General features: G+C 45.8%; 44 protein-coding genes (1 of these 44 cut by a window edge). 24 read left to right on the top strand and 20 right to left on the bottom strand.

The genetic code is table 11. From position 1 onward, the window contains the following. The 5 genes from KIV41_RS03850 to KIV41_RS03830 all read right to left on the bottom strand — a co-directional run. Positions 1-292, bottom strand: the 5' portion of a protein-coding gene (locus KIV41_RS03850) for an endonuclease (RefSeq protein WP_285335728.1). 1,328 nt of this gene lie to the left of the window's left edge; 292 of the gene's 1,620 nt are visible here — the first part of the coding sequence; its start codon is at positions 290-292; its stop codon lies beyond the left edge, outside the window. A gap of 262 nt (positions 293-554) precedes the next feature. Beyond that, the gene (locus KIV41_RS03845) at positions 555-2,177 is read right to left on the bottom strand and encodes an alpha-amylase family glycosyl hydrolase (RefSeq protein ID WP_285335727.1); all 1,623 of its coding nucleotides are present in this window, start codon (positions 2,175-2,177) and stop codon (positions 555-557) included. Positions 2,178-2,268: 91 nt separating this feature from the next. After that, positions 2,269-2,775, bottom strand: coding sequence for a hypothetical protein (locus KIV41_RS03840; protein WP_010450585.1), 507 nt, complete (start codon positions 2,773-2,775; stop codon positions 2,269-2,271). A gap of 316 nt (positions 2,776-3,091) precedes the next feature. Continuing rightward, the gene (locus KIV41_RS03835) at positions 3,092-3,901 is read right to left on the bottom strand and encodes a MalM family protein (protein WP_138955509.1); all 810 of its coding nucleotides are present in this window, start codon (positions 3,899-3,901) and stop codon (positions 3,092-3,094) included. Between the two features lie 100 nt (positions 3,902-4,001). After that, a complete protein-coding gene (locus KIV41_RS03830; protein ID WP_285335726.1) occupies positions 4,002-5,309 on the bottom strand; it encodes a maltoporin in 1,308 nt (435 codons plus the stop codon). A gap of 442 nt (positions 5,310-5,751) precedes the next feature. Here KIV41_RS03830 and glgX point away from each other — a divergent pair, with 442 nt between their 5' ends. The 3 genes from glgX to KIV41_RS03815 all read left to right on the top strand — a co-directional run bounded on the left by glgX (position 5,752) and on the right by KIV41_RS03815 (position 10,192). Then, positions 5,752-7,707 carry a glycogen debranching protein GlgX gene (gene glgX, locus KIV41_RS03825; protein WP_285335724.1) on the top strand — a complete coding sequence of 652 codons (1,956 nt, stop codon included), beginning with the start codon at positions 5,752-5,754 and terminating at the stop codon, positions 7,705-7,707. A 238-nt stretch (positions 7,708-7,945) separates the two neighbouring features. After that, positions 7,946-9,667: a diguanylate cyclase domain-containing protein gene (locus KIV41_RS03820; protein WP_285335723.1), complete on the top strand. Its 1,722-nt coding sequence runs from the start codon at positions 7,946-7,948 to the stop codon at positions 9,665-9,667. 273 nt (positions 9,668-9,940) lie between these two features. After that, entirely contained in the window at positions 9,941-10,192 is a 252-nt protein-coding gene (locus KIV41_RS03815; RefSeq protein ID WP_231572013.1) for a hypothetical protein, read from the top strand. A 90-nt stretch (positions 10,193-10,282) separates the two neighbouring features. Here KIV41_RS03815 and KIV41_RS03810 read toward each other — a convergent pair whose 3' ends face one another. Further along, positions 10,283-11,653 carry an L-serine ammonia-lyase gene (locus tag KIV41_RS03810; protein WP_285335722.1) on the bottom strand — a complete coding sequence of 457 codons (1,371 nt, stop codon included), beginning with the start codon at positions 11,651-11,653 and terminating at the stop codon, positions 10,283-10,285. 11 nt (positions 11,654-11,664) lie between these two features. Next, positions 11,665-13,206 carry a sodium:solute symporter gene (locus KIV41_RS03805; RefSeq protein WP_285335721.1) on the bottom strand — a complete coding sequence of 514 codons (1,542 nt, stop codon included), beginning with the start codon at positions 13,204-13,206 and terminating at the stop codon, positions 11,665-11,667. A 338-nt stretch (positions 13,207-13,544) separates the two neighbouring features. Between KIV41_RS03805 and KIV41_RS03800 the strand changes: the two genes are divergently transcribed. The 7 genes from KIV41_RS03800 (at position 13,545) to KIV41_RS03770 (ending at position 21,685) form a co-directional block, all read left to right on the top strand. Then, the gene (locus tag KIV41_RS03800) at positions 13,545-14,840 is read left to right on the top strand and encodes an MFS transporter (RefSeq protein WP_039840592.1); all 1,296 of its coding nucleotides are present in this window, start codon (positions 13,545-13,547) and stop codon (positions 14,838-14,840) included. A 101-nt stretch (positions 14,841-14,941) separates the two neighbouring features. Further along, positions 14,942-15,958, top strand: a complete 1,017-nt coding sequence (locus tag KIV41_RS03795) for a nuclear transport factor 2 family protein (protein ID WP_005374772.1) — start codon at positions 14,942-14,944, stop codon at positions 15,956-15,958. 177 nt (positions 15,959-16,135) lie between these two features. Continuing rightward, on the top strand, positions 16,136-17,221 hold the full coding sequence (locus tag KIV41_RS03790) for a porin (RefSeq protein ID WP_009701228.1): 1,086 nt from the start codon (positions 16,136-16,138) through the stop codon (positions 17,219-17,221). A gap of 257 nt (positions 17,222-17,478) precedes the next feature. Then, the gene (locus tag KIV41_RS03785) at positions 17,479-18,486 is read left to right on the top strand and encodes a LacI family DNA-binding transcriptional regulator (RefSeq protein WP_285335719.1); all 1,008 of its coding nucleotides are present in this window, start codon (positions 17,479-17,481) and stop codon (positions 18,484-18,486) included. 192 nt (positions 18,487-18,678) lie between these two features. Beyond that, entirely contained in the window at positions 18,679-19,308 is a 630-nt protein-coding gene (locus KIV41_RS03780) for a recombinase family protein (protein WP_285335718.1), read from the top strand. Beyond that, a complete protein-coding gene (locus tag KIV41_RS03775) occupies positions 19,305-20,489 on the top strand; it encodes a multidrug effflux MFS transporter (RefSeq protein WP_041056169.1) in 1,185 nt (394 codons plus the stop codon). Before KIV41_RS03780 ends, KIV41_RS03775 begins: the two co-directional genes overlap by 4 nt. 41 nt (positions 20,490-20,530) lie before the next feature. Then, on the top strand, positions 20,531-21,685 hold the full coding sequence (locus tag KIV41_RS03770; RefSeq protein WP_285335717.1) for a winged helix-turn-helix domain-containing protein: 1,155 nt from the start codon (positions 20,531-20,533) through the stop codon (positions 21,683-21,685). Positions 21,686-21,831: 146 nt separating this feature from the next. Here KIV41_RS03770 and KIV41_RS03765 read toward each other — a convergent pair whose 3' ends face one another. The 3 genes from KIV41_RS03765 to KIV41_RS03755 all read right to left on the bottom strand — a co-directional run bounded on the left by KIV41_RS03765 (position 21,832) and on the right by KIV41_RS03755 (position 25,480). Beyond that, the gene (locus KIV41_RS03765; protein ID WP_038881239.1) at positions 21,832-22,266 is read right to left on the bottom strand and encodes an EamA family transporter; all 435 of its coding nucleotides are present in this window, start codon (positions 22,264-22,266) and stop codon (positions 21,832-21,834) included. A 118-nt stretch (positions 22,267-22,384) separates the two neighbouring features. Continuing rightward, positions 22,385-24,403: a TonB-dependent receptor domain-containing protein gene (locus tag KIV41_RS03760; RefSeq protein ID WP_285335716.1), complete on the bottom strand. Its 2,019-nt coding sequence runs from the start codon at positions 24,401-24,403 to the stop codon at positions 22,385-22,387. Between the two features lie 135 nt (positions 24,404-24,538). After that, complete coding sequence (locus KIV41_RS03755; protein ID WP_005434330.1) at positions 24,539-25,480, bottom strand: LysR family transcriptional regulator; 942 nt, start codon at positions 25,478-25,480, stop codon at positions 24,539-24,541. 220 nt (positions 25,481-25,700) lie between these two features. Here KIV41_RS03755 and KIV41_RS03750 point away from each other — a divergent pair, with 220 nt between their 5' ends. The 5 genes from KIV41_RS03750 (at position 25,701) to KIV41_RS03730 (ending at position 30,131) form a co-directional block, all read left to right on the top strand. Beyond that, the gene (locus tag KIV41_RS03750; RefSeq protein ID WP_005434328.1) at positions 25,701-26,621 is read left to right on the top strand and encodes a siderophore ABC transporter substrate-binding protein; all 921 of its coding nucleotides are present in this window, start codon (positions 25,701-25,703) and stop codon (positions 26,619-26,621) included. 91 nt (positions 26,622-26,712) lie between these two features. Then, entirely contained in the window at positions 26,713-27,669 is a 957-nt protein-coding gene (locus KIV41_RS03745; protein WP_005429179.1) for an ABC transporter permease, read from the top strand. Continuing rightward, positions 27,662-28,612 (top strand): iron chelate uptake ABC transporter family permease subunit, encoded by a 951-nt coding sequence (locus KIV41_RS03740; RefSeq protein WP_009695905.1) that lies wholly within the window; start codon positions 27,662-27,664, stop codon positions 28,610-28,612. The genes KIV41_RS03745 and KIV41_RS03740 overlap by 8 nt, the downstream gene beginning before the upstream one ends. A gap of 11 nt (positions 28,613-28,623) precedes the next feature. Next, a complete protein-coding gene (locus tag KIV41_RS03735) occupies positions 28,624-29,385 on the top strand; it encodes an ABC transporter ATP-binding protein (protein ID WP_005434322.1) in 762 nt (253 codons plus the stop codon). Positions 29,386-29,528: 143 nt separating this feature from the next. Further along, positions 29,529-30,131 carry a TetR/AcrR family transcriptional regulator gene (locus KIV41_RS03730; RefSeq protein WP_078610055.1) on the top strand — a complete coding sequence of 201 codons (603 nt, stop codon included), beginning with the start codon at positions 29,529-29,531 and terminating at the stop codon, positions 30,129-30,131. Positions 30,132-30,235: 104 nt separating this feature from the next. On the opposite strand, the gene KIV41_RS03725 is transcribed toward KIV41_RS03730, so the two are convergent. The 3 genes from KIV41_RS03725 to KIV41_RS03715 form a co-directional block, all read right to left on the bottom strand. After that, the gene (locus KIV41_RS03725) at positions 30,236-31,768 is read right to left on the bottom strand and encodes an MFS transporter (protein ID WP_285335715.1); all 1,533 of its coding nucleotides are present in this window, start codon (positions 31,766-31,768) and stop codon (positions 30,236-30,238) included. A gap of 5 nt (positions 31,769-31,773) precedes the next feature. Continuing rightward, the gene (locus KIV41_RS03720) at positions 31,774-32,787 is read right to left on the bottom strand and encodes an HlyD family secretion protein (RefSeq protein WP_285335714.1); all 1,014 of its coding nucleotides are present in this window, start codon (positions 32,785-32,787) and stop codon (positions 31,774-31,776) included. Between the two features lie 246 nt (positions 32,788-33,033). Further along, the gene (locus tag KIV41_RS03715) at positions 33,034-34,767 is read right to left on the bottom strand and encodes a hypothetical protein (protein WP_285335713.1); all 1,734 of its coding nucleotides are present in this window, start codon (positions 34,765-34,767) and stop codon (positions 33,034-33,036) included. A gap of 353 nt (positions 34,768-35,120) precedes the next feature. Between KIV41_RS03715 and KIV41_RS03710 the strand changes: the two genes are divergently transcribed. The 3 genes from KIV41_RS03710 to KIV41_RS03700 all read left to right on the top strand — a co-directional run bounded on the left by KIV41_RS03710 (position 35,121) and on the right by KIV41_RS03700 (position 36,958). Next, on the top strand, positions 35,121-36,092 hold the full coding sequence (locus KIV41_RS03710) for a M23 family metallopeptidase (RefSeq protein ID WP_285335711.1): 972 nt from the start codon (positions 35,121-35,123) through the stop codon (positions 36,090-36,092). Then, positions 35,978-36,433, top strand: a complete 456-nt coding sequence (locus KIV41_RS03705; protein WP_156145237.1) for a polymer-forming cytoskeletal protein — start codon at positions 35,978-35,980, stop codon at positions 36,431-36,433. The genes KIV41_RS03710 and KIV41_RS03705 overlap by 115 nt, the downstream gene beginning before the upstream one ends. Positions 36,434-36,571: 138 nt before the next feature. Further along, entirely contained in the window at positions 36,572-36,958 is a 387-nt protein-coding gene (locus KIV41_RS03700) for a DUF2541 family protein (RefSeq protein ID WP_005429145.1), read from the top strand. Positions 36,959-37,006: 48 nt separating this feature from the next. On the opposite strand, the gene KIV41_RS03695 is transcribed toward KIV41_RS03700, so the two are convergent. Continuing rightward, positions 37,007-39,757, bottom strand: a complete 2,751-nt coding sequence (locus KIV41_RS03695; protein ID WP_285335708.1) for a pitrilysin family protein — start codon at positions 39,755-39,757, stop codon at positions 37,007-37,009. Positions 39,758-40,063: 306 nt separating this feature from the next. Here KIV41_RS03695 and KIV41_RS03690 point away from each other — a divergent pair, with 306 nt between their 5' ends. After that, positions 40,064-41,950, top strand: a complete 1,887-nt coding sequence (locus KIV41_RS03690; protein WP_045390600.1) for a methyl-accepting chemotaxis protein — start codon at positions 40,064-40,066, stop codon at positions 41,948-41,950. 137 nt (positions 41,951-42,087) lie between these two features. Here the strand turns inward: KIV41_RS03690 and fecE are convergent, their stop codons facing one another. The 6 genes from fecE to KIV41_RS03660 all read right to left on the bottom strand — a co-directional run bounded on the left by fecE (position 42,088) and on the right by KIV41_RS03660 (position 50,156). After that, a complete protein-coding gene (gene fecE / locus KIV41_RS03685) occupies positions 42,088-42,852 on the bottom strand; it encodes a Fe(3+) dicitrate ABC transporter ATP-binding protein FecE (RefSeq protein WP_171305883.1) in 765 nt (254 codons plus the stop codon). 2 nt (positions 42,853-42,854) lie between these two features. After that, positions 42,855-43,826: an iron ABC transporter permease gene (locus tag KIV41_RS03680; protein WP_138942579.1), complete on the bottom strand. Its 972-nt coding sequence runs from the start codon at positions 43,824-43,826 to the stop codon at positions 42,855-42,857. Further along, on the bottom strand, positions 43,826-44,779 hold the full coding sequence (locus tag KIV41_RS03675) for a FecCD family ABC transporter permease (RefSeq protein ID WP_373417592.1): 954 nt from the start codon (positions 44,777-44,779) through the stop codon (positions 43,826-43,828). The genes KIV41_RS03680 and KIV41_RS03675 overlap by 1 nt, the downstream gene beginning before the upstream one ends. Positions 44,780-44,856: 77 nt before the next feature. Beyond that, complete coding sequence (locus tag KIV41_RS03670; RefSeq protein ID WP_285335706.1) at positions 44,857-45,780, bottom strand: Fe(3+) dicitrate ABC transporter substrate-binding protein; 924 nt, start codon at positions 45,778-45,780, stop codon at positions 44,857-44,859. Positions 45,781-45,880: 100 nt separating this feature from the next. Then, on the bottom strand, positions 45,881-47,998 hold the full coding sequence (locus tag KIV41_RS03665; protein WP_285335705.1) for a TonB-dependent siderophore receptor: 2,118 nt from the start codon (positions 47,996-47,998) through the stop codon (positions 45,881-45,883). A gap of 121 nt (positions 47,999-48,119) precedes the next feature. Further along, a complete protein-coding gene (locus KIV41_RS03660; protein ID WP_285335704.1) occupies positions 48,120-50,156 on the bottom strand; it encodes a TonB-dependent siderophore receptor in 2,037 nt (678 codons plus the stop codon). A gap of 241 nt (positions 50,157-50,397) precedes the next feature. Between KIV41_RS03660 and KIV41_RS03655 the strand changes: the two genes are divergently transcribed. Genes KIV41_RS03655 through KIV41_RS03635 form a run of 5 tightly spaced genes read left to right on the top strand, consistent with a single transcriptional unit; the run spans position 50,398 to position 57,622 of the window. Then, positions 50,398-51,609 (top strand): acetyl-CoA carboxylase biotin carboxylase subunit family protein, encoded by a 1,212-nt coding sequence (locus tag KIV41_RS03655; protein WP_285335703.1) that lies wholly within the window; start codon positions 50,398-50,400, stop codon positions 51,607-51,609. After that, positions 51,606-53,417: an IucA/IucC family protein gene (locus KIV41_RS03650; RefSeq protein WP_285335702.1), complete on the top strand. Its 1,812-nt coding sequence runs from the start codon at positions 51,606-51,608 to the stop codon at positions 53,415-53,417. Before KIV41_RS03655 ends, KIV41_RS03650 begins: the two co-directional genes overlap by 4 nt. 6 nt (positions 53,418-53,423) lie before the next feature. Beyond that, on the top strand, positions 53,424-54,623 hold the full coding sequence (locus tag KIV41_RS03645) for an MFS transporter (protein ID WP_285335701.1): 1,200 nt from the start codon (positions 53,424-53,426) through the stop codon (positions 54,621-54,623). Continuing rightward, a complete protein-coding gene (locus tag KIV41_RS03640; protein WP_285335700.1) occupies positions 54,595-56,427 on the top strand; it encodes an IucA/IucC family siderophore biosynthesis protein in 1,833 nt (610 codons plus the stop codon). The genes KIV41_RS03645 and KIV41_RS03640 overlap by 29 nt, the downstream gene beginning before the upstream one ends. Then, positions 56,420-57,622: a type III PLP-dependent enzyme gene (locus KIV41_RS03635; RefSeq protein ID WP_045390569.1), complete on the top strand. Its 1,203-nt coding sequence runs from the start codon at positions 56,420-56,422 to the stop codon at positions 57,620-57,622. Before KIV41_RS03640 ends, KIV41_RS03635 begins: the two co-directional genes overlap by 8 nt. Positions 57,623-57,671: the final 49 nt, after the last annotated feature.

Here is a 57,671-nt window from a genome sequence, read left to right as displayed (position 1 = left end):
CAGTGTGATAAACAGAAACTGAAAATGGGTAAGTTTTTCCTTGCTCCACATTAATGGTTTGCAAAAAATCGGTGTTACTTTGTGTCCCCGTATTCACGACCACTTGTGCGGCTAAACCACCAGACTGAACTTGATTACTGGTAGGAGATACTGCAATACCAGAATCAATCACCGTCCACTGGGTTGGCGTATTGCCACTCCACTGTTCGAAGTCACCGTTAATGACATCACTGTAGGCAAATGGAGAGCAAAGCAAAGGTAGAATAAAGAGGGGTTTCGCTATGGATTTCATTATAATTTTCCATTAGTTATATAAATCCACGAAAAGATAAACATAACGGTTACGTATAAATAAGCGTCAAATCACAATTTTACGTTGCATGAATGTGAATATTCTCATTCTCGTGCAGAACATCTCACAAACTGCGTACTGTTTATGACGAAAGATAACAACAATTGTTCGATATAAAACAGAAGGATAACGGAGTAAAAAAGCCAAGTGAGTGCCTATGGGGGTCAGCAGCTGCACTTGGCTTTGGAGCGAGAAGTTGATTTTATTTAGCGCTTGGCGTCACCTTAAAGAAGCGTCCCTGTAAAGAAGACATTGGGATCAGGTATTGCCCATTGCTTGGTGTGATTTGTTGGTTTGTCATTAAATCTATCAGCGCTTGATTGCTGCCGACTTGTGACTCTGTTAGCACAATATTGCGCGCGCTCTCAAGCGTATTGAGTGCAAACAATACTTGGTCATCACCAGACTTTTTCAAATCCACATAACTGCCATTGCTCGCGACCAAGTTAGTACGAGAGCCTTGGTATAAAGCAGGGTGAGCAGCACGCTTATTCATCAATGACTTCACGTAGTTTTTCAAATCAACTTGATTAGCGTCTAAGGTTGCCGTTATTCCTTCAATCTTTGCGCTGCTGCGAGCAACATGGTCATCACACACACCTCTAATAGCACAGGTGTTGTTGTCTTCTTTTGCGGCAAAGCCATCAACTTGGTCACCAATTTCATCACCGTAGTAAAGAGTGATTGGCCCGGTATAAGCGGCTTGGAAAGCAAAAGCTGCTTTATGGCGTAGCCAGTATTCCGCATCATTCACATCAGCCAAGCCGCCTCGTTGCAACAAATCACCAAAGCGAACTAAATCGTGATTACCAATCATCAAGTTTGGCTGAGCATGAGCTGGGTACTGATTGTGGGTTTGATAGCCATTGTCTAGCCAATCAACACCTCGCCCACCAACACCACTCTCGTTCACTGCAAGTGTTTCCAAGATACGATAGCGCATTGGGAAGTCAAACGCTGAGCATAATGCGGGGTCATCGGCAGAACCGTACGCCTCACTCGCAATATCAGACTCGCCCTTCCAGACTTCTGCCACCATGTAGCCTAATGGGTTCACTTGTTTGCCATCAGCATTGGTATAAGTGACATTTTGTGAGGCTTCATCCACTGCTTTACGAATTTTCGTCCAAGCATCTGTTGGTACTTGATACGCTTGATCCAAACGCCAACCATCAATTTTCAGCTCTTTCACCCAATAGGTAGCAACTTCTTTATAAAAATCTAAGCTTGCAGGGTAATCGACTGGGTTGCTCGCACCTGAAGGTAGTAAACCCGATGGCGATGGTTTGATTAACCCATTTTTATGGTGACCAAACACACCATCAAAGAAGACATACAAGCCACGCTTGTGAGCTTCATTAACTAACGTTCGCGCGGTTTCCAAATCGCCAAAACGGGGATCAATTTTGAAATAGTCTGTCGCGAAATATCCTGTAGCATCCAAACGATCCGCCCAATGATCTTGGCCATCAATGGCTTCAGACTCAAAAATTGGTGTTAGCCAAATCGCGTTTATGCCTAAGTCTTGTATATAGTCGAGTGAATCAATAATACCTTGTAAGTCGCCATTGTGATGGCTGGTCCCATAACCCGTGCCGTGGCCAATACTCGAGTCTCCATCAACAAAGCTTTCAACCATGATCTGATACATGCGAAGTTGATTACTTTGTTCCTTGATGGTCGTTTGACAGGCATAGCTCGTATCAGGCAATGGAGTATTATTGTTATCATCTCCACCGGAAGAATTACAAGCTGATAGCGCTCCAACCACACTTAATGCCAACAACGTTTTATATAACGATACCTTATAGCGGATATTATTCATAAAACTCTCCCAAAACAAAAATAAACCCCTGCACGTATTCCATGCAGGGGTTAATAAATAAATAATAACTTTTAAATAACTAAATGGAATATTATTGGCACTTATTTACCATCACATGAAGAGGCTTGCCTTTACCTTCAAACTGAAGGCTCCATACATATTTACCATCTTCTTTTATTTCAACAACAGTATCTGTTCCGTAGCCACCAAATGTTAGTGGCGTTAACTCGCCTACATTCATGCGATTGCCTTTTGCAGTAAACTGAGGGAACCACAACTCTGTCGCATACTGCATTTTGTAAGAACCTACTTTTTCTTCGGTTACTACCTGATAAAAGTTGTTTCCTTTATAAGAGTACTGGCGCTGAGGTACATGTTTCCAATCTGAATCAGCAAATGTGCCTACTACAAATAATGGTTTCGAGATCGGTCCTTTTACTGCACTATCAGGGTTATCACAAGCCGCCATGAAAGCCACAACTTCGTCTTGTGACATATTTACAATAGACTCAGCAGCAGCTTCTGGTTCAGAGGTTGATTGGCAACCCACAAGGGCAACAAGTAAAGCAGCAGCAAGCGAAGACTTCATCATGTTCATTTTCACGTTAATTCCTTTTTAATAATAGAAAGTAAATAACCGCCAAATAAGATCGTGATATATATTAAATATCCCACTTAAATATAAAGAGTAATATTATGTAAGTTACTTAGGCAATTTACTTTGATGGTTTCAATTATTTCCTAATCAACGTAAGTTAAGGTTAGGAACATTATTTTTATTATTGATCTATAAAATATAAAACACAAAGTAAAACAAATAATTTTGTGAATAAGTTAACTATATGTAGGGGTGTATTTTCATTGAATAAAATACTATAAAAAAGGCCAGCATAATGCTGACCTTTTTTATTCAATTATTTGGTATTCACTGCTTTAACAAACACTTCTTGCGCACCTTCAATACCTAGCTCTTTTGCTTCATCAAGTAGTGTGAGAGCTTTCGGAATATCGTTTGCTGCTACTGCCGCTTTGATTGACTTATGGTAGTAACTTGTTAAATCCGTACCTTGAGGAATATTGTCGTTTTTCGCAACAATCTTAGTATTTACGATGTCATTCGCAGAGACTGAAAAGCGGAATTGACCAAGTGGGCTGTGTTTCGCTTGCGGATCAGCAATGTCAGGCGGCTGAGTATGTCGCGCCATCGCGAATACTTTAGCAGGATGCAGAATTTGAGTGCTGCCTTTTAGATCAGATGAGGTAGTGTAGATCAATACATGCAGCTCATCACCTGTCATGTCTGGAATTACATTGAGATCAAGTACAAACTTATCATCATCGAGTAATTTTGCTGGTTCATACTTAAACTGTGAGAAATCTGCTTGGTAGATAGTTTCGCCACGGGAGTTTATTACTGCAACGTTTGGCGCGTAAAACTGCAATTCTTTGCTTACGAACGTCTCAAGTTTAATATCAAGACTGCCGCGGTTACCTGGAAGTGCAAATGCTGCGATTGCGCCAGCACTTTCTCCATTTAGAAGCATCTGGCTTTTATCAGTCAAAGCAAACTCAGTAACTAAAGGTACTTCAACGGGAATCCATTGAATATCACTCGATTGAGTAATCACCTGTTGTTGACCGCTTGGACTCATTTCTACTTGCTCGATAGTAGAACAGCCTGTAGCCAACATTCCCAGTATCACGGGAGCAAGCCATTTTTTCATTACCGTTAACCTCAACTCTTCTTGTTTTTAAAATAAATACAGCCAGAGAAATTCTGGCTGTATCATTCTAGGACAATTTAGGACTTAAATGGTCAGATGATTACCACCAAGCTTCAGCTTGTACACCGAATTGGAAAGAGTCTTCAGAGCGGCCACTGTCAAACACTTTCATGCCATTGTCGTAGTCACTTGTTAGGTAAGAAGCGTATAGGCGGATTTCAGGACGAGCCCAGAAGCTAGAGCCTGCAGACCATGCTTGTGCCACTGTAAACTTACCAAATTTGTTCTCTGTACCATCTGTGTCATCGATAGCGTAACCCGCTTCGAAGATAGTTTTGTGGTTGTCATCCCATTTGTAAACAGGGCGCACAACAGCTGACATAGTTTCATGTTTGTCCATGCCAGACCACATTTCTTCACCAACACCGTATACTAACTGGTGCATCATTTCCCAGTTTTCACCCATGCCAATCACACCCCAGTTGATCAGACGGTAACCTGATGCGCCATCTTTTGCTTCAGCGCCGTACCAGCTACCATCACCGTAGAATGCGAAAATTTTAGAGTAACCTTCAGTACCGTATTGGAATACAGTTTTGTTAAAGCCAGAATCTAGACCTTGAGTTAACTCAGCTGTAAACATTACACCGTCTTTTGCATCTTTAGCAGCTGCAGAAGCAGATTCTGTTTCATTAACCATCGCGTAATCTAGGCCAACTTCTAGAGAACCGTTTTCCCATACAGGAAGACCAGCGTAACGAACATCGAACGTGTTTACGTTAACAGCGTCACCTGTCTGCCAAGGCACGCTTGATACGTTACCTTCGTCAGGAGTTGCACCCATATCATTTCGGTCGTTACGTACCCATGCAACAGATAGTTTACCAGGGCCAGCTTCTACGTTTTCAATACCAGCACCTGCGCCAGAGATGTTCCAGTAGTAGAAATCTGAAAGATGAACGTCATGACGTTGGTAGAATCGTTTACCTGCCCACAGCGTAGCTTCTGGAGCGAAATCTAGAACGCCTTTCGCTTGAACGTTAAACTGACGAAGTGCAAATTGCGCGTCATCAGTACATTTAACTGCATCACCTGCGTCGTTTAGACCACAGTTTGTAGAAGTGCTCTCCCAGTCGTTCGAACCGTTAGAAGTCATTGCAAACATAGAGTCTACGTAGAACGTTTTACCGTTGTTGTTGTATACTTCTTTACCTAGTTGAATCTCACCGTAAACATCGCCTTCGTTACCTAGACGACCGATTTTGTTCTTTTCAAATGTAACCTGTTGGCCACCGTCAGCACTTACACCAACGCCAGCACGCATGTAACCATGGAAATCCACCGCGAAAGCAGAACCAGCAGCTAAAGTTGCAGCTACAGCAGCAGCAATTGCACTTACTTTTTTCATTCTTAACTCCATTAAGGGTATTTATAATTCTGTCTTCCCTGCTCTCTCTCTTGGTGTTATAGGCAGTAAAAACCACCAAAAGAAAAAGAGGTAAGATGGGAACAAGTCCCCGTTTGTTTCAACAGTCTTAAGGTTACCCAAGGCGTACAAGGATGACTTCCTCCACCCCAAACTAATTTAGGGGGGATGAGAAGGGATGAGAGAAATTACCGAATGGTGTTTTTTCGAGTCAGATCACCAATCTAGGGAGGAATTAGTAAGTTTATTCTGTTTTAGGTCACTACAAAGTGATATCCATTTCATATTTTTGCAAAATATGGGTAGTAGAAAGTAATTAAATTACATTTATATTTTTGTCGTTGAGGTGGTTGACCTTAGTAAGACAAAGTTTTTTACTTATAGTTTCTTAAAGGTAGCAATAAAATTAAAAAAAGATTCCCTAATGACAAAATTTCACTCTCGCCCGTACCCACTTGGCGCAACTTTGAATACTGCAGGTTGTAACTTTTCAATTCACGCGCCAAACAGCAAAGACATCAAGCTCGCTTTGTTTTCTAGTGAGAGCGAATACACTTTGCACGACCTACCCAATGAATACGCCGGTATTCGCCATACCTTTATCCCAGGCATCAAGCTCGGGCAAAAATATGGGTACGTCGTAACGCATAAAGACCAACCTTTGTTAATTTCCGACCCTTACGCAAAATCCATTGATAAAGCTCTCCACTATCAACCTCCCTTCTCTCCAGCCAAAAGTTTTGATATGCCTAAGTGTGTGGTTATTGAAGATGAATTTGACTGGCAAGACACGGAACACCCACGCATTCCCAGAGAAGAGATGACGCTATTCGAAACACACGTAAAGGGATTAACGAAGCAACATCCTGAAGTAAAAAGCGAAGAGCGAGGTCGTTATTTAGGCTTAGTGTCTCCAGAAATGCTAGCCTTCTACAAGCAGCAAAATATCAACACTCTGCAATTGTTGCCGATTGCAGCCTGTATGCATGAGCCACATCTGTTAAAGATGGATAAGGTGAACTACTGGGGTTATAACCCATACTTGTTTATGGTGCCGGATCCACGCTATGCAGAAAAAGATGCCGTAACGGAACTGAAAACCACCATACGAGAACTGCATAGGCACGGCATTGAAGTAATTTTAGACGTGGTTTACAACCACACCGCTGAAGGAGGCGAGGGCTCCACTGTCTTCAACCTAAAAGCGCTCGATCCTCGCTTTTATATTAAACATGGCCAGCACTTCGCAAACTATACAGGCTGTGGCAACACGGTAGATCTAACATACCAGCCGGCACTAAATCTTGTCATGGATACTCTGCGCTACTGGGTGAGCGAGTTTAAAGTCGACGGTTTCCGCTTTGACTTGGCAGCAACACTTGGTCGCCAAGGTGATGACTACAACCCTGAAGCCGCTTTCTTTAAATCCGTAGCGCAGGATCCAATATTGCGTGAAACCAAGCTGATTGCAGAGCCTTGGGATATCGGCCCTAACGGATACCAAGTCGGTAATTTTCCATTTGGTTGGAACGAATGTAACGACAAACTGCGCGACATCTCACGCAGCTTTTGGCGAGGAGATCAGGGCTACCTGAAGGAATTTGCAACTCGTTTAATGGGCTCTCGTGACATCTACAGTGCAGCAAACTGGCCTTATAAACTCACCGTCAACTACATCACGTATCACGACGGCTTCACCTTGCAAGATCTTGTGTCTTACAAACAGAAGCACAACGAAGCCAATGGCGAAGAGAACCGCGACGGCCACGGTGACAACCGCTCAGAGAATTACGGTGTCGAAGGCGAAACTGACAGCCTAATGGTCATTGCTACGCGTGAAAAACAAAAGCGCAATTTAATGGCAAGTTTACTCTTTGCATTTGGAATTCCGCATATCCTGACTGCAGACGTACTCTCACATACACAAGGTGGTAATAACAACGCCTATTGCCAAGATAATGAAACCAGTTGGCTAGATTGGACGTCATCGGAACGTAAACAACACTTCAAGACGTGGATGTCACAAATGGTCGCCAACCGAAACCAATATATGGTGCCTTTCATTCGTGCGTTCAGTGGTGAGAATCGCAATAACAACCGCATCTTTTGGCGCCGCATTGATGGCACCTTGATGGAGCATGACGATTGGAACCGATTGAGCTCAGTTGCTTTACATTTGGGAATTGGCAAAGATGGAGAAGAGCTTGTTTACCTGATCAACCAAACCAATGTCCCTGCTCGCTTTAAACTTCCAAATGACCGAGATCAGGAATGGGTAACGATTTGTGATACTAACGTTCGTAACCTAAATCCTGAACATGCTGAAGGTGAAGTACTCTTGTCTCCAACCTCTATGGCTATTCTTCATTTTCAGCCATAATACTCAACATCATGATACTACTTACGCGCCCAGACTCAGATCTGGGCGCTTTTCTAACGCATTCTCAGATATAGAGTTTTCTTTCTGTTATTAAACACACCATACGCATTGTTATGAGCATGAAATAAGTCTACTATTGGCAGCCAAATCACATTATAAAACAACGTTATTTGGCATGGCTTTTCCTAAACTATTAATACGCATACTACGGCCCTACTTGGTCATTCTCGCGGGCTTAATGATCTATTTAGCTCATTCGCAGTTTGTTGACTCTGAAACAATGGTTTATCGTCAGTCTCAGACAAACCTGATTACTGCTGATAGGCTTATCCGCTCGCAAATTGAAGCTACCTTCAGTAAATTCTATCTATTAGAAAGAGCATTGCGGGCTAACAATAACAACTTACAGAGCGACGATTTTCTAGCATTAAGCGATGGCATCCTCGATTACTCTCCTCAATACTCAAACATCTTATTCATTAAAAGTGACGGAGAGGTAGCTTACGACTTATCCAAGCAAGTAGCCCTAGCAGATACCTCTCATATCAATTGGCACAAACTCGATACCATCAGTGACAATTTCTATATTTCTTCTTTATATCCCAATCTAAAACAGGAATGGGTATTTGCAGTTAAACATGTTCTGCCAAATTCTAACGCCCAGTTATGGATAGAATTCAATCTCCTGCACTCTACCCAACAGTTAAGAGGTTTGAAGACATTAAGCAAGGGCTATGTCTTTGTGGTAGATAGAGACACAGGACGCCTTGTATTTCACCCAAACCCTAGCCGTATTGGCGATAAATCCATTAGCTTTCACGGCGGTATACATGAGAAAGTTGCTAGCGGGCTTCTATTTGGCAAGCATGAGTATTACTACCAAGATCACTTCAAGGTTTCAGTTTTTGATGCTGACAATTCGTTAAACTGGGTGTTTGTTGCTGGCACAGATCGAGCCGATATCTTAAGCAGTAGTTACCAGTTTACTCTCACTGCCGCCGTGATAGCGTCCCTCTTAGCACTTGCTATCATTATTAATTACCTCACATACCAACTGCATTTATCACTAGCTAAACTAAACAGTGCTAAGAATATTGGTGAGTTCAAGACCCGACTTAAAAGCGTTCTTCACCGCTTCTGTTTTGATCGAGGCATACAGTTCTGCGTTTACGATAGTATTAATCACGGCTTTTATACCCTTGATTACCACGGCAATAAGAAACTCACCCTATCTGATGCCAAACTAGCGGCAAGCTTTTCTCAGTCATCAATATCCTATCGAAGTAAAAAGTACTCGGATGTACTGGCTCAGAAACTCAAAGTTCATGGAAACCACTATTGCATTCCATTGTTTGATGGTCAGGAGTTACTGGCTGTCACTTATGTCTGCTGTCGCTTTCCGACTTACAAATGTATTCTCAACTTAATCCAAAACTATGCACAAATCGCGTTAGCAAACCTAAAGTTACATGACCGTTTACGTCATCAAGATCCAATGACACAGCTAGAGAACAAAGCGTGTCTGGCAAAAAAAGTTGCTCGAGAACTTGGCAATGAGAACCGCTTCATTGCGATGATTGATATTGATAACTTCAAGTACATCAATGATAAGTATGGTCATCCCGTTGGTGACTTAGTGATTCAAAAAACAGCCGAAGTAATGCGGGACAATTTCCCTAAGCCAAAGGGAATTTGCTTAGCGCGCTATGGCGGTGAAGAGTTTGCAGTTGTATTCCAAGCCAATGATGAGTTTGATGCTAAGCACCAGCTTGATGGTTTCCTGACGACATTGCAACGGAGCCATTTATCCCTTGGCTGCGGTGATGTCCGATTTACGGCAAGTGTCGGATTTACACCATTAGAAACTAGCTACCATCATGTGGTGGAGCAAGCTGACAAAGCACTTTATCAAGCAAAAAGATTGGGCAAGAATCGCGTCTGCCACCTAAAAGCAGCATAATGCTTTTCTTCTCCAAGGACACTCAGCCAGAACAGACATCGTTCTGGCTTTTTTCTGTTTTCTATTCCCTTCCTAAGCGATAAACAACTCATCTAGGGAGCCTTTATAGCGCCCTTCCTAGCAAAACCTCCTATTTGGTAACGCTTAGCGTTACTTTTAGTCTTGTGCGCTATGACTTGTTGCGCATTGATGGTGACGTTCGTTTGACTCAGGCAATCTTCCTCTCAACCAAGGCTCATCCCAACAACCAAAACCAGAGCCAAGATACCATTTTTGAGAGTCACGACTATGAAAGCCATCAAATCAATCATCACCGCACTACTGTTTACATCGACACTTTCTGGGTGCGTTTCAACGCCCGGTCACTATCGTTTGGCACCCAACGTTCGTCCTACCTTGATGAATGCCAATATCAACGTTCAGCCACTGGTCAACACGGCGCTCTCCGTTGGTAAGGTCGTATTACCTTATGCGATATCAGCGGGACACGCTTACGTTAATAGGCCTTATGTCCTGTTGCGATAGCCACACCAAATTCATACTGTTCACACCAACAAAAAAGCCGATGCTTATCAGTGCATCGGCTTTCTATGTTGATTAAACTTGTTTAACTTATTATTCGCAAGGCGGCGCTAGGTGGATCAAAGCCAATCCACCCAGTGACGTCTCGCGGTATTTCTTGTTCATGTCTTTGCCCGTTTGATACATGGTTTCAATCACCTTATCCAACGAGATCAAACATTTACTGTTACGCTTTAATGCCATGCGAGATGCATTGATCGCTTTCATTGCGCCCATTGCATTACGCTCAATACACGGTACTTGCACTAAGCCACCAATTGGGTCACAAGTCATGCCTAGTGAGTGCTCCATGGCGATCTCGGCCGCAATACAAATTTGCTCATTGCTACCACCACGCAGCGCGGTCAAGCCAGCTGCCGCCATGGAAGAAGACACGCCGACTTCACCCTGACAACCTACTTCGGCACCCGAAATAGACGCATTAGTTTTGTACAAGATGCCAATCGCACCGGACACAGCAAGGAAGTCTTTAAGCTGTTTAGTATCAAGCTCTTTGATGAAGCGATGGTAGTACATCAATACCGCAGGAATCACACCCGCCGCACCATTAGTTGGCGACGTTACGACTTGTCCACCAGCGGCGTTTTCTTCACTCACAGCAAAAGCAAACAGGTTAATCCAATCCATGATTTCCATTGGATCGTTTTCAATCGCTACATTTGCTTCAAGCTTCTTCAGCAAGTTTGGCGCACGGCGGGTCACATTCAAACCGCCATCCAAGATACCTTCAGTCTCGAAACCACGCTCCATGCAACGCGTCATCACACGCCAGATCTGTTCTGCACGTTGATTGATGGCTTCCATATCCTGAAACGCTTGTTCGTTTTTCAGAATCATGCCGCCAAGGCTCATGCCGTTCTTCTCTGCCTGTGCCAACATTTCGTCCGCACTGGAGAATGGAAACTCAACTTCTACGGGTGAAGTCGCGCTGCCATTTTGCAGTTCATCCGCCGTTGCGATGAACCCACCACCGATAGAGTAGTAAGTTTCAAACCCAACCTGATTGCCATGCGCATCTAACGCAGTAATCGTCATGCCATTCTCATGCAGAGGAAGGTTCTCTTCATGGAACAACATGTCCGTTTTGTAGTTGAATTCGATTTCATGACGGCCATCGACAGACATCATGCCCTCTTCAATCGCCTTGCGCATCGCTTTGTTCGCAGAAGCGATTTTGATGGTATCTGGTTTGTTACCCAACAGACCCAAAATGGTTGCACGGTCAGTATGGTGACCAATCCCCGTTAACGAGAGTGAGCCGTATAAATCGACTTGAATACGAACCACTTTTGCCAAGTTCGATTCAATCAAACGAGTGAAGTGGTAACCCGCGATCATTGGACCATTAGTGTGAGAGCTAGAAGGGCCCACACCAATCTTGTAAATATCAAAGATGGACAGCATAAACTTACCTATTACGACAATGCAGCATAAAGCCAATCAGGGAGAACCATACAAGCGGCGATGGTCGCCACAGCGAACACCAATAGCCCGTAATGGCTCGCGGTTGGCTTTGCAAAAAGATGTTTTTGATTATTGATAAAGATTTGTTGTTCGACAGTCACAGCGCCCCAACGACGACTCACTAACACACCAAACAAAAGGAAGACAAACGTACCAATTGGCGCGAACCACGGCCAAGCCACGTCGAGATACATCGCAGTAAACACCGCAATCACACTCATGATACTGCCAACGATCACGCCTTTCTCATTGGCTTTCGCCCAGAATAAACCAAGCACGAATGAACCCAAACGGATACCAACAAAGATAGAAGTCAGACTAGCGATGGTTTTGAGTACCGATTCATTCGATACAGCAAGAAGAGCTGGCACTACCACCATGGCCGCCGCAAGCAAGCTCATCTTTCTTGCGACTTTTTCGTAGTGCTCATCATCGGCACTTTTGCGAACGAAACGCTTGTAGATATCGAACGTTGCGACGGTCGCCATTGAGTTGTAGGTCGAATCCAAGGTCGACATTGCGGCCGCCGCCAACGCGGAAATGATCAAACCAACGACGATTGGGTTAGTGTGGTTGAAGACGAAATCCAAAATCACTTCATTGCTGTTTTCAAACGATTGATCTTGATAGAAAACACTCAAAAGAACACCGAGTACCGCGAAGAACAAGTACACGAAAAACGCACCGTAACCACACAACAGCATCGACTTCTGCGCCGTCTTTTCACATCTCGTCGCTAACGTGCGTTGGATGATCAATTGGTTGGTGCCGTACACACTCAAATGCAAAAAGCTCACAGCAACCACGCCAGCCCAGAGTGTGGTATCTACGCCCAAATCAAAATCTAAGTTGATGATATTCAGGTGATCACGAGAAAGGTAATCTGCCGCATTAATCTCTGTCATTAGAATGGCAAAGATAGCGATGCTGCCCGCAACCAATACTGCAGATTGCAACATATCGGTCCAGATAACCGTGGAAATCCCGCCCGCATAGGTATAGCAAGCGGTGAAAATACTAATGTAGATAATGGCTTCAGAAATACTGATAGGCAGAACTTGCACTAAGATCAGCGCCACGGCATACAAAATCACACCCGCTGAGATACATTGAACCACAATGAACACAATCGAGTTGATGGTTCTTGCATACACCCCAAAGCGGTGCTCAAGGTATTCATAAATCGAAGTCAGGCCCAGCTTATAGAAGACAGGCACAAAGAAAATAACAGTGAAAAAGATAACGATGGGATAGTTAAGGTGAATACTCATCGCTTCCATGCCAGAGCTATAAACCCAACCAGGCATCCCTACAAACGTCATCGCACTAATGTAAGTCGCAAGTATCGAAACACCCGCCGTAAACCAGCCAAATTGCTTTCCACCCGTGGAAAAGTCGCCACCATTGCTGTAGCGCTTATTCACTAAATAGCTGATTAGTATGGTAATTGCCACATATAACGCAATCACCACAAAACTTGAGTACGTAACCATTTTAAGGTTTTCCTAATTCTGGGTAGCTAATTATTATGCCCAGATATTACTGTAAAAAGGCATTTTTAAACGACAATCCCACTATAAGTGTGATTACTATCACCAATATAGGCGAAAATGTATTCAAAATCGCCAAAAACGCCGATTAGTGAGATCCTTGTCACTAAAACCCACAAAATGGGTACGCATTCATTTTAAAATTGATTTTGATCACGGATCTAATAACCTTAAAAAAACTATGATTCACCCCGACACGAAATCGAAGATGATCCAAATAAGATCGTGTTCATTAAGTTTGAATAGCAACAAATCCTAAGTGAAATAGAGGTTTATCGGTCATGAATGCCAAAAGACACATGAGCGAAGTTCCTATGATTCAAAGGGTAGCTGCCTATCTAGCGATACTGGTTGGTTACTTTTTCTATTGTTATAACTTTGTAATTATTGACTACGTACGCCCATACATCGTTGAAGCGTATGATGGTATTAGCCTGTCAGACACTGCCCAGTTCTATACATGGCAGTCGGTTGGTGCACTTATCGGTGCATTGAGCTGTGCTTGGTTCGCAACAAAATTTGGTAAGAAATCCACTCTTATTACCATCACAGCCCTAAACGGTGGCGCAACAATCATCAATATGATGTTCACCGACTACACAACATGGGCAGCAATGCGTTTCATCATTGGTTTGTCACTGGGTGGTTACTTCACCGTGGCAGTAAGCCTAATGATCGGCCTATTTACGCCAACGGTACGTGGTAAGTTGACGGCATTCGCGTCTTCTATGTTCTCTGTAGCACTGATGGTAATGGGTGCGTATGCAGCATTTATTGCAAGCATTGATGCACCATGGGAAAGCCTAATGCTTGTAGGTGGTATCCCACCATTGGCAGCCGCTGTGGTCATGATCTTTGTACTACCTAGCGACAGCAAAGTGATCGCTTACGGTGAAGAAGAGCAAGCAAAAGTAGAAGAATCAAATGCACCAGCGAAAAAAGGCTCTTGGGGCGAAATGCTAAGCAAGCCTTACCGTAAGATCACATTAACGTGTCTATTACTGGCTGGCCTTAACTTCTACGGTTTCCAATTCTTTGGTGGCTTCGTAACCACTTACCTACGTGATGTACGTATGTTCGACGGTGCAACCATCGGTCTCATCTTCTCTATCTCAGCATTTGGTTCATTGTTTGGTGCGTGGTTCTGGGGTTGGGTAGCTGACAAATTCGGTCGTAAGGTGAACGCGTTTGGCTTCATCCTAGCGGGCATCATGGTTTCAATCTTCTTTGTTGCACCTGGCGACATGGTGATTGGCGGTCTAAACATGCTGGCTCTACTTGGTCTGATTTACAACTTCGGTCTGTCTTCTTCAGCGGTATGGGGTGGTTACTTCTCAGAACTGTTCCCAGCACACCTACGTAGCTACGGCGCGGCGCTATTCCACGGTGGTCGTATCCTCGGTATGTGGGCACCAATGGTACTTATCTTCATCCAAGAACGTACCGACCTACAAACCGCAATGTGGGGTTCACCAATCGTATGGATCCTTGCTGGTCTTCTATGGCTATCACTGCCAGAGACACTAAAAGGCGGCGTGTTCGATAAGAGCAAAAAAGCCGAAGCAGCAAAAGCGTAACTGAATTTCAAAAACTCCGGCTGGCTCCCCGGCCGGATGAAAAAACTTAATTTCGAGTCCTGTTCCCAAAGCCGACTCGACAGCAAATAAGAGAGTTTATTATGTCTAAATATCAAGAAGCGAAACGCGTTGTACGTGAATACTTCAGCGCAATGGAAAACGCAACTCACGAGAACGTGGCAGAAGTACTAAAAGCACACACTTCAGAAGATTACCTATGGCGTGGTGTTTACCCATTCCGTGAGCAACAAGGCGCTCAAGCAGCGGCTGATGTTTTCTGGGCTCCTTTGATGAAATCAATGACTCGCATGCAGCGTCGTCAAGACATCTTCATCGGTGGTGAGAACGAAGTAACATCAGGTGAAATCTGGGTAATGAGCATGGGTCACTTCATGGGTCTATTCGACGCTGAATACCTAGGCATGCGCCCAACTGGCAAAATCATGAATATCCGTTACGCAGAATTTAACTGTGTTGAAAACGGCAAGATCACTAAGACTGGCCTATTCCTAGACCTTCTAGGCGCGATGGACCAAGCGGGTTGTTACCCACTACCACCATCAACAGGTAAGCACTTCGTATACCCTGGTCCTCGTAACCACGACGGTCTACTGTTCGAAGACGCAGCACCAGAAGAAGGCGTAGCAACACTAGCACTAGTGAACAAGATGGTTGATGACCTATCTGCACTGAACGACAGCGGCGCTATGGGTTGCCCACCAGAAGTTCTTGAGAAGAGCTGGTCTAAAGACATGATCTGGTACGGTCCATGTGGTATCGGTGCGTCTTACACAATTCCTCGTTACCAACAGCAGCACCAATTGCCGTTCCGTAACAACCTGAAAGACAAGAAGTTTAACGGCCACGTATGTCGTTTCGCAGAAGGTAACTTCTCTTGTTTCTTCGGCTGGCCAAACCTATCTAACACGCCAATCGGTGGTTTCCTAGGTATGACAGGTGGTGAAGTACGTGCAGACATGCAAGTGGTTGACGTTTACTACCGTGACGGCGACAAGCTATCTGAGAACTGGGTACTGATCGACCTTCCTTACTGGCTAAAACAGCAAGGTCTAGACGTGTTCGAGCGTACTCAGCAGATCCTAAACCCTTCTCTATAAGAAGTCCTAGGGGCGGATTTTCAACCCGCCTTTATGTTGCCTGAATCCCCTCTCGGTTCAGGTGACATGCTCCCAACTCGTGCCTCAAGGATGGGGCACAACCTCAAGATAGAACCCTTATTCAAAACGGGCATGAACGCACGGTGGCTTTCTGCGCCCTGAATAATGAGATTGATGATGAAAAAGTCGACCCTTTCTGCAGTGATTTTAGCAGCGCTTACTTCTAGCTCAGCCTTTGCTGCACACACTTTTGTTAATGACGCTGGCGACAGCCTAACCATCGATGGCCGTTTCGATCTTCGCTACCAAGACCGTGGCGGTGATGACAACGGCGAATGGAACAGCGGCAGCTCACGTTTCGGTTTGAAAGGCCAAATGGGTCTGGATAACGGCTGGACTGGTTTCGGTCACGCGGAATGGGGCTACAACTCTGGCGCGAACGGCGACAACATTTACGACCGCTTGCTATACGCAGGTGTTGATCACGAAAAATACGGCAAGATTGCTGCGGGTACTAAGCAGTGGTCTACCTTCTACGACGTAGCATGGTACACCGATTTAGGTCGTGTATTCGGTACTCGTGGCTCAGGTGTTTACAACCTAGCTGACTGGGGTATCGCATCCGGTGCTGGTCGTGCAGAAAACTCAATTACGTACCGTAATTCAATTAATGAAAAAGTGAGCTACGGCTTTACTTACCAAACCACGCGTGAAGATGTTGCTCTAGCAAATAATGCGACAGCCTCACTGAAAAACGGCATGGGTGCGTCTATCACTTACAAACCGGTTGATGGCGTAACACTGGGTGCGGCTTACCATCAAAATGAAGTTGCGGATCTAGACGCAAGCGTGGTTGGCGTAGAAAACGGCGACAACATGCGCATCATGCTATTGGGCGCAAACTACAGCAACGGTGGCTTCTACGCGGGTGCGACTTTCCACGTTGGCGAAAACTGGGAAGCAGTGAGCCAAGGCGGTACGGACGTAATGTTCGATACCCTAGGTGGCGAAATCTACACTTACTACCACTTCGATAACGGCTTACGCCCAACGTTGAACTACAACTACATGGAAGATCGCGGTGACGAGACACAAGGTTATGAGCGTAACTTGCTGATTCCTGGTCTTGAATACCACTTCCAGAAGAACAAATTCCTAGTTTGGACTGAATACCAGTTCGACCTAGGTAAAGATCAGTACGATGGCAGCAAATTCGAAAACCGTGATGATCAATTCGCGGCAGGTATTCGCTACTACTTCTGATAACCACGAGATAAGTTATTCCGGTTACGTAACTTATTCGATTTAGTGGAAATGGGAAATAAGAGCAAGCCTTACCTTTTTTGGGTAAGGCTTTTTTCGTATGCAAAACATGAAATGTGACTTGGGTACTACCCAAATTGCGCCACCAAAGACAATCTAACCCTTTATTTACTTAAATCTTGCTTATTTCTCTTTATGACTACGTACCTATTTGTGTTAACCTAGTCACAGTTAAACTGACTTATGAATCAACTCACATGAATCCTGCAAAACAAACCGTAACATCGAAGGACGTTGCCAAACTGGCTGGCGTTTCTCAATCTACTGTATCGCGTGTGTTTGTTCCGGGCAGCTCAGTATCTGAAAAGACCAAGCAAAAGGTCTTCGAAGCCGCGAAAGCCCTAAACTACCGTCCAAATGCTTTTGCACGTAGCTTGACCACCAACGAATCTAAGTTGATCGGTTTGGTATTCCCAGATGCGGACTACCCTATCCACATGAAAACACTTCAATTGATTTCAAGTGAATTGCAGAAGCAAGGCTACTCAGCGGTGTTGATTCCATGGCAAGTGGATGATGAAGACAACCACTCGATCCCGAACATCTTCCAATACCGTGTAGATGGTGTCATTGCCGCTTCCGCTACCTTCAACAAATCACTGTATGAGGAGTGTGAAGAGTTCAACATCCCTATCGTTCAGTACGCACGCGTCGTAGAAGGCACAAAGAGCAGTTACGTTATCAGTGACAACTACGAAGCTGGTCAACAAGCGGCACAACTGCTGCACGAAAGCGGGGTGAAAAACGCGGTTTACCTGACGGGTGAAGTACCAACCTTTACCAACGACGAGCGTCAAAGTGGCTTCAGCTCTGAGTTTGAAGACTTAACGGGCAAAACCCCGCGCATTATTGAAGCGAGCTACGACTACGCAAGTTCGCTGGATAAAGTACGTGCGATGCTGGCCGATAAGAATCGTCCAGAAGCCGTGTTCTGTGCAACCGACAACCTTGCAATGGCGGTAATGGATATTGCACGTATTGAGTGTAGTATTCGTATCCCGCAAGATCTGAAAGTCATCGGCTTCGACAACATTCCACAAACGGAATGGTTGAGCTACCAACTGACTACTTTCCGCCAAGACTTCCGTCGTCTAGCGCGTGAGTGTGTGAAAATTATCGTTGATCAAATCAACAATAAAAACAGCAGCTTGGTGAAGATGATGGTGCCAGTCAAATTGATAGAGCGCAGCACAACCAAAGCCTAATCCCAGAGAAGCCAACCCAAGCGGTTGGCTTTTTTATTCCCTCATTTCTTCTTTCTCTCGCCTCTCATCTTTTACTTCTACTTCTAAGATTTCGAGCCAATGGTTCATTTGGTGTTGTGGTTACTAATGAACCTCTGTATATTTATGGACCATTACAGTATGTGAACCAATTTCAAGAGACGCATTGCACCCATGGCTACCTTTCTCTATACGCGGCACTCGCCAAAAAACCGAGCTTACCCTGAGCAGCTCAACGCTTTGAAAGCCTTTGCTCCTGAAGCAATTCACCTTGAAGACAAGGTACGCGGCTGCACGCCACCAGCCGAGCGACAAGCCTTTCAACAGCTCTTAACTACCGTGCAAACCGGTGACACCGTTGTACTTTGGTGGCTAACCGCCTTTGGCCGAGACTTCAGCCAAGCACTAAGCACGATTCAAACTCTGCTTAACAAAGGCGTCACCCTAAAAACCGTTTGTGAACCACTGACTTTTGAACCCGGTTCCGTACAAACGCAAACCTTGCTTTCGCTGCTTTCTGGCTACGGACAAGTGCAAACTCAACATCGCTTGTTCGCCGCAGAACAAGGCCGAAAAGCGCTAAAAGACGACCCACAGATGTGGAAGCAGAAATTCCGAGGTCGTCCAGCAGATAAAGCGAAACATCAACACATTGCGACTTTGCTTCTGGAAGGCAATACGCTACAAAACGTCGCAGAGCAATGCGAAGTCAGCCTATCGACGGTCAAACGAGTGAAAGCCAAATTGAATGAATTTGATGAGGAAGGAAGCCTGCGTCGCCGTGGCGATGGTGAAAAATCATGAGTCGACCGATTGAATTTAAAACCATCTTGCTGGCGTGTCTTATCATCAGTGTTGGTCAGCTCAGCATGGGCTTGGTGTTCCCATCCCTGCCTTGGATCGCCAAAGATTTCGATATTTCTCTCGACCAAGCTCAGCTGTTGGTCAGTGTTTACTTACTTGGTTTTGGCCCGTCTCAGTTTATCTATGGCCCAGTATCCGATGCGTTAGGCCGCAAAAAGGTGCTGTTAGCTGGCTTGTTGATTGCCATGCTCGGCCTGTTGATGATCATCTTCCTAAGCCACACTTTCACTGGCATGGTCGCAGGCCGTTTTCTGCAAGGTTTAGGCACTGGCTGTTGTGCGGTGTTAGCCCGAGCGTCAACTCGCGATCGTTTTAATGGTCCTGAGCTCCCTATCGCTTTGTCCTACATTGCGATGGCTGCCTCTATCACACCATTAGTTGCTCCGGTTATTGGTGGTTTCATTAACGCCCACTTCGGCTGGACTATGGTGTTTATCTCGCTGTTGGGTTACGTATTGTTGGCTTGGACTGTGATCGTATTTCGTTTCCAAGAAACCATCACACAAACCTCTGCGTTGCCATCACCGAAAAAGATGCTGCTGCAATATCGTGACTTACTGACTTCTCGTTACTTTATGAGCTTTGCCAGTATTGGTTGGCTTAACTTCAGCTTGATGATCACAACCGTTTCGGTGATGCCTTTTATCATGCAAAACCAAATCGGCATGACATCCGATCAATACGCGATGTGGGCATTGATTCCGGCGTTCGGCATGATTTGCGGCACCAGTATCTGTAACCGTGTTCGTCCAATCATCGGCACGAAAAAGATGCTATTGGTCACACCAATCCTGCACGTCAGTTCCGCAGCGTGGCTGTTCTTCTGCCCTGTTGAGCCGCTGTATTTAATGCTTGGCCAACTGCTGATGATTTTAGGCAATGCTATCGCTCTACCTTGTGCTCAAGCCATGGTAATGCAACCCTATAAGAAACAAGCAGGTGCAGCTGCGGCGATGTCGGGTGGTGGGCAAATGGTGGTGTCATCGATTGTGAGTATGGCATTGGTGCAACTCGGATTAAGCCAAGCGTGGCATCTGTCATTGGTGATTGTGGTCTTTGCGACCATCACACTGACCAACGTTCTGCGAGGCTTTGCCACTGAGCAACCTTCCGAGCAATAGAGTCCGGGCAATATAAAGTAACAAGGAAGACAAATAACGACATGAAATCACTCAATCTTGATCAAGCACAGAAATTGGCTCTGCTCTCTCAAGGGTTGCCACTAACAAGCAACAAAGGTAGCGCCAAAGCGAAGACCTTAGCCGTCTTTGAGCAACTGGGCTATGTGCAGATTGATACGATTTCTGTCGTTCAGCGCGCTCACCATCATACTTTGTGGAGCCGAAACCCAAGCTACCAACTTGAGCACCTAGACCAACTGGTGGCAGAAAAGAAAGTCTTCGAATATTGGTCTCATGCGGCGGCGTATTTACCTATGTCGCAATACCGTCATAGCTTGCCTCGCAAAGCGGCGATCAAATCCGATCAGCAAAAGCATTGGTACAAAAAAGACCACGACTTAATGGCGTCTATCTTGAAGAGAATTGAGCAAGAAGGCCCATTGATGGCAAAGGACTTCGAATCTGCCAACCATAAGACCGATGGCTGGAATACTAAGCCAACCAAACGCGCCCTAGAGAACTTATACATGCAGGGCGATTTGATGATAAGCGAACGTCGTGGTTTCCAGAAAGTGTACGACCTAACCTCACATGTTCTGCCTCAAGACGTTGATACATCGATGCCAACCGAGCAAGAACACGCGCGATTCTTAGTCCTCAATTATCTGAAATCTCATGGGTTCGGTACTTTGCCTGAAATGGTTTACCTACTGAAAGGAGTTAAGAAGCAGGTACAACAAGCTCTGTCCGAATTGGTCGATTTGGGTGAGATTGAAGCCATTAGCATCAACAATTTAGCTTACTATGCCTGTAGCGATGCACTGAACTTGCTCGACAAACGGCTCAATCGCAAACGCGCTAAAATCCTTTCCCCATTTGATAACCTGCTTATCCAACGAAAACGCGCCAGCGCAATTTTCAACTTTGATTACTTGCTAGAGTGTTATGTTCCAGAGCCAAAACGCCAGTTCGGTTATTTTTGTTTGCCAATATTGTGGGATGGGAAACTGGTCGCGCGCGCCGACTGCAAAGTGGATAAAACCAGTTCAACGCTGAACGTTCTCAACCTAGTTACCGAGCCTTCACTCAAAGACAGAGAAGCGTTTTTCGTCGCCTTAGAAGAGGAACTACAAGCTTTCGCGCTGTTTAATCAGTGCCAAACGTTTGTGATTCAGAAAGTGGGTCAAAGAACGTAATGAAAGGAACCGGCCCGAAGAATCTAATAGCAAAGTGCTGAGAAACCAAACTGTTCTCTTCAAGCCCATGCACTCTGCATATCGATTCTGAATTACATCCGTCTCTCGCTATTCCAAGAGACGAAATACTTAGGTGATAGTGACCTTTAAGAACTTTGTAGGCTCACCAGAATCACGCCAACAGTGATCAAGCCAATCCCCATCCAGTTGATCATGCTGAGCTTTTCTCCCAGTAAAACCACACTGAATATGGCCACCAGCACCACGCTTAGTTTGTCGATCGGCGCAACTTGAGAGGCTTGCCCCAATGACATGGCGCGGAAATAACACAGCCACGATGCACCTGTCGCTAAACCCGATAGCACCAAGAACACCATGCCTTTGGTTGAGATCTCTCCAATAGCACTGAACTGCTTGGTCGCGTAAGCAATCAAACCAACCAAAACAAGAATCACGCAAGTTCGAATAAAGGTCGCCAAATCAGAGTTGATATTCGCCACACCAAGTTTGGTCAACACTGCGGTCATCGCCGCAAATACCGCCGACATGAGCGCCCAAAACAACCAAGAAGTTTGAAGCATTGTCTTTTCCTATTCATCCCTAAAAGCAAAAAAAGGCGTTACAGAGTGTACTGCAACGCCATGTCTTGCTTCGATTAAATTCGACTTAAATCCAATCGAATCAGTCTGTAATTAGAGCTTAAAAGTCTGCTGTCATACCAACGTAGTAAGTACGCGGTGCTTCAACATAACCGATGTTTTCTAGCTCTCTTGATACACTTTCATCAGTTAAGTTAGTGATACCCGCACGAATACGTAGTGCATCGTTCACATGGTAAACCGTACCTAAATCCATCGTGGTGTAAGCGTCTTGCGTTAGCTGAGAGTCAATCTTACGGTCACCACGGTAGCGTGCGCTCGCAAACAAGTTCAAATCTTGAGTTGGGTACCAGTTTAGGCGTGCAAATGCAGAGTGCTTGTAACGCTCGTTCAGCTCTTCACCTGTCGACTTATCTTCGGTGTCTAAGTAAGTGTAGTTACCAGACATCGCCCATTGCTCATTGAACTGAATGCTACCGGTTAGCTCCACACCTTGAATAACGGCTTTCGATACGTTTTGGTAAGACTTGTACGGGTTAGACAGTTCACGATCGATTGGATCGCCATTGTCATCAATACAGCTCATCACTGCACTCGACCACGTACCGACTTCACAGAAGATGTCTGTCTGTTCGATTAGGTTTTCGATTTCGTTACGGAATACCGCGCCTTCAAGGTTCCAGTTACGACCGCTGTATAACGCCGAGAACTCGTAGTTCACGCTGGTTTCTGCTTCCAGATCTTCGTTACCTACGATGTTACAGTTACCTTTACAGCTGCTCATCGAGAAGTCTGGGTGGTTTTGCGTCATGGTTGGAGCTTTAAACGCTTTACCCACACCACCTTTCAGTACCAAGTCGTCCGTTGTTTGGTGTACTAGGTACACACGCGGGCTGAACTCTTCACCGTAGTGCTCGTGCTTATCTAAACGACCACCAATCGTCGCCATTAGCGTATCGGTCATTTCCCATTGGTCTTGGATAAATACCGCCCCTTGGTAAGCTTCTGCTTTGTTACCCACGATGTGCTCTGGGTTAGTTAGCTCACTAGTTTGGTAGTCCACACCAAACGTCACAGTATGGCTTTCACCTAGGTAAGTCGTTGCTGACGCTTCAAAAATTTGTGTGAGTTCTTCAATTGAATCAGCACCATCGTTTGCCGCTTCAATGTTCTCTACGTTTTCACGTGAGTAACGAACTTGGGTATCACCCCAAGACCAAAAACCGGTGTGCGATAGCGCTTGGCTGTTACGTTTAACGCGAGACTCCGAGAACAGAACCGTAGTACCACTTTCTGCTGCGGTATCACGTTCGTCGTCGCTGTAACCAAGGTCAAGGTCGATAAATTGATTGTCCGCCAAATGCCATGAAAGCGTACCGAACACCGCTAAACTGTCGCGATCTTCAAGTGCAGTGACCTCTTCACGGTCGATGCCGCCTTTCTCGCCAGAGTATGGCTGCCATGCGTTGCGGCTCGTTTGAGAAACAGAGAAGCGAGCAAATAGCGTGTCTTCAATCAAAGCGCCCGACGTCGTTAGACCCACTGTATATTCTTGACCACCATTGCCATCGTTTGGCGTGGTGTTGTCTAGGCTGAGTTGCGAGCTCCAATCGTTGCTTGGTGACTTAGTGATGATGTTGATCGTACCGCCCATACCGTCAGAGCCGTAAAGCGCCGACATAGGACCACGGATGATCTCTACTCGCTCAATTGAATCCATTGGGATCGCAGAAAGATCGAAGTCGTTACCACGTACGATCGCACTTGCCGAACTCATGCGACGGCCATTTACCATGATCAGTGTGTATTTCGAATCCATACCACGAATCGAAATTTGCTGGCGACCTGCACGTGTGCTGTCGAAGTCTGACTCCACGCTGGTTGCGTTAGATACGATGTCCGCCAGCGTGATGCCTGGATCGTTTTCGATGTCTTCAGCGGTGATCACCGACATAGAAGCTGGAGCGTCTTTCAGCTCCATCTGGGTACGAGTTGCTGTTACAACAAGCTGCTCATCGGTTTCGATTGGCGTTGTATCAGCAAAGACGGAAAAAGAGGTACATAGCGCACCGATTACCACTGCTAATGGTTTTGGCGCAAACGGAGTCGTCTTCGACATGGTAAAAACCTATAAATTTTAATGGAACTTATAATGATAATGGTTCGCATTAAATAGCCTTTATTTGACGAAGACAAGCAACCGAGCATTTGTAGGATTAATTACCACTATGTCAAAAATGAATAATAACATTCTTTACCATTCAGCCTCAGTTGAGCCATATATTTCCTTGAACAATGACTTAACCCAATTACACATCGGGTCATTATGATAGCGCTTATGCCAGTACAAATAGACCGATTCACTGTCCATTCGAATCGCTTTTGGTACGGTTTTGGTGATCAATTTTCTGCCCTGACAAGCGTCTTGTGCAAACGGCGTTGGCAAGTGGAAAATCACATCCGTTTGCTCAGCAATCGCTGGCGCAGCATTAAAGTTTGAAAGCTGAACAGGAATCGATAATTGGCGTTTTTTATCCACCACGCCAAGCTCAACAAAACGGTGATAAATCGACAGAGTTTTGCCACCTTGAAGTGAGATTTGACCGAAATTGCAATCGAGCAGCATCTCCACCGTCAGCTCCTCAACATGGGCAAGTGGATGAGTTTCGCTCATTAAAAATCGGTAGTCGCGATTGGCAATTTTCATGCGGTACAAATTCTGCTCAGAGCTAGGTGGCTCGGCGGTTGAGAGCACAAAATGTACATCCCCTGCGATCAGCGCATCGAAATGGCGTTTCGGGATGGAATCAATATCGACAATCATGTTCGGCGCTTCTTCACGGATGCGCGAAACAATCGGTGGCAGTAAGAAAATCACCTGCGGAACCAAGCCGTAAAAACGGATCGTACCGTTGCTCTTTTCTGGCACAAATGACTGGCCGTACATCAGCTTTTCTAGCCCAGTTAACACCGTGTTCAAATCTTGTTTGATCACTTCCGCTTTTGGGGTCAATTCATAGCCGTGTGCAGTACGTACTAACAGCTCATCGTTGAACAAGTTTCTGAGTTTCTGTAAAGAGCGGCTCACCGATGGTTGGCTCATATTGAGCGATACCGCGGTGTTGGAAACATGCTTCTCTTCAAGTAGGTGTTTGAGAATAAACAATAAGTTCAAGTCGACTTGAGCTAAATTCATTTTTTGAATACTCACTATTCCGCTAATTCTGTTGCTGCATATAGACTATCTGCTAATGTGTCTGCAATCAATAATCATTCTTATTTGATTTTAATCAAATAAGTTATACCGCTTTACGACTAATCTCGCGCTCTATTTTTTAAAGCATTATTTGTTTTTAAGACACTATTTGTTTTTAAGGCACTAATGCGAGATTGCACCGCACCTTTTGGAAATCATTATGTTTGGTAAAACTTCTCTTCGCGTAGCAACGGGAGCTTTGCTGCTTGCATTGGCTCCTATGGGGGCAATGGCTAAAACCTACCAACACAGCTTGGGCACAGTAGACATTGATGGCGTTCCACAACGCGTCGTTGTGTTGGGTTACGGCAGTTTAGACTACATTGATGCTTTGGGCGTAACACCCGTCGGCATGCCAAAGACGCTGCTGCCAAAATCGCTAGAAAAATTCCAAATCGACTCGTTCGCAAACACGGGCAGCGTGAAAGAAGTGAACTTCGAAACGCTGTTTATGCTTAAGCCAGACTTAATCATCGCAGAAGGTCGCATGGCAGATATTTACAAAGATCTGAGCGACATCGCGCCAACTTACATGTTCCGTATCGACACCACCGACTACTGGAAAACAACCCAAGAACACTGGCGCACGCTGGGTGACATCTTCGACAAAGAAGAGCAAGCAGAGCAGTTGATTGAAGGCGTTCAAGAACAAATTAATCACCTGCACGCAAAAGTAGAAGCTCAGCCACCACGCACACTGACCGTCTCAAACAGCGGTAACAGCTTGGCGATGTTTGGCACCAACAGCCGTTTCTCATTTGTGTATGAAGAAGCAGGTTTTGCAACGTCGACTTCTGAGAACGTGAAATCTGTACCACGCACTCACGGTAACCTGATTTCATTCGAATACATTGCTGATGCGCAACCTGAGGTACTGCTTATCCTTGACCGCGAACAAGCCATCGGTCAGAGCAGCGGTAAAGCAAAACAGCTATTCGACAACGATCTCGTGAAGTCCACACCAGCAGCGAAAAACAACCGCGTGCTGTTTATGGACCCAGCGGCTTGGTACTTAACCGCAGGTGGCTACCAATCGACGCAAACCATGATTAAAGAGCTGAACCAAGTCATTGCTAACTAACAGATTCGGTTCAATCTCACTCTAATCGATGACCTTTCCCGCTTCACGGTGCGAAAGGTCATTGTTGTTTTTATCACCCTATAAATACACCATGAAATTACATCATATCTTGGCTTTTTTATTGCTCGTCGTACTCGCCTGCGCCTCTTTACTGGTTGGGGTGGCGAACGTTTCTCTCTCGCAGATTTTGGCCGGTGACAGCCACAGTTTGAACATCTTGCTGGTTAGCCGATTACCCCGCTTGTTGGCCATCGTCTTAGCTGGTGCAGGCTTAAGTATTGCAGGTTTGATAATGCAGCAGATCGTGCAAAACCGCTTTGCAGCCCCATCTACCACGGGTACGGTCGATTGGGCGATGTTCGGTTATATCGTCGCGCTGATTCTGTTTGCAGACATGAGCAGTTGGGTACACCTGATCACCATCTTCGCCTTCTCTGTGATTGGTACGGTGATCTTCGTGCGCTTCTTGCAACGTTTGAAGTTTAAGAACACCGTGCTCGTCCCGCTGATAGGCATCATGTACGGCAACGTGGTTTCGTCCATGACCACCTTTATTGCCTACAAATACGATCTAGTACAGACCCTTGGTTCATGGACGGTGGCTAACTTCGCATCGGTATTACGTGGTAACTACGAATTCTTATATCTCGCTCTGCCAGTCTCGGTTCTGGCTTACGCTTACGCCAACCGCTTTAGCGCGGCGAGTGTGGGCGAGAGCTTCGCGAAAAACATTGGTTTGAACTACCAACGCATTGTATTGGTTGGCGTCATTCTTGTGGCTGTGCTGTCGTCATCGGTGGTGATGATCGTTGGTATGATTCCGTTTCTCGGGCTTATCGTGCCAAACCTAGTGTCGCTGTTCATTGGTGACAACATGCGTCGTAACTTGCCTTGGACGGCATACGCAGGTGTGATTTTGGTGCTTACTTGCGACATCCTCGGTCGCCTCATCATCTTCCCTTACGAGATTCCAATTTCGATGATCATCAGCATCTTGGGTGGCTCAATCTTCATTTACCTAGTTCTGAGAGACAAATCGAATGCGTGATTCTATGAAAGTAACCCTGCTGGCAATCGCGGCGGTTTTGATTTGTGCGGTGTTCATTGGCAAGGGCTTAACGCCAGATAACTACCAGTTCTTCTTGTCACGCCGTATCCCGAAAGTGCTGGCGATTGTCTTGGCAGCAATGGCGATTGCGTCATCATCACTGATTTTCCAGACCATCACCAACAACCGAATCCTCACCCCTTCGATTCTGGGTTTCGATTCCATGTACGTGATGATTCAAGTGCTGCTTGTAGTGATGTTTGGCGGTTTGAGTGCTTTAGTCATCAACAGCAAACTCAACTTCGTGTTGTCGACCGGCATCATGATAGTGTGTGCAATGACCTTGTTCAGCTTCTACTTCCGTGGTCGTCAGCGCAATATCTTCACCTTGTTGTTGATTGGTATCGTACTGAGCAGCTTGTTCAATAGCGTCACCGGCTTCTTCACCATGATCACCGACCCAGATGAGTTCACCTTCATCCAAAGTTCAATGTTCGCAAGCTTCAACAACATCAACAGTGAGTTAGTGTACTGGTGTGTGGTTCCGATGCTGCTTTGTGGCGCGTACCTAATGCGTATCGCCCACAAATTGGACGTAATGTGGCTTGGCGTCGACAACGCGAAAAGCCTAGGTGTGGATACCCATAAACTGACCATGCAAGTCATGTTCATCATCACTTTGATGGTGTCTATCTCGACCGCATTGATTGGTCCAATCTTGTTCTTCGGTCTGATTGTTGTGGCTCTGACTCGCCAAATCTTCACTGGCTACCAGCATCGCTTATTGATTGTTGCGAGCTCAGTACTGTCAGTTGTACTGCTGTCTGGTGGTCAATGGGTGGTTGAAAACCTGTTCGATTTCGACACCACCATCAGCGTTATCATCAACTTTATCGGCGGCGGCTACTTCTTGCTTCTGCTTATGAAAAACAAATTCGATTAAGGGTTCATCACATGATCCGTATTCAAGGTCTTAGCAAAAAATACAACGAAAAATACGTGGTAAAAAACGCCGATGCCCTTTTTCCACTTGGTAAAGTAACCAGCATTATTGGTCCGAACGGTGCGGGTAAAAGTACCCTGTTGTCTATGGCGAGCCGACTAACAGAAAGCGATGCTGGTAGCGTCGTGATTGGTGATAAGCCACTGGACCAATGGAACACCGAAGACTTGGCAAAGCGCCTATCAGTGCTGCGCCAGTCAAACAACATCAACATGCGCTTTACGGTGCGTGATTTGGTGGCGTTTGGTCGCTTCCCCTACTCGCAAGGTCGTCTGACAGAAGAAGATCACCGCATCATTGATGAATCAATGCAGCATCTGGAAATCGACCACTTGAAAGATCGCTTTATCGACCAGCTGTCGGGTGGTCAGCGTCAAATGGCGTTTATTGCTATGGTGGTAGCGCAAGATACCGACTACATCTTCTTGGATGAGCCGCTGAATAACCTCGATATCAAACACTCCGTCGACATCATGAGTACACTACGCAAGCTTGCGGAAATGAAGAACAAAGCCGTAGTGATCGTGATTCACGACATCAACTTTGCGTCTTGTTATTCCGACCACATCGTGGCGATGAAACTTGGTGAAGTAATCAAAGCGGGCTTGGTTGAAGAAGTGATTGATGCCGACGTGCTGAGCGATATTTACGAGATTCCATTTATCGTGCAAGAGATTAACGGCAACCGTATTTCGTTGTACTACCGACGTTAACGTAACCAATCTGATTCCATAGGCGGCCTCGTGTCGCCTTTTTTAATTTTGGTCAATGAAGAAGCGTTAAACGCGGAAAAGCGATGTGTCCGAGCAGCATTAATGATACTGTACTGAACAGTTTTATTTAGGTTGATTTAGTTATGCGCGCATCTACTGAAAAGAAAAGAACTCGAATCATCGAAGTGGCAACCGAGCTGTTTATTGAGCAGGGTTACAAGGACACGTCACTCGATCAAATCGTTGCAATTTGTGGTGGTTCAAAACAGACCCTGTATCGTTACTTCTCTAACAAAGAAGGATTGTTTGTTGAAGTGCTCGCGCATAACACCAAAGTCAGCCTAGAGTCCGTTTTCCAACTTGCCGATAAACAGAACGAACCTCTAAGAGAAACCTTAGAAGACTTCGCGAAGAAGTATCTACGAGGTATTTGCTCTAACCCAATCCTATCGCTTTATCGCATCATCTCTGCCGATTTTAATAAACATGACTCGGTTCCAAATCAGTTTTGGCAAACCGGGCCGCAGCGCATTCATCAATACTTAATTGAGTTTCTAAAAACCGACACCATCAGCCAGCAGCTTAACATCGACGATGCCGATTTAGCTTGTGGGCAGCTACTCGCGCTGATCAAAATGGATTACCAGAATATGGCACTGATGGGCTTTGATTTCTTAAGCGATGAAGAATTGGATTCGCATACACAAAAAGCGGTGGCGGCGTTCCTTAAACTTTATCAGCGCTAAGAACCTCAAAACCAAAAAACAAAGGGAGCACATTGGCTCCCTTTGTTCTTTTACGGCTTAGTTACCGAGTTGCTTGGCCGGCTATTTGTTCTGTTTACATAACCTCAGTGCGCTTCTTGTTTTGCGGCTAGCTTCTTACCGATCAATAAGATTGGCGCAAGCGCAAAAATAGAGACAATAAACATCACCAACGAATTACTCAGTGCTAATGTCGTAGCTTGCTCTTTCACAACCGCACTAATTTGGCTCATCCCAAGTGCCGGATTAGGTAAGCGGCCATGAGTCAGAATCGCACTGCTCAATGCCTGTTCGTAAGCCGCAAACACATGGTTTGAACCGTCCAGAGTGCGACCGATTTCGCCCGATGCTTGCGCGCTGTGGCTTTGAATCACACGAGAGAAAAACGCTCCGCCAATCACCCCGCCCATGGTTCGGAACAGATAGAAGTTAGCAATGCCTTCTAATCGCTGTCCTACTTGCAAGTACATCAACACCGCAATCGTCACCGACACATTCAACAAGCCAACACCAAAACCACGTAACAGCATTGGGACGGGTAGTGACTCTGTACCAACAAAGCTTGGTAATTGGCTGAACTCGTGCACCGACAGCAGAATCATCAGCACACCAAAAGGCACCACTGCATCCGCTAAAGGGCGGCGGAAGTAATACACCAATACACTTACCAGCATGCCGACCAACATGGCGTAAAACGACGGTAATTGTGCATAACCCGCATTGAGGCTGTTGTAGTGCATCGCCATTTTTAGGAAGTTGGCAAACAGCACTGTACTTGCCATCACGGCAAAGCCCGCAAGAAAGGCGTTATACATAAACACGTTGGTCTTTAACTTACCGTGCAATTGCATCGACGCAGTATCCAATTGGCGCGTTTTCACCAACTGATACACCACCAACAAAACCAGTGCTGCAGTGACAGAAGAAGCCTGTACAAACCAGTCTGAATCCAACCAGTTGTAGTAGCTGCCGCGCATTAGTAGGAACACCACCAAACTCATCGTTAACGCGAGTACGAGGTACACCGAGCCTGAGGATTTTGGCTTGGTTTCAATCTCAATCGCCTGAGGTTTGTACACGCCGATCATCACTAGTGCAGAAAAGTACAACCAAGCCGAGACAACGTTCAAAAACGACCAGTCAAACTCTTCGACAATCTCAGCCACCAACCACGGATAAGCGCCCATTGGTAATAGTGTTGAGAAGATCAGTGTCAGCGCAATAATCGCAGGCAACCAACGCTGCTCAAAGGTATTGAGTAGATAAAGGTTCACCACCACCAATAACATGCTCATGAAAAAGCCGCTTACTAACCAAGTTAGCGTGAACAACAACGCATGCTGACCAGTCCAATAGAGCGCAAGGTTCGTTCCCAAACCCACCAGCAATGCAGAGTGCAATGGCAATGACGTACCAAGCTTACGCACCAAGATAGGCGTAAACATAAACCCCAACACTTGAGTGATCATAAAGCCGATTTTCACTAACTCGACTTCATCTGCGGACAAACCGGACGTGGCTGCCATCTCGTGGGACAGCTCGGTAAACATCACCGAATTGATTCCAAAAGCCGCAATGGCGAACAGCGCAAAAATCAGCAATGGAGAACGTGTTTTCATGGCGATTAACCTTGCGTTGCGGTCTCAATCGACACTTCAGCGGACAAGCCCGGGTAGATGCGCTGTTTCAGCTCTTGTGGGATATCCAACTCAATACGCACTGGCACGCGCTGTACTACTTTCACAAAATTACCGGTCGCATTTTGCGGTGGCAACAAACTAAACTGCGCGCCTGTTGCAGGGGTGATAGAAGATACACGACCATGCAACGGATGATCAGGGAACATGTCTAACACCACTTCTACATCTTGCCCTTGTGCGACGTTTTCCAATTGAGTCTCTTTGAAGTTTGCCTCAATCCAAACGTAATCCGGCACCATCACAATCAAACCCATGCCCGGTTGAACAAACTTACCGACTTGCACTTGTCTGTCTGCCACATAACCATCAAATGGCGCTCGAACGATGGTTCGCTCAAGGGCGATATTCACCAACCTCAAGTTCGCTTCGGCTTGCTTACGTTGCGCGGTTAGCTGCATCTTTTCTGTTACTAGCGCATCGAGCTGCTTCTGTTCAGCGGCTAGTGCTAGCTTGGCAGTTTCAAGATTGCTGCTCGCTTCAATAGAACGCGTTCTTTGTGCTTCAAATTGGTTCTTGCTCACCGACTGCTTTTGTACCAAGCGTGAAAGACGTTTGAACTCCGCCGCTTGATGTTCCGCGTTGGCACTTGCGCTGTGGATGCCCTGCTTCGCCTGCTCAATCTTTACCAACTGCATTTCGGTTTTGGTTTGGTTTGCGGTCAGTGCAGCTTTTGCGACATCTAACGCTGACTTCGCGATTTCTTGGTTGGCAACGAAATCTTCATCATCAATCGAAAACAGTGGCGCACCTTTGCTGACCCACTGGTTATCTTCGACAAAAAGTTGGCTTACCTGCCCACCGACTTCCGGAGAAATCGCCGTCACATCCGAGTGAACATAAGCGTTATCAGTGGTAACCGTATTAGGTTGGTATAACGCACAACCTGCAGCGAACAACGAACCAATAACAAGCGACAACGCAATGACTTTCTTCTTCATTTTTGAAACCCAACTTAATGATTTTTAAAAACTGTACTGTACCGTACAGTTTTAGTAAAGATACATTTGATCATTGATCAGGAGAAAAGATCCATCCCACTGATTTTTAATGATCTTATTTGATGATTACTTTTGATTGAAAGAGGAGGAATTGGAGGGCTATCGCGAGAAAAACAAAAAAGGCGACACTGAGGTCGCCTTTTGATTATGAAGAAATGCTTCGAGAACGAAGCCGGTGAGTCACGCTTATTGTTGCGCTACCTTCACTTGTGGTTTGGTTGAGCTTGTGTAATCGAAGTCAAACACAATGCCATCTTTGGTTACATCCAAAGCCATACCACCGATAAGCTCACCTTGTAGGCTCATCTTCACGTCTTCCGGTACTGGCTCGCCAGACACTTCCGATGCTGTTTCAATCACTTCTAATACGCGGTCTGAGTCCATAGTGAAGCTCAATAGACCATTGGCCGTTAGCGGTTGAGCCATGACTTTCTCACTTGCTGCCGCTGCTGCCTCACCACTGTAAAGCGTTAGGTGACTGCCGTTTAGACGAGCAAATACATCCATTGGTTTGCCTGCGTATGGTTCAAGCAGACCACCGATGTTCACTGGTTGGTTATCCGGTTGGATTTGAATCTGCGCCAGCTCAGGCATGAACATTTGTGCCGTTTGCAGCAGCATGTTTGGATCGTCCGCTGAGATAGAGAAGATCGCATCCAGCTGACCTAGTTCAGGTCCGTATTGGCCATTCATGTTCACATCTAGGCCGAACATTTCCATGCTCAAACCTTTCAGGCCATTTGCCATACCCGCGCCCATGCTGATCGCCGGAGCTGGGTTTTGACCACGCATGTCATTCTGCGCTTGCGCTAGGATTGAACACTGGTACTCAGGAGTCGTTAAATCTGTCCAGATCTTACCAATCGCCGGAGCCAACGTCGCAACGTCTAGACCTAATGCCAAGCTAAACATGCTCTGCTCACCATTTGATTCCGCCAAGACACCGCGCACTGATTGCAATGCTTCAAGAATCACTTGGTTTTTCGATTCAACAACAAAGCCGCCGTTGATGCGAGCTTTATCGTCACCCGCGCTGTACTCGGCAAACGCGACCATTTGCGGCCAGTTTTCAGCGATTTGGGTAAACTCGGTGTGACACGCAGGGGAACGCAATTGATCTAACACTGGATCAGATTGAATTATTTTCAGCTGGCGAGCCATTCTGTTGCCATCCACTGTCGTCAGGCCTTTGATGATTTCACGAATGTCAACAATACCGAATGAATTATTGCTCGCGCCGTATTTGTTTTGTAACGCTTCAAGACGACCAGAGTCCACAATACTGTTCTTCGGAGATTCAAGACCAAATGCCAGTTTAAGGGGGCTCTCAACACCGAGTTCAGGGATATCAAAAGTCACGGTCAGAACGTTATCCACAACAGCGACTACTAGACCAATTCCCATTAATTTGTCTTGAGATTCGGTCAGCTCGTAACGGCGGTACTCCACTTTATCCAACTTAACAAGCTCATGTTGAAAACCTGAAAGCTGCTCTTGCTCGTCCAACGTTTTCCACAGTGCCGCTGGGTTCTCAAGCTGCACTTTGTATACCGGAATAAAACCTAAGGTGTAGATAACTGGACTCACAGAATCCCCTGTACCCATAAAGGCTTTTAAGCTCTCAGGAGAAGATGACGCCGCAACGTACGCATCCAAGAAGTTCACAGCAAACTCTAAACCAGGAGTTAACTCTTCTTCAGCAAACAGCTCCGACATTTGCGGTTGCTGCGCTGTACCGAACGCATTCATGTATTCGTAGTAATTGATCGGTTTCGTTTGATAAGTGATCAGCAAAGTATCTGCAGGAACTTGACTAAGCAATGCATCTGAACCGCTGCTGTTGGCAACTTCATTTTGATACAGGTAACCAGCCCCACCCGCTGCTGCAACGACGGCAGCCGCCAATAATAATTTTTTCACTTTCTACTCCATTTTGTGGCGGCATGAAGGAGCACTTCAGAGACCTAGCCAATTTTACATATAAAACAAACATCATAAACAGACCAACCCCTGATTCAATCAACAATCAACCTTATTAATGGATATCTCAGAATTTATAAGATAAAACGTGATCTCATGTGAAAATTGCAGGTGCAGCATTCCCCCTCGACCGATAAATCTCATTCGTTAAATCAAATTTTCGCCTTTTGTTGAAGCTTTGACGTAACATCACGATCTCACAAACCAACTTCGTGTTGTACTGGAGAATTCGACTGTGTTTTCGTAGAGTCTAGACTCGCTCGATATATGAACAATCTTTGCAGATTAAATCTATGAAAGACCAGTTAACCATATCCGTGTCTACCATCAACGGCTCGAAGCATTGGTGCGTGACAAAAGCAATGCAAACTCGCCTAAAAAGTTTGCTGGCTGCTATGTCTATTGGGATATGTGCAACGACAGGATTGGTGTTTTATCTATATTCAGCCGTCGATAGCGCGGAGCTAAAACAAGCTGAGTTAGCTCAGCACTCTGTCGGTCTATCTGAAGAGGTAGCACAGTTAAAACAACTAAAATCTGAGCTAGAAAGCGATCTTTCAGAAAGAGAAGAACAAATCACAACAGTCTCAGAACGTTTATCAGATTTAGAGTCTTCACTTGGAATGGCGACAGGGGTAGATTTGGCGAACCTAGAATCTCGCCTAGACACTGCTGCTATTGCATCTAATGTACGTATCGCAATGCTAACTCAGATCCCAAGTGGGTCACCGGTGGGAAAGGAAAGAATATCCTCTGGTTTTGGTAAGCGTATCCACCCGATAACCAAAATAACAAAAATGCATCGCGGCTTAGACTTTGCCGTCAACATTGGAACACCAATCTATGCTCCAGCGGATGGTGTTGCTGAGGTCACGCGGCGAAGCAACAAAGGGTCAGGTAACTTTCTTCGTTTACAACATTCCTTCGGTTTTTCTAGCTCTTATTCACACTTAAAAAGCTTTAAGGTAAAAAGTGGCGAGTTTGTCAAAAAAGGACAACTTATCGGAGTGTCAGGTAATAGCGGGTTATCTTCTGGCCCACACCTACACTATGAAATTCGATTTGTAGGGCGGGCTCTAAATCCGAGACCATTTGTAGATTGGAACGTTAACGAATTCGAAGCAATATTCAGTAAAGAACGAGGTATAAGATGGGAATCTTTAGTCAACACCGTGGAACAGAGAGTAGCCAAGCAACTTCAACTCTCATCGCCAAAGGATGTTCTGTTAGCGGAGAACTCAAACTTGAAAATGACATCCAAGTAGATGGCATCGTAAATGGTCAAGTAAATGTCGATAGTACGCTAATCGTTTCTGAAAGTGGCCGTGTTAAGGGTGACGTATATGCAAATAAACTCATTATTAATGGTATCGTCGAAGGCAACTGTTACGCCGAACAGATTCAGGTCCTTGAGAAAGGACGTATTACAGGTAAAGTTTGGAGTAATAACCTGAGCATTGAGCCAGGTGGCAAGTTCTTTGGTGAAGCCGCAGAGTTACCAGAGAAAGAGGTCATTTCACTAAAGAGCAAGACAGAAGAACACCAAAAAAACCAGCCAAAAACACAAAGCTCAGATAACAAGCCAACATCTCGTAAGCAAGCATAGCAATAGTGAATATAGATTTTCATCCACAAACACAAAGTCAGCGGACTGTGAAATTTCATTCACAATGAGAAATATTGCTAGCTGATTTTCATTAAGCTCGACTATGATTCGCGCTTCTGTGTTTTGATGATTATTTGAATGAAAATCTATACCGCTATTATCACGGCAGCCCTAGCCGCAACAACACTTATCGCGCCAGCTCATGCGGACGATAAATTCACTTTGGGTCGTACTATTTTGTTAGAACACGGTAACCTTGCAGCAAAGATCCCGATGGTCATTTGCCGCAACACTAACGCGATTAAAGTGAAAGCAGAGAAAGACTTAGAATTAAGAAAAGTCGTTGTGAGATTCCAAAATGGTGATGAAAAAACCATTCGATTCCATCGTGACCTGAAGAAAGACAAAATGACCGATTGGCGCTACTTTGGCTACCGCCGATGTGTGAAAAACATCGAGGTGTATGGTAACTCAGAAGGCTCAAAAGCTGGCGTTCGTGTTTACGGTAAAGAGAAGAACGACTAGATATTAACTAAAAAGGACGACCAAATGGTCGTCCTTTTTCATTAGGATTTAGGATTTAGGATTTAGGATAATCGTACTTCGTTTCGCACCCTTACCAAAAGAGTGCCGCGCCTGATTCATCACTTCTTCTAAGGTGAGCGATGTTGCCATGTGCTCCACATCAGACAGTACATCAATATCGTAACCTTGGATAAGGTACCTAGTGTATGCCCAACCTCTATTCCCTGGGAGGTCAGCCAATTCACTCATATCTAAAACAAGTTGCTTCACCGCCGTATCCAGTTCATCTTGAGTAATATTGACCAACAATTCATCAATTGTTTCATCAAACACTTGCTCTACTTTCGACACTGCTTTCGGATCAACCTGTGCTTCAAAGAACCAGTCAGTTACCTTTTCTCGGTCTTGTACGATCGAATAAACCGCCGGGTTGTAATCTAAACTCGCTTCTTCACGTAGACGGTCAAGAACTCTAGTAGAACTGATGCGTTGCAACACGTCTTCGATAAAAATCGTTCTTGTCGAAGTCGGTTGCTCACTACTGTTAGTCAGCCTTAACAAAAAGAATGCGGACGGTTCATGCCCATCAGTAAACTCTATATGTGACGTCGCATTTGGATTGTATTTCACACTGTAATCAACAGGTGAGGCTGACTCGAGTGGTATTGACGCAACATACTTGCGTAACAGAGGGGCAATAGATTGAGCGTCTAAATCCGCTACAATCACCATTTTGAAGCCTCTATCCTTTAAGAATAGGGTGTCGTGAACCGCCAGAATTTGCTCAGCAGTCACCCCATCTACATCGTCAGGCAACACCATTCGGTGGCGACTATTCGGAATATAAGCATTTTGGTTGACTGCTCTTAGCCATTTACCAATCGGTGAGTTCAGAAAGGTGGTGCTTTCTTGGCTATATTCTCTCTTCACCGCTGACAACTGACGAGCATCTACCTTAATTTCTGTAGCAACGTTGTACACGCCATTGAGTGCATTCGCTAATTGCTGTTTCGGTGCGACCATCTCAACGCCATGATGGGTATCGCCCAGCAAAGGATACATACTCATCTCGTGTGTGCGTAAAAAGTTGTCCAATTCTGGTCCTGAGAAGTCACCTAAACCACTTCTTGCACCAACTAGACTTGCCAGCTCATATGCGGCGTAAAGTGAAGGATCCAGTGCTGCTTTTCCGCCCTGACTTGCAAAGAAGATGTGAGCACGTTCGCCTGCTTTTTGATCTTGTTGGAACCAAACTTCAATACCATTCGACAGTGTAAATATTTCGAAGCCACCTTGATGCGGCTGCACTGAAACGATATCACCCTCATTGCTTGGCTGAACAAAGCCTTCATTCTTGGCATACATTGCCAACGGTTTTTCACCAAGTTTTGCGTAGCTCGAATCAAGTTCTACAAAGACATTGGTAAACTGTTGCTTCGCTTCCCCTTGAGCCAAACCAATAATAAAGGCTGGATCGTTGTCTAATAGTTGCGCTAAGTGCTTGTTGGCCTCTTTAACATCAAAGTGGTCAACGAAGTCACTTAAACTCATTTTATAGTCTTGTTTTGATTGGCTGACCAAATTCTGCTCAAGCTCATACACGCGCTCATCAACGTAACTATGTGGCTTACGCTTATCCCAATCACTGTCAATATTGGTCAGTTCATTGCGATACCCCGCGATGACGGCCTCCAACTCCTCAGAAGAGACCCCATGATCTCGAAGGGAAGCCAAAGTACCAATGAATAGCGGGTGCATCTCATCTCTTTGTTCACGCGAGAATGATATTCCACCAGTAGACAGGCGACTGTAATTGTTAAAATAAGTCTGTGCATAAACGTATTGGTACGGCTGAGCAGCGTCATTTAGCACGGAGTACATTCTTTGTTGAATCAATTGTGATAGAACATCATCTGCCCATACTTGATGTTGCTCCTCACGAGTTTGGTATCCGATAGGCCCTCTATAAATCGAATAGTGGAGACTCGGAGACTCCATTGAGCTGCTTTCTAATAGCAAATCATCAGGCTTAAGTAGAATATCACGTCTCTTCACGATGTTTTCATCAGCAGTGCTTTTCCAATCAGAGAAATGCTTTTGAATGGTCTCACTCAGCTGCGCAACATCCACATCACCAGCGATTATCAGTTCAGCATATTGAGGCTGATACCACTGTTGGTAAAAGTTTTTCAATCCTGCGGCCGTAGCCTGCTCTATCGATACCTTGGTACCTATGGGATCATTGCCTTCAAAAGGAGTGCCTTTTATTGCAGCATCGTACGCGTTGTAAGCTAATGATTTATCATCAGGAGTCGCTCTTCGCCATTCACCTAAGATAACGCCTTTCTCTTGTTCAACCTGCTCTGGCTCAAATGCGATGCCATCACTAATATCTCGCATCCATGTCAATGCCTCTTTGAGCATTTCATCATTGGCAAGGTCGAGCTTATAGGTGGTTTCTTCGTAGGAGGTAAATGCATTGATATCAGCACCAAAACTCCCTCCTGACTGCTCAAAGAACTTGATGACGTCATTGCCAGAGAAATGCTGGCTGCCATTAAACGCCATATGCTCAATAAAATGCGCATAACCTTTCTGGTCTACGCTTTCCTGCAATGAGCCAATATTCATCTTTAAACGAATAGACACTTCTTTGTCTTGAGTCGGATAGATGTGGTATTTCATCCCATTCACCAGTTGATCAACATGCCAATTAGCATCTGGTTGTATGGGGGTTGAAGGAGGAGTCAGCGCACAGCCTGACAAAAAAAGTGCGGGGAATAACAACATATTACGCATAAATATCGCCCTAGATATTGATAACTAAGCAAAATATATCGTTCGTGATGTATGCGTGATATTTAATATGACATTTCAGCATAATTTGTTTGATCTAGATCGCATTTTATAAAATGATAATCATTTAAGAAAGCAAGCTTACTACGCTCATACTGCTCGATTCATAGGATCTATGCCTCAATTTGCTTTATAAATTTAACTAAACCTCAATAATAAGACTCAGATCTGCATTTATTTCGACCAGTAAAATATAATGCAAAGGCAATACATTTAATAAATCTATAATAATTACTTAGCGATATCTTTATGCTTAAAAATCTATCTTTAAAAAACAAGCTGGCCATCTCAGCCAGCGCTGCCATTATCCTCGGGGGAGTTTTGGTAGAGGGGTTGTCTTTTCGAGATGCACTGCAACGACTAGATGTCGAAGTTGAGCAGCGCCTTGAAAGTACAAGTGCTTCCTATAACCAATACGTAAGCGACTGGTTACTATCCAAAGAGAGAGCGTTAAAGTCACTGTCTCAGGATGCCGAAAAGTCAGCAATCGTCACCCACCTAAAACAGGTAAAGGACTCCGCCGCTTTTGACAACGTCTTCCTTGCTTACCCTGACGGTACTCAAGACAACGCAAACGGTGTTGTACTTCCACCGGGCAATGACGACCCTCGAAAATGGGGTTGGTACACCAACGCCATTGCAAATCCATCACAAGTCTTCATTGATAACCCAACGGTAGCTGCAGCGACCGGAGCAAATGTTGTTTCATTGGGTAAAGCCATTAACCTTCACGGTCAGACATCAGTGCTTGGTGCAGATGTAGAGATTGGCGATATGATCAATAGCCTTGATAAAGTCATTCTTCCAGGTGAGGGCTACATGTTCATTGCCAACGAGCAGGGCAATGTATTCATTCATAAAGACAGCAAATTCCTTAATCAGCCAATCAGTAAGTTAGGGTTAAGTTTTCAGGACATTGCCGCTATTTCTCAATCAGGTAATGACCGTCAAGTCAGTGTAGATGGAAACACCTTCGTTGTTTTTGCGAAGAAGATTGAAGGCACTGAGTTAACGACTGTGACTGTCATCGACCACAACTCTTTGATCGAACCACTTTATGACGCTGTTTGGGGACAAATCATCGCAACCAGTGTCGTGGTTATTCTTTGTGTCGCTCTATTTAACTTGTTGTGTAACATCCTTTTCCGTCCACTTTACAACGTTTCTAATGCGCTATCGCAAATCGCCAATGGTAGCGGTGATTTGACTCAACGTATCGAGGTAGAAAATCGCGATGAAGTTGGTGAGCTAGCGGAAAACTTCAACCTATTTGTTGCTAGCTTGCAGGAGTTGATTGGCCATATCCGTCATCAAGCGGTCGATCTAAACCAACGCTCTGAGGCAAGTACTCAAAGAGCAATTCAATCTGTTGACGAACTAAACCACCAACAACAAGAAATCACCATGGTGGCGACTGCTGTAACCGAGATGGCATCTGCGACACAAGAAATCGCTTCACACGCAGAACAGACGGCAAAAGCGGCGATTGACTCTTCGACCAGCACTCAAAATGGCCACGGCTTGGTAGTAAATACCAAAGAATCGATCAACAACTTGTCGTCTGAAGTTAATCAAGCAAGTATTGTCATTGGTGAATTGAATCAACACGCACAAGACATCAACACTGTGCTGTCAACGATCCGTGATATTGCAGAGCAGACTAACTTACTAGCACTCAACGCTGCGATTGAGGCGGCGCGAGCAGGTGAGCAAGGTCGTGGTTTTGCTGTAGTTGCTGATGAAGTTCGCGTACTGTCGCAACGTACACATACTTCAACAGAAGAGATAAAATCGACCATCGAAACCTTGCAGCAAACCACTCAACGTGCAGTGGCGATAATGGAAAGAAGCTCAGAGCTTGCAATTGGCTCAGTAGCCGATGCTGATCAAGCAGCAATGGCTCTCGACGAAATTAACGCCGCCGTTGCCCTCATCAGTGATATGGCAACACAAATTGCAACCGCAGCTGAAGAGCAAACCCACGTAACTAACGAAATCACACAAAATGTCACCACGATTAAAGACGTTACTGATCAGTTAGTTGTTGGGGCAGAAGAGTCAAAACACGAATCTTCGCAGCTAAAATCGCAAGCAGAAGATCTCAACTCAAAAGTGGCGACGTTTAAACTGGCGTAAACACTAATTCAACTCTAGGAACTCTAAACTCCAAGCCCCGCCACATTGCGGGGTTTGTTTTAGCTAATAGCGCCTGTTGACCTCTCAAGCTGATTTTTTCAGCGAAGATGAACAGTCCCTTGAGTCAGTCCATCTTTTTAAATCGCTACACACATCGGCGTATCTGAAATAGGGTCACGGAAAACACGAGCTTTGAGGTCAAAAACATCACTTAATAGCGTCTCGGTAAATACCTCATCCGGAGTACCTTGCGCCACTAGCTGCCCTTGTTCAAGCACCACCAAATGGTCGCAATATCGACAAGCTTGATTGAGGTCATGCAGTACTACGACGACCGTTTTTCCTTTGCTGTTCATCTGTTGCATTAGGTTCATCAACTCCACTTGATGCGACATATCGAGATAAGTCGTCGGCTCATCCAACATGACTACTTCCGTATCTTGTGCCATCACCATCGCAATCCATGCTCGCTGGCGTTGACCGCCAGATAACGACTCAACGGGCTGTTCGGCAAATTCAAAGACCCCAGTGTCGTGCATCGCTTGTTCGACAATAACTTGATCCTCTTTCCCTAGCTTTCCCCAATGTGATACATAGGGTGAACGGCCATATTCAACCAACTTTCTCACTGTTATCCCCTCCGGGCTGACCAAAATTTGTGGTAGCAGCGACAACGAGCGAGCTAGTGCTTTATCAGCATAATTCGATAAAGGTTTACCTTCGAACATCACTTCACCTGATGTTGGCTTATTGATTCTTACCAAGGTTTTTAACAAGGTCGATTTTCCGCAACCATTCGGGCCGATCAACGCGGTAATCTTGCCCTTTGGAATGGAGACCGACAAGTTAGGAATGATGATGTGTTTGCCGTACGCGACGGAAAGGTGCTGCGTTTCAAGCATAGTTACCAACCTCGATAACGATAAAGAAGAAAAATGAAATACGGTGCGCCAATTACAGAGGTAAGTACGCCTGCTGGTAGCTCAATCGGAGGTTGCAACCCTCTGGCTAATCCATCAGCGCAAGTCACTAGTGACGCTCCTAAAAGCGCAGAAGCAGGGATGAGTAACTTATGGTTATGACCGAACAACAAGCGAGCCAAATGAGGAGCCAATAGACCAACAAAACTTATGGTGCCCGCAACAGAAACACTCATGCTTGCTAGCAAGACCGCCGCAACCAGAGCCATTACTTGAACTTGCTTCGGCTGAATACCAAGCGTGGTCGCACTCTCCTCACCTAGCCCCATGACATCCAGCCGCCAAGCCAACCAAAATGCCAAGGGTAATAGTAAGATTAACGCGCTCCATATAAATGGCACTTGCTGCCAGTTTCGTCCCCATAAGCTGCCCGTTAGCCAAACCATTGCGGTATTGATTTCAAGAGGATGAGTAATCAATAAAAAGTCGATGCCACTCGCCAGAAAGGCACTGACAGCAATGCCAATTAACGCCAACCTTGCTGGAGTTGGCTTTGATCGCCATGCCAAAACTGCGATCAAACCAGCTGCAAACAACCCGCCCATCATTGCAACTAACGGCAGCCAGCTAACAGGTGCATTCGGGAACCAAACCAGACTTGCCGTTGCTGCAAGCCCTGCTCCGGCACTGATCCCCATGAGATCTGGTGAGGCGAGAGGGTTGCGAATGACGCCTTGCACCAGCATGCCAGAAAGCCCTAACCCCGCCCCGACACCAATAGCGAGCAACATACGTGGTAGACGATATTGGTTAATCACAAAATCATCACTCGAAAACGCTATGAGTTGCTCCATCACCTGAGAAACAGAGAGAGAAGCGGCACCAACCAACAAACCTGCAATAGCCACAGTGATGAGAAACCCTGTCAAAAGCAAAAGCTTCATATGATCAAACATTACGCTCTCCTCATCGCGATCAGAATAAAACAAGGCGTACCAAGCAAGGCCGTAATAACACCAACTGGAGTTTCTGTCGGGAACGCAATTGCTCGAGATAGTGCATCAGACCACGTAACTAGTGCTGCACCAGCCAAGGCACAAATGGGGATTAATAGGTGATAGTTTTGACCGACTATAGGCCTGACTAAATGAGGAATAAGTAAACCGACAAAACCGATTGGTCCTGCGACCACCACGCTAGCACCAGCAAGCAAAACAATGGTCATTCCGCTCAACAAACGTGTAAGCTTAATATTACTTCCAAGCCCAATCGCTACATCTTCTCCCAACGCTAACAGGTTGAGATTGCGAGCCAAACTCATGGCCAAAAGCAAACCCAGCACAGCTGGCGGCCAGAGTTGCTGCCACTGTTTTGAGTCGGCACTAGAGAGTGAGCCCGTAAGCCAATGCAGCACACTGTAAGCCATATCGTCGGCAAGGATCAGTGCAGCTCGGGTAAGGCCAATAAGTAGCGCACTAACAGCGATTCCCGCTAAGACCAAGCGCAATGGATGAGAACGAGCTGAGAAAAAACCGCCGAGTAGCATAACGACCAAGCCACTAAGTAAAGCGCCAAAAACTGAATTGAAGATGGGAGGTAAGCCGCTCAACACCGGTACACCAATAGCAGCTAAGGCCATAAAACAGGCCGCACCTGCATTGATGCCAAGAATCGATGGTGAAGCCAAAGGGTTACGCGTTAAACCTTGCATCAACAATCCAGAAACGGCAAGGCAGGCTCCAACCATCAAGCTGACGTAAGCTCTTGGCGCTCTTAATGTGGCGAGGATTTGATGGGACATATTACTCTCATCAAAGGCCAACCAAACTTCTGTTAAATCATGCAGAGTGAGCGAAAAATTCGACCACCCCAGCATGGACACGAGATAACCGGAGAATACCAAGCCCATTAGCACCAGCGTAAATAGAACCGCTTGCCATGGAAACACAGATAGACGAGAGCGGCCGCTAGGCATCGTTATATCACTCATGGCGCGTCCACAATCCGTTCTAGATTTGTCGCCATCTGCTCTGCAGCGAGCATGCCTCGATTGAGTGACCACAACTCAGGGGACACCTCTATAATACGTTGCTTTTTCGCTGACGTGAGTAGCTTGAATAACGGGTTACTCTGCCAATCATCCACCACGTTGGGGTGCGAATACGCTCCAATAAGCAACCAATCAGGATTGGTTTTAAGCAGTAATTCAAAACTGGTCGGAAGATAGGCTTGCTCACTTGGTTGAGTGATTGGACTGGCTATACCTAATGCCGTTAGCACCCCTCCGGCATAAGATACAGGGCTGTGCAGCCACATACCTTTGTCCGAGACCACTGCAAATTGGATGGTTTGTTTCAGAGAGAGCTGCTGCTTATACGCAGCCATACTTTGACGATGCAATTGCAGGCGAAGCTCCATCTCTGCTTGTTTATTAAGAGCAACGCCCACCTTGCGAGCGGATTCCAAATTCTCGTGATACGTCTCACCTCGGCTTTTAAGCAGTAATGTTGGTGCAATTTGCTGCAAATCTTGATAGATGGTGCGATGCCGCTCGGCATCTGCAATAATCAAATCCGGCTTGAGTATAGCAATCGCTTCTAAGCTTGGCTGCGAGCGCATTCCGACCGATTGCCATGGTTCAACTAAATCGCGTACTGCGGGGATCACGCGAGAAGCGTCGTTATCATCTGCCACCCCAATAGGTGAAACACCCACAGCTGCGAGCGCATCCACAAAAGAAAACTCCAAAACCACCACTCGTTGCGGCGTAGTAGCTATCTCAAACTGCCCCTGCTCATCCTCTACGACTCGTGTCATTGCTGTACTTGAGAAAGAGAGCAAGTTCAGTAGCAACAAAGCAAAGGCCATTGCCCACCGCTGTGCAGACGGGAGTCGAGTTACATTTATCATATTTATTTTCTCCAACGCCAAGATCGTCAAAGTCGCCAACGTCAATTGGCGACTTTTATGCCCAAAGATTTAAGGCAATTAATCTTCAAAGTTCGATGTCTTAAAACTGGTAATTTAGGTCCAATGTGTAAGAACGTCCCGGCGCTGGATAACGGCCAACTGGGCTGGTATCAATGCCACGGAAGTAATAGTCCTCATCAAACAGGTTGTTCACCGCAACATTCATACGCAACTTGCCTTTGTCATCCTTGTACAAATCGGTACCAAGATTGAAGTTCCAAACCATATAAGCGGGCACTTTGCCCTTAGCACCCGTTACATCTTCATCACTGGTGTTCGCATTGTCTGCGTATGCATCGCTGAAGTAGTAGCCTGACAAGGTTGTATCAATACCAGTAAAGGTGTAGGTCGCATCCCAGCTAAGCTGATGCTTAGAGGTGTAAGCCAGCTGGTTACCCTTGTTTGGACCGTTTTCTTCTAGGGTTGCATCCAAGTAGTTGTAACTCGCACCTAAGCTCAAAGCTTGTAGCGCTTTCGGAACATAACGGCCAGAAAGTTCGATACCTTGGTGAAGCGTTTTACCGATATTATCGAAGGTTTGAGTTGCACTTTGCCATTGCAGTTGGTCTTTAAAATCAATGCGGTAAAGTGCGGCGTTAAAGCTAGTAGTCTCTTGATTATAGCGCGCTCCCAACTCATAGTTCCACGCAAGTTCACTGCCTTCTTCACCAAGACCACGAATGTAAGCAATTTGCGGAGCACGCAGTGATTTCTGAGCATTGGCATACCCTACCCACTGATCCGTCAAGTGGTAAGCTACCGTCAAGCCAGGAAGCCATTCCGTTACCTTGTTGTCTGCGCTCTGAGATTTGCCTAAATCATCAAACGTCATGTCGACAGATTCATAACGGACACCTGGAGTAACTTTTAATGCATCATTAAACAGACCTATTTCATTGCTGATGTAGCCCGCAATTGCATCCGTCTCCAAATGCCAATCGCGCGGTACTTTGGTTTCTCCGCCTTCAATTGGAGTTTGAGTCAGCTTGTAGTCGATGTCTTCATTGACGTAACGAGCACCCACAATCCAGTTTTGCGTAACAGATTTGCCTTCGAAGTACATCGCCAACTTTGGCTCAACCCCATAAACTCGGAACTCACGCGGAGAGGTACGAATATCGGTTGATGGCAGAGATGGGTCGGCCCAATGCCCACCAGCACTGTTAAAGCCCCATTGGAAGAAACGCTCAGAATTGTGCCCAAATGTCAGCACCTCTAACTCTGCACTATCAGCAATATTGAGATCGTGCAGATACTTCACGCTCCAACGCGTTGATTTTCCTTGATACTCATCGTACGGACGTTTCGATTGAGTGCGGTCTTTCTTATAGTCTTCCGGAGACAACGCGCCCGGCATTTGCGTATCCGCATCGTAACGTTGAATGAAGGCTTGTAGCTCTTGCGTATCGCTTAGTAGCCATTGCGCCTTGGCTTGGAAGTTCTTTACGTCAGTATCAGAATGCTCTCGGAAGCTCTCGCCTTTTAAAAAGTTACCTTCGAGTTGAATAGCGAAAGTGTCCGTCAGCCAACCTCCAGTTCGTAGATAGAAATCGTTGAGCGGAGTGTCACCTGCTTCAAACACTGTCAGGCGGTTACTGATTTCAGTTTGCCAAGTGTTTGGAATCGGTTTGGTGACCAAGTTAATTACACCACCTACGTTGTTCGGACCATATTGTACTGCGGCACCACCGCGAACAATATCGATTCGATCCAACATAGATAACGTTGCAGGGAAGATAGATTGCCCAGTGTGACCATAGGGAGCAAGAGTCAGTGGCACGCCATCCATCAAGAATTGAGCATGGCCACTGCGGCTCGCCTTTAAGCCACGAACAGAGATATTTGGCAGTACACCCGTACCAGTTTCATCTTGTACTTTGATCCCCGGCACGCTCTGCAGTGCGGCATCAATAGAATGCGCAGCCGTCTTTTCGAGTTGTTTGCTAGTCAAAACAGTGCGGGCACCTGGGTATTCCTTCACATCTTCCAACTCTGAGTTACCAATAACACTCCCTGTTACAACAACGGTTTCCATGATTTTTGTTTGAGGCTCTGAAGCGGCAAATGCACTCATGGATGTGATAGATGCAATGGCCGTTGCAAGGACGCTAAGGCGCAACTGCGCTTGAGGTTTACCATCCAAATTCTGGTAAAGCATGGGAATCTCCTTTGAGATAGGTGCGGGTCAAAGTAATAATCTTGTTTTGACCCGATGGGCTAAATAACCTCGAAATGAGGTGAAACATCGACGATTGAGTCGTCAAAAAACCAATGAGGCCTTAGAACTGGTATCCATAAGTGAGCATAAATTCTGCAGGAGCACCGTAACCAACCTGATTTAAGCCAGATTTGCCATTGGTCGCGCCAAGGATGTATTTCTCGTCAAAAATGTTGTAAGCGTTGACTTGAATTTTATGACGACCAGCTGTGTACGCAGCCATCAAATCAACCGTGGTGTAATCACCCAAGGCGACAGCTTCGTCATTGCCCGCATAACGGTCCCCAACGTATTTCACACCACCACCCAAACGCCAGTTATCGTCGAGCTGATAAGTACTCCAAAGTGAGAACAAGTGGTCAGATACATCATTTGGTTTTTTACCCGTATCTTTATCTTCAGCATCAAGGTAGCTATACCCTACCGAGATATCCCATTGCTCATTGATCTGACCGCGAGCTTCCAACTCAATACCTTGGTGACGAGCTTCAATCTTATCGATCACATCACCATCAACGTTGGTTTGTGGTTGCTCTTGGTCAATTTGGAAGATCGCCGCATTCAGCATTAAAGCGTTGTCCAACAAGTAGGCTTTTGCGCCGACTTCTTTCAGATCTGTATGGAAAAATTCCGCCAGTTTGGGATTGATGTAAATGCCCGAGTAAGGCAATTGCCATGAGCGAGCTAAGCTTGCATAGACCGACATGTCGTAGTTAATACGGTAGACCAGACCAGCACGGTAGCTAACCTTGTTGTCATCCAAATCTTCTTTTGTAGCGCCCGCTTTTTGCTGCTCAAGATCCATCGAGTCGTAACGTACATTACCGATCACTGACAAGTCACCAAAGGTGTATACATCCTGAATGTAAATACCTGTCGTGGTTGTTGTGTTGTCTCGGAAAGGCTTGAAACCTGGATCTGGCGTTGGCCCTACGATAGGGTCATAGATATTTTTGGGTGGTAATGTTTTGTTGCTCGCCAAGGTGAGATCGATATTGATCTGGTTAAAGTCGGCACCGATCATCAATTGGTTTGATTCTGTCTCCCAAACCAATTCTGACTGTAGCGTTGTCGTGGTGCGAGGGTCATAACCAAAGTTATTCACAGTTTGAGAAACTTCGTTATCAGTTACGGTTCCCTGTCGCGTACCCTTTTGCTTAAGTTCAATATGGTTGTAAGACGCACGGTTAGTCCATGCCCATTCATCATTCAAACGCCATTCATAATTAACCGCAATGCGAATGCTGTCAGACTTTTGGTAGTCATTGGTGCCACCAAAGAAGGTGCTTTCGGAAACATCTACTGGCTTACCATTTTTCGATGGCACCCCACGGTAAGGGACAAGCTCTTGGTGTGCGTACTCGACATCAAAATCAACCGTGTGCCCCTGCGCAGGTAAAACTCGGATAGTCGGAGCGATGAAGAAATCATTCGAATCAACATGGTCAACGTAAGAATCCGCTTGTCGATATTCTAAGTTGATTCGCGCATTGACCTTGTCGCTAAAGGCCATTGAGCTATCGATCTGCCCAACAAATTGGCTATTACTACCAACACTACCGTTAACACTAGTAAACTTGTCACCATTTGCTCGTTTCGTCACCAAGTTGATGACACCACCAGCCGATCCTCGACCATACAACGCGCCAGCTGGGCCTTTCACCACTTCGACACGTTCGATATTTGCTAGGCTACGATATGATTGCAGTGTGCCATCATCACGCATGCCATCACGGTACATATCATTAAGCGCATCAAATCCGCGGATAACAAACTGGTCTCGGCTACCTTCGCCTAACGTGTTGTTCACACCAGCAACACCATCCAAAGCATCTACCAAACGAACTGCACCGCGATCTTGCATTTCCGTCTTAGTAACCACCGAAACGGCTTGCGGCACATCTAACCACTCCACGTCAGTTTTAGTGCCCGATTGCGGCATGTGTTCTGCGTAGCCTTCGTATTGATGACCGATCACTTGTTGTGTTTCATCTGCCACAACACCTTCTTCCGCCTGCACATTCGAAGCCGCTGCTGCTGCGGTCAATGCTCCTCCAATCGCTAATGCGAGAGGGGACAAGGTCAATCTCATGTTCATTTTCTAATTCCGTTTTTGATTATAAAACTGCCAACGGTTGCGAATGAAAACAAATATCATTTAGCTTTGCAATATAAATTTAATGATCTATATTTGTTTGCCCTATGTGATCAGGGTAATAAAAAATAATTAATACAAACAAAATTATAACTAGTGCTTCTGTCCCAAAATCTCAAAAGAGACTGATTGGAAGCCGGCTGTGAGCAGACAGCAAACAACGTTAGAAAATTAGGAAAGCCCCATGAAATCTACGATGATCATCGTGAGTCATGTCGTCAATGATGCAGTTACTAACGGCTTCGTACCTGCAGCAAAAGCGATGGGTCTCCACGTCGTATTGATCACTGACCATAAGCTCAACCACCTAAAACTGGCCAGTGACGATGACCTTTTCAATCCAGACAGCATTCTGGAATGTGATGTATTCAACCCTCTTGAGCTTATCGAGACCATAACGGAGCAAGGTCTTAAGCCCGATGCTGTTTTCAGTAACAGTGATCACCTACAAACCTCGACGGCAATCTGTGCTCAGTTTTTTGGTGTTGCGGCAAAAGACTGGACAGTCACGCTTAAAGCCAAAAACAAACATTTAACCCGTCAGATGCTCAACGAAAAATCGTTACCCAACATTCAAAATGTGTTGCTTCATCGCGATATGGTTTCCGAGTTTGATTTTACCTTCCCTGTGGTGGCAAAACCCAAAGAAGGAGTGGCAAGTTTGGATGTACAGCGCTGCGATTCACAAGCGGAGCTAGATAGTTATTGCGATACATTTTGGCAAAAACACCCAGCGGCCCCTATTTTGGTGGAGGCGTTTTTGCAAGGCCCACTCATCACAGTTGAAACCCTGGGTGACGGAGAAGAACTGATTCCAGTTGGCGGGTTCGATGTTGAACTTTCTCCTCCTCCGTACTTTATTGAAACTGCTGCCAGTTGGAATGGTGCAAACAGCCTCCATTACCGCGACGAGTGTTTACGTCAGCTGAAAGCGTTCGGTGTTGGTTTTGGTGTTTGTCACAGTGAATTTATCGTGACGGAATCGGGGCCGGTATTAGTCGAAATCAACTACCGAAGCATTGGTGACGGACGAGAGTTCTTACTCGACAATCTTAGCCGAGGCAGCTGGTTCACCACCATCCTGAATCTTCATCTTGGTAGCAAACTCGACCGTAATTTTCGCATCGATGGCAGTGCTCAGGTACGTTACCTAGTCGCCCCACACAGTGGCAATATTGAGGGCACATCTACGTCATTCATCCATCAAGACGGTGATATCGTCACTCAACAGCAGGTGCTAAAAAAAACAGGCGACTACTTCCAAAAGAGTTTTTCCAACAAAGATTACTTGGCAAGAATTTCGATTGCGTCACCTTCCGGTCAACCACTAGAAGCAACACTGCAGCGCGCCCTATCTCGCTTTAATCTCACACCTGTCAACGAGGTGACCGCATGAACGAAAACGCTTTATATCTGACTCAACGTCTGATCGATACCTGCTTACGCGAAGACTTATTTGGCTTACTATCTCGAGGCAGATTCATCACTAAACTCCCAATCAATCTGGGGGTCACTTCTTATCCACGTGAACAAATCTGGCTGACATTTGTAGGTGCAGATTTCACTCTCTACCTACCGGTTAAACCGAGCTATTACATGCAACGCTGGATATACGGAAAGCAAGATGACTCAATATGCGATGGCTGGATAATTGAAAGAAATGACCTTGTAGAACGACAGCAGCACTACCAAAATTGGATTGAATTTCTCAAGGCAAGCGCTCATGAAAGCTCACATTCCCTATTGGATGGCTACTTACAGGAGCTAGCATGCGCAGAGAAGCACAAAGGCTTGTGTGATAACGCATTCGAACAACATTCTGACTCACTGATGCAGCCTATTTCTCAGCTCGACAGTTGGGAGAAAAAACTGTTGCGCGCCGATCAGATCGCCTCTTACCTCGATCACCCATACTACCCAACCGCTCGCGCCAAATTTGGCTTGAGTGATAAAGACCTCACTCAATACGCTCCTGAGTTTGCGCAAAGCTTTACCTTACGTTGGCTAGCTATTGAGAAATCACTGGTAACCCTTACCAGCTCACAGCCCAAATGCTGGCCAACGATGGAGCAAGTCGGGTTACCGGCAGACTTCGCGCAGAGCCATGTGTTATTCCCTGCTCATCCGTTAACGCTGCAAAGCTTGACCTCCTTACCTGAAGGCGTGTTGGCAGCACCCACTGCCTACTTAGATGTCACACCAACCTTATCTGTACGTACGGTGGTCGTAAACCAAGCGCCGCATATTCACATTAAAGTTCCATTAATCATGCGCTCATTAGGCACTAAGAATATACGCCTAATCAAACCTTCCACTCTCTATGACGGCCACTGGTTTGAACGCCTGCTTACTCATTTAGAACAAACCGATCAAACATTGAACGGCACGCTTTTCCACTGCAATGAAAAGCACGGCGGTCATGTTGGTGAGGACAAAACCTTCGCTTACATCGTACGTGAGTATCCAATCACCCTTAGCCAAGATAAAGCGCTGGTTCCAGTTGCTGCACTGGCGAGTCCTATGCCAGATGGCCGATTGTTCCTAGAACACCTTGCTGAGCAGTACTACCAGCAGGACACTCTGGCTTGGTTTAAAGACTACGTTGATCTGTTGTGCAAAGTGCACCTCACCTTATGGCTTCGCTACGGAATTGCGTTGGAATCTAATCAGCAAAACGCCATCATCGCGTTTAATGAACAGGGAAAAATGATGTTGGCGATGAAGGACAACGATGCCGCACGAATTTGGCCTGAGCGATTTAACACCTTTGAGCAGTACTCTCCGGTTAAATGTGATCAATTACTGGACCAACGCATTACAGTAGATGACGAACTGGCGCTTGGGCAGATGTTTACCACCATCACTTTACAATTGGATATTGCGGCAATAGTGGAAGCAATGGCTACAAATGGGATCACCTCTTCAGCTTCTCTGTATGCCATTGTCGCACACAGCCTGTCTCAGCAGCTTTGCTCTCTGCGTAAATCAGGCCACGATACCAAACTGGCACACGAACTGCTGTTCGATTCGCCAGATTTGTATGCCAAATATTTATTGAGTTCAGGCAGTCTGCTATCAAAAGAGGCGTCTGGCGCAAGCGATATTAATAAGTTCTATGGCTTGTCCGCACCCAACTTCTTGCTGCTTACCAGCGAGGAAGCACAAAAGGCTTATCTTGCTGCTATCAAACAGAGCGCGAGCTAACCCATTATGACCAAACTCATCTACAGCGTCTTGCTTTGCCATTTCATCTCCGCGTTTGCTGCTCTCGGTATGCCTTTGTTCTTACCCGTAGTTTTACCAACACTCGGCACGCAGATTGATACCGATTGGGCTGGGGTATTGTTTATTTTACCCACCTTTTGTACTGCGGTGGCAGCAAGGTTTTGGGGACAGTTTGCAGATAAATATGGCCGACGCCGTTCACTGCTGCGTGCTCAACTTGGTCTTGCAGCAGGCTTCGCTATATGTGGCCTGGCGAACAACCTGACAATGTTTGTGTTTGGTCTTATCGTTCAAGGAACCTTTGGCGGCACGATGGCCGCCTCTAATAGCTATTTATCTAGCCAGATTGAAGATGCTAAAACACTTGGCAAGTCGCTTAATAAAACTCAACTATCGGCTCGCTTAGCCCTGATCATCGCCCCAATTGGCTTGGGCTGGGGTCTATCGGAAACCAATCCGCTCAATGCTTATCTCTGGTTGTCCATTATGCCCTTGCTAGCGCTAGCCATCACGCTAACACTGCCTGCTGATCAAACGATAAAACCATCGGCTGTTCGTAACCAAGCTTTTGAAGAAACTCAGCGCAATAAAAACCAATCGCTGCGTACTCTGTATTGGGTGTTCGGCGCTCAGTTCAGCTTCGCTTTTTCCATGGTTGTGACCTTCCCGTACTTCTCGCCATATGTGCAGCAATACAGCACCACAAACCAAGCATGGATTGGATTTTTGTACGCGCTGCCACACGGCGTTTATCTCTTGTTGGCTGGGAAAGCTCATCTTTGGTCGGAGTACATCAATGGCCACCAGCCGCAGCGCACCTTGTGGTTGGGCTTTGGCTTGCTTTCACTCAGCACCGCCATGCACTTGGTTCACTATGAAGCTGTACTCATCGGCGCTCGCCTCACCTTTGGCCTTGGCATGGTTTGCTGCTATCAAGGCTTACACCAAGCATTGGCCAAACAACTCGACCGGCAACTGTGCGGCAAAGTATTTTCACGCTTTGATGCGATGTCGAAATGGGGTGGTGTCGCCGCAGGGTTATGTGCATCTTTCATCTCTAGCTTGGGCTGGCTTGAGGTTCCTTTCCTACTTTCTGCGTTAGTCAGCATCGCAACACTCATTGCGCTGATTATCCATTCAAAATTTGGACATCAACATGTTACACACTCCATCCTCTCCGACTGACCACTTGGCTGAAAACCGAGTCAAGTTCAACCATGAGAAAGCCCAACTCAACACCGTTATGGGCATTTTAAACTGTTACTTGCGTGAATACGCGATACCAAATCAACAAGTTGAATGGCAATGTCACTCGACCACACTGCCGCAAACACTTAAAAGAAACTATACCTCGCAACAACTTGTGACCATTCACCTCTCCGAGCAAGACAGTTTGCTTGTCCTGCCCGTTGAGTACGCAAGCAGGTTGGGTAAAGTGAAGCTTGCCGATATGCCTTGGGCGAAAATGCCCGGCGCAAGTTGGTGCAAACTTAATACCAGTCAACAAACACTAACGCTGCTGCTCAATTACCTTAAACAAGTGCTGGCGATCCCTTTCAACCATGAGTTAGTTGAACAGATGGAAAACAGCTTATTGATCACTGAGCAGTTTCTAAATTCGAACAACCAACCTCAGCAACACAATGCCTTTATCGCATCTGAGCAGTCTTTAATTTGGGGACACACTTTCCACCCCACCCCGAAAAGCCGTTCAGGTGTGAGCATGGATGATTTGCTCGCATGTTCACCTGAAGTGGGAGCAAGAGTACCTTTGTATTGGTTTGAAGTAGACAGCGATTTACTGGATGTTTTGAGTTCAGATAACCGCGCAGCGCCACAAGCAATGCTGGAACAGTTAGCTCCAGAAAAACTGAGTACAAAAGCCACCATGCTTTACCCTTGTCACCCTTGGGAAAGCTACACCATCTTGCAAAACCCATTGGTCAAGCTGGCGATTGAACAAGGCAAAATTACCCCTCTTGGTTTAGGCGGCGAACATATGTTGCCAACATCCTCAGTGCGCACGCTTTACCATCCGGATATGGATTGGTTTGCGAAGTTCTCCATCAACGTTCGTTTAACCAACTGTGTTCGTAAGAATGCTTGGTATGAACTGGATAGCGCCGTACAACTAACCTCGATTCTGCACCCAATCAAAGAAAGCGAACAATTGCATAATCCCGTATTCAAGGTAATGACCGAACCTTATGCAACCACGCTCAATCTAGCGAGTCTCGCAAAACAGCAAGAACAAGAGGTGACCAAAGCTCGCGAATCGTTTGGCATTTTATATCGAGAAAACTTCACTCTGAGTGAAACTGATATCTTGCAACCAACCTTAGCTGGAGCACTATTTGCCTACGATAAAAACGGCAATAGCTGTATTGCCAAGCAATTAAAAAGCAAAGCAAAAGTATCTCGAAGCCAATACACCGACATCGCTACCTTATGGTTCGAACGCTACCTTCATTGCCTCATCCCTGGCGTGTTTAACTATTACTTCAAACATGGTGTGGCATTTGAACCCCACTTGCAAAACACCCTGATTGGCTTTGAAAAGGATATGCCGTGCTGCGTCTGGATTCGAGACTTAGAGGGCACTAAATTACTGCCAGAGTTTTGGCCACAAGAAACATTGAGCCATCTATCAGAACGAACGCGCCAATCGGTTTACTACAGCCGAGAACAAGGTTGGAACCGCATCGGATACTGCACCTTTATCAACAACATCAGTGAAGCAATTTTCTTCATTGCAGAGGGAAACCAAGGACTGGAACAAACGCTGTGGAATTCGGTCGCTAGTGCCATAACACGTTGGCAATCGGTCAATGGTAAACAACCAGAACTCAGCTCTCTGCTCGATGGCGGACACTTCCCAAGTAAGAACAACTTCACCACGCGCTTAATGCAAAAAGCAGATAAAGAATCCAGCTACACACGAGTGAAAGCGCCATGGATAACTCAACGTCAAGGAGCAGATCATGCTTAACTCTACTGCGCTTCCTGAACAGATTAAGTCCGAAGTCCTACTCTTAGCTAAACAGCAAACCGAACCCTTGTGTGCATACCTTTATGACCTCAATGCGCTAGAGCAGCACATCAAACAAATGCGTCATGTGCTACCACAAAACGTTGAGCTGTTTTATGCCGCAAAAGCCAACCCCTCAGCTCCCGTTTTAAAGACACTGGCACCATACGTAGATGGTTTTGAAGCGGCCTCAGGCGGAGAACTCTCCCACCTCCACCAGCAGCAACTCAACAAACCTCTAATCTTCGGCGGACCGGGAAAAATGCCGAGTGAGTTAGCACAGGCGATTGAGCTCGATATAGAGGCGATTCACGTTGAAAGCCTAACCGAGTTACAACGCATTGGCTCGCTGACGGAAACACTCAAGCGCCCAGTATCAATTTTCCTCCGGATGAACATTGATATTGGTGACATCACCTTAAGCAAACTGGCAATGGGCGGAAAGCCTACCCCATTTGGATTGGATGAAACAGAACTGAACAATGCCCTGACTTTGTTGCGTGACTACCCCCAAGTAAAGTTAAAAGGCTTCCACTTCCACCTTATGTCGCATCAGCTTGATGTCGATCGTCACCTTGCATTGATGCAACGCTATTTCCAAGTGGTCAAAGCCTGGCAAGCGAAGTTTGAGCTAGGAGAATTGATGATCAATCTTGGTGGTGGCATGGGAATCAACTACCGAAATCCTGAGCAGCATTTTCCGTGGATGGAGTTTTGCGACAAGTTAGAGTTCCTTATCGCCAAAGAGCAAATTCAGGGCTGGAAACTGCGCTTTGAATGTGGGCGTTACATCTCTGCACCTTGTGGCTATTACGTAATGGAAGTGTTGGATATTAAACAGAACCTTGGGGAGAGATTCATCATCGCCCGTGGAGGCACACATCACTTCCGCACACCAGCTGCACAAAGTCATGATCATCCGTTTACCATTGTGAAAAACAAATTGCCACCAACTATCTCGCAGCCAATACACCATGAACAAGCGACTCTCGTTGGCCAACTATGCACACCAAAAGACGTACTGGCACGCAATCAACATATTGAACAGATCGACATTGGCGATTATGTGGTTTTCACCCTAGCTGGCGCTTATGCATGGAACATCTCCCATCAGAACTTTTTGATGCATGAACCACCGGTGTTCCACTATTTCTGATTAGAAACGGCAAAGCAGCCCCCACACGATTGGGGGCTTTTTGTTATCA

It is taken from the genome of Vibrio sp. D401a (assembly GCF_030248515.1).
In the GTDB taxonomy this organism is placed as follows: domain Bacteria; phylum Pseudomonadota; class Gammaproteobacteria; order Enterobacterales; family Vibrionaceae; genus Vibrio; species Vibrio rotiferianus.
Note: the sequence above shows the minus strand (reverse complement) of the source record. Positions and strands in the feature narration are given on the sequence as shown.

Bases quoted from the DNA above. Each gene is read 5' to 3' on its own strand.
- KIV41_RS03845 (WP_285335727.1), bottom strand. From the start codon at position 2,177: ATGAATAATATCCGCTATAAGGTATCGTTATATAAAACGTTGTTGGCA.
- KIV41_RS03840 (WP_010450585.1), bottom strand. From the start codon at position 2,775: ATGAACATGATGAAGTCTTCGCTTGCTGCTGCTTTACTTGTTGCCCTT.
- KIV41_RS03835 (WP_138955509.1), bottom strand. From the start codon at position 3,901: ATGAAAAAATGGCTTGCTCCCGTGATACTGGGAATGTTGGCTACAGGC.
- KIV41_RS03830 (WP_285335726.1), bottom strand. From the start codon at position 5,309: ATGAAAAAAGTAAGTGCAATTGCTGCTGCTGTAGCTGCAACTTTAGCT.
- glgX (WP_285335724.1), top strand. From the start codon at position 5,752: ATGACAAAATTTCACTCTCGCCCGTACCCACTTGGCGCAACTTTGAAT.
- KIV41_RS03820 (WP_285335723.1), top strand. From the start codon at position 7,946: ATGATCTATTTAGCTCATTCGCAGTTTGTTGACTCTGAAACAATGGTT.
- KIV41_RS03810 (WP_285335722.1), bottom strand. From the start codon at position 11,653: ATGCTGTCCATCTTTGATATTTACAAGATTGGTGTGGGCCCTTCTAGC.
- KIV41_RS03805 (WP_285335721.1), bottom strand. From the start codon at position 13,206: ATGGTTACGTACTCAAGTTTTGTGGTGATTGCGTTATATGTGGCAATT.
- KIV41_RS03800 (WP_039840592.1), top strand. From the start codon at position 13,545: ATGAATGCCAAAAGACACATGAGCGAAGTTCCTATGATTCAAAGGGTA.
- KIV41_RS03795 (WP_005374772.1), top strand. From the start codon at position 14,942: ATGTCTAAATATCAAGAAGCGAAACGCGTTGTACGTGAATACTTCAGC.
- KIV41_RS03790 (WP_009701228.1), top strand. From the start codon at position 16,136: ATGAAAAAGTCGACCCTTTCTGCAGTGATTTTAGCAGCGCTTACTTCT.
- KIV41_RS03785 (WP_285335719.1), top strand. From the start codon at position 17,479: ATGAATCCTGCAAAACAAACCGTAACATCGAAGGACGTTGCCAAACTG.
- KIV41_RS03780 (WP_285335718.1), top strand. From the start codon at position 18,679: ATGGCTACCTTTCTCTATACGCGGCACTCGCCAAAAAACCGAGCTTAC.
- KIV41_RS03775 (WP_041056169.1), top strand. From the start codon at position 19,305: ATGAGTCGACCGATTGAATTTAAAACCATCTTGCTGGCGTGTCTTATC.
- KIV41_RS03770 (WP_285335717.1), top strand. From the start codon at position 20,531: ATGAAATCACTCAATCTTGATCAAGCACAGAAATTGGCTCTGCTCTCT.
- KIV41_RS03765 (WP_038881239.1), bottom strand. From the start codon at position 22,266: ATGCTTCAAACTTCTTGGTTGTTTTGGGCGCTCATGTCGGCGGTATTT.
- KIV41_RS03760 (WP_285335716.1), bottom strand. From the start codon at position 24,403: ATGTCGAAGACGACTCCGTTTGCGCCAAAACCATTAGCAGTGGTAATC.
- KIV41_RS03755 (WP_005434330.1), bottom strand. From the start codon at position 25,480: ATGAATTTAGCTCAAGTCGACTTGAACTTATTGTTTATTCTCAAACAC.
- KIV41_RS03750 (WP_005434328.1), top strand. From the start codon at position 25,701: ATGTTTGGTAAAACTTCTCTTCGCGTAGCAACGGGAGCTTTGCTGCTT.
- KIV41_RS03745 (WP_005429179.1), top strand. From the start codon at position 26,713: ATGAAATTACATCATATCTTGGCTTTTTTATTGCTCGTCGTACTCGCC.
- KIV41_RS03740 (WP_009695905.1), top strand. From the start codon at position 27,662: ATGCGTGATTCTATGAAAGTAACCCTGCTGGCAATCGCGGCGGTTTTG.
- KIV41_RS03735 (WP_005434322.1), top strand. From the start codon at position 28,624: ATGATCCGTATTCAAGGTCTTAGCAAAAAATACAACGAAAAATACGTG.
- KIV41_RS03730 (WP_078610055.1), top strand. From the start codon at position 29,529: ATGCGCGCATCTACTGAAAAGAAAAGAACTCGAATCATCGAAGTGGCA.
- KIV41_RS03725 (WP_285335715.1), bottom strand. From the start codon at position 31,768: ATGAAAACACGTTCTCCATTGCTGATTTTTGCGCTGTTCGCCATTGCG.
- KIV41_RS03720 (WP_285335714.1), bottom strand. From the start codon at position 32,787: ATGAAGAAGAAAGTCATTGCGTTGTCGCTTGTTATTGGTTCGTTGTTC.
- KIV41_RS03710 (WP_285335711.1), top strand. From the start codon at position 35,121: ATGAAAGACCAGTTAACCATATCCGTGTCTACCATCAACGGCTCGAAG.
- KIV41_RS03705 (WP_156145237.1), top strand. From the start codon at position 35,978: ATGGGAATCTTTAGTCAACACCGTGGAACAGAGAGTAGCCAAGCAACT.
- KIV41_RS03700 (WP_005429145.1), top strand. From the start codon at position 36,572: ATGAAAATCTATACCGCTATTATCACGGCAGCCCTAGCCGCAACAACA.
- KIV41_RS03695 (WP_285335708.1), bottom strand. From the start codon at position 39,757: ATGCGTAATATGTTGTTATTCCCCGCACTTTTTTTGTCAGGCTGTGCG.
- KIV41_RS03690 (WP_045390600.1), top strand. From the start codon at position 40,064: ATGCTTAAAAATCTATCTTTAAAAAACAAGCTGGCCATCTCAGCCAGC.
- fecE (WP_171305883.1), bottom strand. From the start codon at position 42,852: ATGCTTGAAACGCAGCACCTTTCCGTCGCGTACGGCAAACACATCATC.
- KIV41_RS03680 (WP_138942579.1), bottom strand. From the start codon at position 43,826: ATGTTTGATCATATGAAGCTTTTGCTTTTGACAGGGTTTCTCATCACT.
- KIV41_RS03675 (WP_373417592.1), bottom strand. From the start codon at position 44,779: ATGGGCTTGGTATTCTCCGGTTATCTCGTGTCCATGCTGGGGTGGTCG.
- KIV41_RS03670 (WP_285335706.1), bottom strand. From the start codon at position 45,780: ATGATAAATGTAACTCGACTCCCGTCTGCACAGCGGTGGGCAATGGCC.
- KIV41_RS03665 (WP_285335705.1), bottom strand. From the start codon at position 47,998: ATGCTTTACCAGAATTTGGATGGTAAACCTCAAGCGCAGTTGCGCCTT.
- KIV41_RS03660 (WP_285335704.1), bottom strand. From the start codon at position 50,156: ATGAACATGAGATTGACCTTGTCCCCTCTCGCATTAGCGATTGGAGGA.
- KIV41_RS03655 (WP_285335703.1), top strand. From the start codon at position 50,398: ATGAAATCTACGATGATCATCGTGAGTCATGTCGTCAATGATGCAGTT.
- KIV41_RS03650 (WP_285335702.1), top strand. From the start codon at position 51,606: ATGAACGAAAACGCTTTATATCTGACTCAACGTCTGATCGATACCTGC.
- KIV41_RS03645 (WP_285335701.1), top strand. From the start codon at position 53,424: ATGACCAAACTCATCTACAGCGTCTTGCTTTGCCATTTCATCTCCGCG.
- KIV41_RS03640 (WP_285335700.1), top strand. From the start codon at position 54,595: ATGTTACACACTCCATCCTCTCCGACTGACCACTTGGCTGAAAACCGA.
- KIV41_RS03635 (WP_045390569.1), top strand. From the start codon at position 56,420: ATGCTTAACTCTACTGCGCTTCCTGAACAGATTAAGTCCGAAGTCCTA.